This is a genomic window from Amycolatopsis sp. lyj-109, from assembly GCF_046548995.1.
GTDB lineage: Bacteria > Actinomycetota > Actinomycetes > Mycobacteriales > Pseudonocardiaceae > Amycolatopsis.
Window position 1 is genome coordinate 114801 of sequence record NZ_JAJPWR010000013.1, and the last position, 56472, is coordinate 171272.

Here is a 56472-nt window from a genome sequence, read left to right on the forward strand (position 1 = left end):
CCCGCCCTGGTCGTGACCACTCGCCGAACCCGCATGGTCCCCATCCTCCCAAACGCCGTGAAGGCCACCTTCAGGAACTACAAGTTCCTCAAGGTGGCCTTCACGAACAGCTGACTAGCGCCGCATGAACGGCGGGACGTCGACCTCGTCGTCCGACGGGTCGTCGTGCACCGGCATCGCGCGGCCGGGCAGGCTGCCCTGGGTCGCGTTGGAGCCGAGCGGCGAGTAACCGCGGGAGCCGCCGCCGGGCTGCGGGAGCCCACCGGACGACTGGTTGCCGGCGGCCGGCGGCAGCGGCGAGTGCGACCGCGGCGGCGCCACCGGGTAGCCGGAGCCGCCCGCGGACGGGACCGGGGTGGCACCCGACGGCGGCGACTGCGCGTTCGAGACCTGCCCGGCCGAGGCCGACGCGGTGCTGGACGCGCGCGAGCCGGAGCCGAAGGTCGACGGGTCCAGCTTCTTGTGCGTCGGCGCGCCGGCGTCGAACCCGGCGGCGATCACCGTGACGCGGACCTCATCGCCGAGGGAGTCGTCGATGATCGTGCCGAAGATGATGTTCGCGTCCGGGTGCGCGGACTCCTGCACCAGCGACGCGGCCTCGTTGATCTCGAACAGGCCCAGGTCCGAACCACCCGCGATCGAAAGCAGCGCGCCGTGCGCACCGTCCATGGAGGCCTCGAGGAGCGGCGAGTTGATCGCCTTCTCGGCCGCCTGGATGGCCCTGCCTTCACCGCGTGCGGACCCTATTCCCATCAGCGCCGAGCCCGCGCCGGACATGACGCTCTTGACGTCGGCGAAGTCGAGGTTGATCAGGCCCGGGGTGGTGATCAGGTCGGTGATGCCCTGGACACCGGAGAGCAGCACCTCGTCCGCGGAGCGGAACGCGTCCATCAGCGAGACGCCGATGTCGCCGAGCTGCAGCAGCCGGTCGTTCGGGATCACGATGAGGGTGTCGCACTCGTTGCGCAGCGCCTGGATGCCGTCTTCGGCCTGCTTGCCGCGGCGCTTGCCCTCGAAGGTGAACGGGCGGGTCACGACGCCGATGGTCAGCGCGCCCAGCTTGCGGGCGATCTGCGCCACGACCGGCGCGCCACCGGTACCCGTGCCGCCGCCTTCACCGGCGGTCACGAACACCATGTCGGCGCCCTTGATGACCTCTTCGATCTCTTCGCGGTGGTCTTCGGCGGCCCGCTGGCCGACCTCGGGGGCGGCGCCCGCGCCGAGGCCACGGGTCAGCTCGCGGCCGATGTCCAGCTTGACGTCGGCGTCGGACATGAGCAGTGCTTGCGCGTCGGTGTTCACCGCGATGAACTCGACACCCTTGAGGCCGACCTCGATCATGCGGTTCACGGCGTTCACGCCGCCACCGCCGATGCCGACCACCTTGATCACCGCAAGGTAGTTGTGCGGGGGCGTCATCGAAGTCCGCCTTCCTGATCGTTGTGCCCGTACAGCCCGCCGGCCGATGATCGACTCTCAACCTCAACCCCAGATCGAGAGTTATGTCAACCGCCGACGTTAGGCAGGACGGTAGGCACCAGGCAGGCTCTAATCCAGTAGGCACGCCGTGTGTCGCAAAGGTGTTTTGCCACAACACGTTCGAGCGCGCAAGAGCGACGGGCCGCGAACACCCCTTCGGCCCGATCTGCTATGGCCGATGGATCAGGCAGGCGCGGGCATGCTCATGAGGACTTCCGTGGGCGTCCCGGTGGTCGATCCACCGGCCGGTTCCACGCTCACCGCGACCTTGTCGGCGCTTCCGACACCCTCGGCGACGACCAGGCCACCCTGGTCCGCGGCCGCGATCACCCCGGCCGAGCGCGGCGCGTCCTTGCCGGTGATCAGCCAGGCTTCGTAGACCTTCCCGCCCGGCTGCGACGGCAGGCCCGCGTCCATCACCATCACCCGGTCGAGCGACCGCGACAGGACGACCGTGACGCCGCCGCCGGTGGGCGCCTCGCCGTGCGCGGTCTTGGCGTCCGGGGCCGCGAGCAGTGCCGCGACCGGCGCGAACTGCTGTTTCGCCTGGTCGAGACGGCTCTGCGCGGTCTGCAGCTCCTGCTGCTGGGTCAGCGCGATCCCGCCGAAGACCCCGCCCGCGGCGAGCCCGGCGACGGCCGCCGCGGCCGCCACGACGACCGCCCAGCGCGGGGCACGCGCCGAGCGGCGGTGCCGGTCGGGCGCGCCGGGCCGGGTGCGCGGCGGCAGCTGGCGGGTGGCGTGCATGGCCGTCATGACGCGGTCCTTGAAGTACGGCGGTGGCTCCTCGGCCATTGCCGCGCCCAGCCGCGCCGCCGTCGCGCGCAGCTCGGCGACCTCCTGCGTGCACGCATCGCACTGCTCGAGGTGGCGGGCGAACTCCGCGCGTTCGACGTCGTTGACGGCGTCGAGCGCGAAGGCGCCGGCCAGGGTGTGCATCTCCGGCGTGCTCAAGCGGTCACCCCCAGGCAGTCCCGCAGGCGGATCAGCCCGTCCCGCAGCCGCGTCTTGATGGTTCCTTGCGGCGTCGACAGCACTTCGGCCACCTCGCGATACGTATAGCCCTGGTAATAGGCGAGCAGCACGGACTCGCGCTGCAGGTCGGTCAGGAAGGACAGGCACCGGCGCACCTGGGAGCGTTCGAGCCGCGCGGTGACGGACTCGGCGACCTCGTCGAACGGGCGGCCGCGGGCAGCTTCGAAGGTCGCCTTCTGCTCGCGTTCGGTGCTCGCGCGCGCCGAGCGGACGCGGTCGACGGCGCGGCGGTGGGCGAGGGTCATCGCCCAGTTCAGCGCCGAGCCCTTGGCCGGCGCGTACCGCGTCGCGGTGCGCCACAGCTCGACGAGGACTTCCTGGGCGACCTCTTCGGACTGGGCCGCGTCCCGCACGATCCGCCGCACGAGGCCGTAGATCGGCCCGGCGAACTGGTCGTAGAGCAGCTCGAAGGCGCGCTCGTCGCCCTTGGCGACGCGCACCATGAGCTCTTCGGCCGTCGGACCGGCCGGGACTTCCGAAGGCACGGGCGCCATCCGGCGCGGGCGGGCCGGCTCATCCATGCAGCTGTCCTCCGGCGTTCTGCGGGGTGCGGGGCACGACCGCGGCCTTCCGCAGCCACAGGGCGACGCCGTGGCGGCGGATCAGCGCGGACACCCGCTGCGGGAGCAGCGGCCGGGCCAGGACCAGCCGGGCCAGCCACCGCGGGTTCACCGGGCGGCGAACTCCCCGCAGCGTAGCGACCAGCGGGGTGGCCGTCCCGCGGCGCAACGCCACGGTGAGGTCGAGCAGCGCCTCCGGGCGCGGCAGGCGCATCCGGTATTCGCCGTCCATCTCCTGGAACGGCGAGACGTAGAACTCCTTGGCCGTGCGGGCGAGCCCGGCCTCGTCGGGGTGCAGCAGGTAGGCGTGCCGGCCGCCGTAGGTGTTGTGCACTTCCGCGACGACGCACGCCAGCCGGCCGTCCGGGTCGTGGCACCAGTAGACGCTGATCGGGTTGAACACGTACCCGAGCACGCGGGCGGCGGCCAGCATCACGACCCGGCCGCCGCGCAGGTCGACGCCGCGTTCGGCGAGCCAGGCGTCCAGCTTCTCCCGGATGCCGCGCGGATCGGTGGCCGCGAAGTGGTCGCGGTGGTCGAACCGCGCGAACGGCCGCAGCCACCGCGGCAGCCGTGGGAGGTCGTCGAGGTCGACGTGCCACAGGTAGACGCGGTGGGCGAAGGCGTACGGCGGGTCGATCCGCCGCACGTGCGCGACCGTGGCGTCGTAGAGCGCGTTCGTCACCATCTCACCCCCAGGCTTTCCGCCGCGCGGGCGCCCGAGGAGCAGCCGTCCTCGTGGAAGCCCCAGCCGTGGTAGGCGCCCGCGTAGGCGAACACGCCGTCGTTGAGCCCGGGCAGCCGTCGTTGCGCGGCAACGGATTCCGGCGTGTAGACCGGGTGCTCGTAGCGCATCCGCGCGACGACGTGGTCCGGGTCGGGGCCGTCGCCGGGGTTGAGCGTGACGACGTAGCCGGTCGGCTCGTCGAGCCGCATCAGGCGGTTCATGTCGTAGCTGACCTGGACGGCGCCGGTCGGCGCGCCGCAGACGGGCGCGCGGTAGTTCCACCCGGCCCGGGCGTCGGCCAGGGACGGCAGCACGCTCGTGTCGGTGTGCAGCCAGGCCTCGTTTTCGGAGTACCGGAACGCGCCGAGCACCGCGCGCTCGGCGTCGGTCGGGTCGGCGAGCAGGGCCAGGGCCTGGTCGGCGTGCGTGGCGACGACGACCTTGTCGACGCGGTGCGGGGTGTCGGCGTCGTCGCGGATCTCGACGCCACCGGCGGTCCGCAGCACCGACCGCACCGGCGTCGACAGGTGCACGGCCGTCAGCTGCTTCGCCGCGAGCTCGACGTACTCACGGGAGCCGCCCACCACGGTCCGCCAGGCCGGCGAGTTCTGCACCGAGAGCATGCCGTGGTTGCGGAGGAACTCGAACAGGTACCGGGCCGGGTAGCGCAGGGTGTCGGCGCGGTCGGCCGACCACACGGTGGACACCAGCGGCAGCATGAAGTGGTCGACGAAGTAGCGGGTGTAGCCGCCGATGGCGAGGAACGCGCCGAGCGTGACGTCGCCGGCGTCCTTCGCCGTCAGCAGCCGCTTCGCGTGCCGATGGAACCGCTTCACCTCGGTCAGCATCCGCAGGTACCGGCCGCGGACGACGTTGCCGCGCTGGGCGAACAGGCCGCCCACGCCCTTGGCACCGGCGTACTGGAGGCCGCAGCCGTCGCAGCGGATGCTCATCGACATCTCGGTGTCGCGCGTGGCCACCCCCAGCTCGCCGAACAGCTTCAGCAGGGTCGGGTAGGTGCGCTCGTTGTGGACGATGAAGCCGGAGTCCACGCCGACCGTGCCGCCGTGGGTGCTCGGCACGTCGTGCGTGTGCGCGTGCCCGCCCAGGCGGTCGTCGGCCTCGAACAGCAGAACCTCGTACTTGCGTTGCAGCAGGTATGCCGCGGTCAGGCCGGCCACCCCGCCACCGATGACGCCGATGCGTTCTCCCGTGATCTCCACACCGGTCCTTCGAGACCGAGGCCCCGCTGGATTGCCGGAGGTTCGTGTGTTCTCTGCCGCGGCTTGTCGTGAGTGGTAATTCGGGTTAGAACCCGAATTACCACTCACGACCGTTACTCCGCGGCGAGGGTGGCGAGGCGCTCGGTGATGCGGTGGTCGAGCTCGTCGAGCGTCGCCACGGACGGGCCGATCAGCACGCCGTAGAGGCGGCCGGCGAACGCTTCGCCCGCGGCGGCGACGCCGGCCCCGGCGTTGACCGTGGCGAAGTTGTTGACGAGCAGCCCGCTCCCGGAGCCGGCGAACAGCAGGTCACCGAGCGTCTCGCGCAGCCGCGCGAACGGCAGGGGAGCGGTCAGCCGCACCGGGTAGTGCCGCGCCATCGCGACGGCGTCCCCGGGCACGAACCGCTCCTGCAGCGGCACCTGGTAGGTCGACATGTTGTTGCGGGCGTTGATCTCCAGCACCGGGAAGAGCCCGCCGTCCGGTTCGACCAGCGCGTCGACGCCGACGACGCCGTAGTAGCCGTCCCGGGCCAGCCGCGCGCCGAGTGCCTCCGCCGCGTCCCGGATCACCCGGTGCTGGCCCTCGTCGAGCCGGGCGGGCATCCGGTGTCCCTTGTGGACGCCGTGCTCGGTGATCGCCTCCTTGACGAAGTCGAACCGCACCGAGCCGTCCCGGCCCACGGTGAACTGGTAGTTCAGGTCGGCGCGCTTGTCGACCCAGGTCTCCATCACCAGCGCGAGCCGGTCGCGGCTGGCTTTCCGGGCGGACCGCTCGATCATCCGCTGCAGGCGCAGCAGCCGCTGCTCGCCGGCGACGACGGCGATGCCCTTCCCGGACACGCCGAACGCCTCCTTGACCACCACCGTGCCGCCCTCGACGAGCACCTTGGCCGCCTCCGGCACGGCGTCGGCCAGCTGGGCGGGTGTGTCGCAGATCCAGCCGGGCGGCTGCCGCAGGCCCAGCTCGTCGGCCAGCCGCCTGCTGTAGACCTTGCTGTTGACGGCCTTGCACAGCGCGGCGGGCGGCGTGGCGAGCGGAACGCCCGTGCGAGCCGCCAGGTCCTCTTCGACGGCCGACGCGCCGTGCGGCAGCAGGTGCGCGCCGTCGGCGGCCAGCTCGGTGAGCGCGGCGACGAGCGCGGGATCGGCGAGCGCGTCCTGGCTGACGTTGCGCGCCGGGTCCGGCGCCGCCACGACGTGCACTTCCGGCAGCTCGAAGCCGAGGTCGAGCAGGTAGCGGTGGTAGTCCGGGTCGGGCGCGTGCTTCAGCACGACGTGGTCGCCCTTGCCGCCCAGCAGCAGCGCGAACTCGTCCATGCTGTTGACCACCGCCGTGCTGCCCGCGGCGGACACCCGCGGCAGGCCGAGCTCGTCGGCCGCCCACAGTTCCTCGACCTCGAAATTGCCGAGGAAGACGAACGGGTGCTCGGCCGAGCCGAGCGCGGCCGTCTTGAGCCGCGCGATGAAGTTCGGGCTATCGGTGTTCCCGTCGGAGTCCACTGTGGACCTTCCCCTCAGACGACCAGGCCGCCGTCGATCTCGAATACGCTTCCGGTGATGTAGGCGGCGCGGTCGGACGCCAGGTAGGTCACCAGGTCGGCGACCTCCCCGGCGGTGCCGAACCGGCCCAGCGGGATGGCCGCGCGCAGCTTCTCGCGGGCTTTGTCCGTCATCTGCGCGGTCATGTCGGTCTCGATCAGGCCCGGCGCGACGGCGTTGACCCGGATGCCGAAGCGGCCGACCTCCTTGGCGAGCGCCTTGGCGAAGCCGATCACGCCGCTCTTGGACGCCGAGTAGTTGACCTGGGTCGGGTTGCCGTACACCCCGGACACCGAGGACAGCGTGACGACGCTGCCGCGGCGCTGCTTGAGCATGAGGAACACGGCCGGCTGGCAGACGTTGTAGACGCCGTCGAGGTTGGTCCGCAGCACGTCCGTCCAGCGGTCCTCGGTCATCGTCACGAACGCGCCGTCCCGGGTGATGCCCGCCGACGTCACCACGGCGTCCGGGACGCCGAGGTCGGCGGCCGTGGCGGCCACCCACTCGCCGGCCGCCTCGCGGTCGGTGACGTCGACCTTCGTCGCGACCGCCCGCCGCCCGAGGTCGTGCACCTCCTTGGTGAGCACGTCGGCGGACTGCTCGTCCGAGCGGTAGCAGAACGCGATGTCGTGGCCGCTTTCGGCGAGGCTCAGCACGACCGCGCGGCCGATGCCGCGCGATCCGCCGCTCACCAACGCCACCTTCGGGGCGCTCATGCGACCGGCTCGCCGAGCCGCAGCAGCGTGCACGCCACCGAGCCGTCGTCGTCGCAGGTGGTGACGACCGTGTGGTCGGCGCCGGCCCGGTCGGCGGATTCGGCGACGCTGAGGACGGCGGCGAGTTGGAACATCGCGCTCGCCGACGCCGTGTCGCCGAGGAGGTCCGCCGACGGCACCCGGCCGACGGCCGCGTCACCGAACAGCGCCCGCAGCGCCACCGTCTCGACCGGTTCGCCGCGGGAGCCGGTGAAGCCGCTCCCGGTGGCGGCCCACACCTGCTCGGGAGCGACCCCGGCGGAGGCGAGCAGCGCCCGCACCGCGACGGTGACCGTCCCGGCGAGATCGCCGTCGAGGCACACCCGGGATTCGAACCCCTCCAGGGTGCCGAGCACCCGGCGGCCGGGCGGCCGCAGGTCCGCGGGTTCGAGGAGGAACATGGCGCAGCCCTCGCCGATGACCACCGGGTCGCCGCTGCCGCGGCGGTGGTGCTCGACCCAGGCGCGGGCGGGGGAGTACTCCTCGGCGGCGCCGCAGAGCACCCGGGTCGCCCGGCCCGTCCGCAGCAGCCGCCGCGCGTAGTTGAACGCGTGCGGGCCGGTGGTCCGGCCCGCGGCGATCGTCGCGTTCGGCCCCTTGAGTCCGTGCCAGATCGCGGCCTGCCCGGCGGCGCAGTTCATCACGCAGCCGGGCACCGCGGCCGGTTCGACGTGGTCGGGCTTGTCGCCGGTGAGCGAGGCGCGGGTCAGGTCCATCATGCTCTGCACGCTGCCGGTCGTGGTGCCCAGCACGAACCCGATGTCGTCGCGCTCGTCGCCCGGCTCGACGCCGATGTCGGCGAGCAGGTGCTTCGCCGCGGCGACGGCCAGCCCGCTGACCCGGTTCATCGCCCGGGTGCCTTTCGTGCCGAGGAATTCCCGCGGCTCGAAGCCCGGGACGATGGCCGCCGTTCCCGCGGGGCCCCGCGCCCAGCGCCGGGTGTCTATTGTGGACACCGGCGACGTCCGGGTGCGGACGCCGTCGGCGAAGGAGGCGCGGTCGTGGCCGAACGGCGAGATCGCCGTCCAGGCCGAGATGACCGGGGCGGCCGGGGTTGCGATGGTCATGCGACCGCCTCCCGCGGGCCGTCGTAGCGGCCGATCAGCACGACCGAGTTGTTGCCGCCGAAGGCCCAGCCGTTGTTCTGCACGATCCGCAGGTCCGCCTCGACCGCCACGTTGGGCACGCAGTCGACGGCGCACTCGGGGTCGGTCTCGACGTGGTTGATCGTCGGCGGGATGAAGCCCTCGGTGATGGCGACCGAGCAGCCGATCGCGGCCAGCGCGCTCGCGGCGCCCATCGAGTGGCCGAGCATCGACTTCATCGACACCACGCGGGGCGTGTCGTCGCCGAACAGCTCGCGGATCGCCGCGGCTTCGGTCTTGTCGTTGGCATGGGTTCCGGTCCCGTGCGCGGAGATCAGGTCGACCTCGGCGGGCTTGACGCCGGCGTTCGCCAGCGCCAGCTCCATGCACCGGGCGATGCCGCCCTGGTGCGGGGCCACCGGGTGGTGGGCGTCGCAGGACAGGCCGTAGCCGAGCACTTCGCCGTAGATCCGGGCGCCGCGCGCGGTCGCCGACTCCAGGCTCTCCAGCATCAGGATGCCGGCGCCCTCGCCCGTCAGGATGCCCAGCCGGTTCTTGTCGAACGGGCGGCAGAAGTCCGGCGCGATGCTGCGCAGCCGGTAGAAGGAGGTGAACGTCTTGCGGCAGACGGCGTCCGCGCCGCCGCACAACGCGAAGTCGGCTTCCCCGAGCCGGATCGCGTCGAACGAGTGGCCGATCGCGTAGTTGCCCGCCGAGCAGGCCGTCGCGATGCTGCCGACCTCCACATTGGACAGCCGCAGCTCGTGGGCGATCGAGGTGGCGAGCCGGCCGGCCGACGTGCGCCGGGCCAGCCGCGGGCTCATCGCCTCCGGTCCGCCCGCGATGTCCAGCGAGACCATGCTGTCGAGCTCGTGCGACTCGCCGTCGGTCGTGCCGACCGACAGCAGGCAGCGCGCCTCGCGGAGCACGTCGAGGTCGATGCCGGAGTCCGCCACGGCCAGCCGGGCGGCGGCGGTGGAGAACCGGCTGGCGCGGCCGAGCGAGTCGATGTCGACGTTGCGGATCCAGCGTTCCGGCTCGAAGCCGATGACCTCGCAGCCGTTGTTGTGCTCGAACCCGGTCGTGTCGAAGACGCTGATCGGCCGGACGTTGCTGCGCCCGGCGCGCAGCGCCGCCGTGAATTCGTCGATGCCCGTGCCCAGGCTGGAAACCACCCCGCAACCGGTGATCACCACCCGCCTGCCGGGTGCGGTGGACTGCGTTGAAACCGGGGCTCTGCCCCGGGCCGGGGGCTCCGCCACCCGGAACCCCCGATACTGTTCGCTCATCGGATTTCCCTTACCAGCCCGCGGATTCCGCGACGACCTCGTAGGCGCTGTCGAGGTCGATCATCCGGCGGAACTGCGCCTGGTCGATCGTGACACCGAACTCCTTCTCCAGCGCCGCGAGGACATCCATCAGCGTGAGCGAGTCGGCTTCGTGGTCCTCGATGAAGTTGCTCGTCGGGGAGAGCTCGTTGTCCTCGAGCTCGAGGTGCTCGCGGACGATCGCGCGGATCTGTTCCCTGCGCTCGGACACTGCCGCTGTCATGACGACTCCTGTACCGTATTCGGACGAACTTCGGCCTCGCCGGGAAACTAGCCAGCGCAGATGACCGCACTCTGACCGAACGCTGACGAAGGCCGGCGTCGGTGAGCCGTCAGCCGTCCGTCATCCGGGTGCGCCATGATCATGCCCGTCGATCACGGAAGGGGAGTGGATGAGCCCGGAGGGTGTCCGTGGAGTTCTTCGGCAACGACAGCAGGGACGGCCGGTGGTCGCGCCGTCCCTGCTGAGGAATTGAGCTGTGCGGTTCAGTCGAGCATGCAGTCCTGGACCAGGATGGCCTGGTACAGCTGCCGCAGCGCCCGGCCGGGTGAGAGGCCGAGCTCGCTGCCGAGCCACTTGCTGGTGTGGTGGAACACCGACAGCGCCTCGCTTTGCTGGCCGGTGCGGTAGAGAGCGAGCATCAGCAGTTCGCTGAGCCGTTCCCGGCCCGGGTTTTCGGTGGCCAGCTGCCGCAGTTCGTGCACGATGTCGTGGTGCTGTCCCACCGCCAGCCGGGCGGCGATCAGGTCTTCCTGGACGGCCAGCCGCCGCTCGTTGAGGTGCGTGGCCGCGGCCCGGCAGCGCACCCCCTCCTGGACGTCCATCAGGGCCGGCCCCCGCCACTGCACCAGGGCTTCCCTCAGGATGCCGGTGGCTTCCTGCGGTGCGGAGGCGACCAGCGACGTGCCGCGCCGCGCGAGTTCGAGGAATCGGTGCGAGTCGATCGCCTCGGCGGCCACCTCCAGCTGGTAGCCGCTGTAGGTGGTCCGGACGATCTCCTCCCCGCTCGCGTCGGTGATCGGCTTGAAAAGCCGCCGCAGTCGTGCGATATTCGCTTGCAATGCGTTGCGGGAGTTGGCGAGTGACCGCGGGCCCCAGAGCTCGTCCGCCAGTTGCTCGTAGGACACCGGACGGCCCGGCGACAGTGCCATCATCGCCAGCAAGGTCCGCACCTTCTTTGCGCGTATCGAGTAAATTCTCCCATTCGATCTTATTTCCATGGCGCCCAGTAGTTCGATTTCCACTTCGATCGACCCCCAGATTCGGGCAGCCCGATACCCAACGGCCGGGCCATCCGAAGATGTATTTAGCGCAAGATAGTGGCAGAGGGCCCGTGGCTTAGGTACCTCCGTTCGGACCAGTGAAACGCCGAACTCGTCAGTAGTATCACTTCGTGGACAGTTTGACTCGGGATGTATTCGGACATACCCGGGATGGTGGTGTTAGCACCACCATTAATGGTGGTGTCAGCACGTCGGAGGTCCGGCTGATCTTCGCTGGTGAGGCCCCTGCGATCGACGGCGCCGGCTTGGCTGCTTGCACGAAGGGCAAGAGTGTCATTGCGCCGCGAAACCCCGCGCTGACCGTGCGGTCGGCGGCGGCAAGCGGCTGGTCCGGACCGCGCTGGAGGCGGGTGCGGAGGTGTGCCGGGCAGTCCGGCGGGCGGGGTGCCGGCGGCCCGGCGGCGGTCGGCGGCAATGGGAACACAAACATGAATCTGTTTTCATCCGGCTAATAAAATTTGCGGGCGCGAGGAGCGGGTTCGGCGGTCGTCCGGCTTTGTCCGGGCCTTTCGGTTCGTTGGTGAACGACGTTAACCGAGTTTCGAAACAAGCCGGCACCGGGAGGGGTGCGCGGACCGTGCCGGCAAAGGTGCCGAGCGGGGTTCGCCACCCGGTCTCGCGGACTTCTCGGCCGGGCGAGCCGGTGGCCGGGATTTCGCGGCGTGACTGCGGCCGGCCTGGCAGGGCCTGTGATGGTTTGGTTACGTTGCGTGTTCGAGTCACGTGTCCGTGGCCCGAGGTGGCTTTTGGCGTATCGATCGGCCGATTCGACCCGGCTCGTGGTCTGTCGGCCACAATGGACAGTCTGCGTCGGCGTGTCGTTCACCCTCGCGCTTATCCGGCGGCGGGTCCTGAATTCCCGTGATATCCTGGTCGTGTTCGGACCGCTCGATTACCGACAATCCCGCCCGGCCGGCGAGATCTGCCTCGATCCGACGTCTTTTCCCCGTTTTCCGGCGCCTTCGAACCGCCCTGCTGCATGTCCGGTGTGACGCACGAGCCCGCTGTTCCACGCGAGCGTGCGCGTGGACCGATGTGAAGGGGAATGTCCATGAGTGACACAGTTCTGGCCCAGGCCGCCAACATCAACCCCGGCCTCGCCGCCATCGGGTACGGGCTGGGGGCGATCGGCCCCGGAATCGGCGTCGGCCTGATCTTCGCCGCCGTCATCAATGGTACCGCGCGACAGCCGGAAGCGCGTGGGAAACTGCAGACGATGGGCTACTCGACGTTCGTGCTGAGCGAAGTCCTCGCGTTGATCGGGGTCGTTGTGTATTTCATCGCGTCCAACCGCTGAATCCGCGCCCGCACCCGGCCGATCCGGCCGGGCGCGGGCGACGGCGTGCCGCGGGCGGCGGGAAAGGCGGTGTTCGTGGCGGGAACTGCCCGCGGTGGAGTCGGGGGCGCGGGCTCGGGTCGGCCGGTGGTGTTCGTGGTGGGGCTGCCCACGGTGGCGTTCAGGGCGCCCAGCGAAGTCGTGGTGACCGCCGAACTGCCGGTGGCGGCGGCGAATTCGGCGACGTGGCCGGCGGAGCGCAGGCGGGCACAGCTGCCCGCGGGCAGCCGGCTGCGCACCCAGGCGAAGGTGACGACCAGCACGGCGAGCGCCGGCCGCCGGCTGGTGACGACGGCCCGTTCCGGCTGGGCGTCGACCGGGCCGCACCGGTACCTGGTCGTCGGCGTTCCCTTCCCGCTGCCCGGTTTCCCGGCCGCGCTCTTCGCGCCGGGCAAGGTCCGCGGTCGGCGCAGCGGTGTGCGAGCATGCGGTGGTGGACAACCTGGCGGGCGCCACGGAGACGGCGGTGATCGTGCCGGTCCCGGCGGCGGACGCGGTGGTGGGCCCCTACCGGCAGGCGTTGGACCACTCGGCGTGTGGGGCGTCCCGGCCCACGTCACGGTCCTCACCCGTTCGTCCCGCCCGACCGGATCACCGCGGCGGTGGTGGGCGACCTGAAGGCCGCGGTGGCCGAAACCGGCGCCTTCGAGTGCGTGTTCTCGCGGGTCGCGTGGTTCGGGCAGGAGGTGGTCTGGCTGGCTGCCGACTCGGCCGAGCCGTTCCGGGCGCTGACCGAGCGGGTGTGGCGCCGGTTCCCCGAGTACCCACCGTACGGCGGGGAACATCCCGACGTGATGCCGCACCTGACGATCGGGAGCACGCGCCGGGCCGGCGCCGCCGCGCTGAAACGGGCGGCCACCGAGGTCGGAGCGAAGCTTCCGATCCGGGTCCGGATCGACCGGGTGCGCTTGATCGCCGGCGCCACGAGCCCGGACTCGTGGCGCACCGTGGCCGAGTGGCGGGCTAACTCGAGCGCATCAGGATGAAGTCGCCGTGGCCGCCGTAGCCGAGGACGTCTTCGGCGTACTGGGTCCCGTCGAACGTCGGCAGCCACCAGCGGTTGCCGATCTTCACCAGCATCGGGTGCGGGATGTTCGTGCCGTACGGGGCGTTCAGCGTGCCGACCTTGCGCAGGCTCAGGTCGTACACCGGGTACTCGCGGGCGTCGCCGTCGCTGGCGAACAGGTACCAGCGGCCGCCCACGCGCTGGAGGATCGTTCCCTCCGTCTGCTTCACCGACACGTCGGCGCCCAGCAACGTCAGACCCTCGTCGTAGTCCGCGCCGCGCGGGGCCGCCGCCAGGGCCGGGTGGAACACGAACGCCGGTTGCTGGGCCGGGCTCTCGACGAACGCGATGTGCCAGCGGCCGTCGATCTTCGTCAGGGCCGGGTCCCACGAACTGACCGTCGTCGGCAGCGGCAGCCGCTCGGTGGGCAGGACGTGCACGCCCGAAAGCACGTCGGCGCGGGTGACCGTGTGGCGCACGTGGACGCCGGTGAACGAGAAATCGCCCCAGGAGCTCATCAGCAGGATGAAGCGGTCGCCGTCGCGGACGATCTGGCCGGCGTGGTCGCCGAGCACGACGCCGTCGCGGGCGAAGAACAGGGTCGCCACCTGCTCCAGCTTCGTCGGGTCGGCCAGGTCGAGCGTCCAGACCGCCCAGTGCGCCTGCTGGAAGAACCCCAGGCCGGCGTTGGTCATGGTCAGGTAGAGCTTGCCGTGCCGGATGTAGGGCCGGCCGTCGGCGTGCTGCACGACGTGCGGGTCGCGGACGCCGGCCTGGCCGTAGTACCCGGCCCGGACCCGGCCCAGCCGCGCCGGCCCGCGGCTGCCGTAGGCGTAGCCCAGCCGGCCCAGCACGGCCGGGTCGCGCAGGTCGATGCGCGCCCGGACCTGGTCGCGCTCGGTCAGCAGCGGCCGCCAGCCGGTGCCCTGGTCGGCCAGTACCGTGACCGCGTTCTCGTTGACCACCACGGCGAAGCCGAACGGCGCCCGCAGGTCCGCCGGCGCGGTCTTGACCACGGTGGTGCCGCCGGCCGTGGTGATCTCGATGGCCGCCTGCCCGGCGGCGGCGTCGTAACTGCCGAGCACCGAAACCCCGGCGCCGGCCAGCCCGGCGACGACGGGCGCACCGGCGTCGAGCACCTGCACGGTCACCGTCCCGTAGGGCGCCTTCGGCCGGATGCCGGTCTTGACGAGCGTGCCGGGCCGGGCGGGGGAGTCGAACTGCACGAACTTCGGGGCGATCAGGTCGAACGGCCGGAACTGCTCGGCGACGGCGAACTTCAGGTCCAGTGGGCCCCCGGCCCGGGGCGCAGCCCCGAGTGACACAGCCGGCTTTTCGGGGGTCCCGGTGGCGAAGCCCCCGGGCGACACAGCCGCTTCGGCGGTGCCGCCGAACAGGCTCGCCGTCACGCCGGTCACCCCCAGCGCGGTCAGGGCACGCAGCACGTCGCGTCGATCGAAGTCGGTCACCTTTGACCTCCGGGGTGGGGACGGCGGAGTCCCAGTTTGCAACGTGGCATGCAACGTGGCAACCGCCGTCGGGCCTCAATCCTCGACGAGGAACTCCAGGAGCCCGCCCGCCAGCTCCCCGGCCGGGCGCGCCCACTGCCGGCGCAGGGCGCGGAAGAGGGCCGCGGCGCGGGTACCCGGCCAGTCCGGCGGCAGCAGGGCCGGCGGCAGGACCGGGTCGCGGCGGATCAGCAGGAGCCATTCCGCGCCCAGCCGGATGCGGCGGGAGAGCTCGTCGCCGGGTTCGCCGGGTGCGCTTTCACTCCAGCGGCGGAGGAACTGCTCGTAGCCGGCCGCGATCCGGGGCAGGTCCCAGGCTTCGCGGGCGATCCGCGCGGGGTCGGTCCACATGAACGGTTCCGCGCGGAACACCTCGGCGTGGTCGAGGAGGTCGAGTTCGGCCAGCGCCGGCGCGATGTCGGCGGCCGACGCCGAGACCCACAGCCCGCTGCGCAGCGGCCCGAACCCGAACCAGCCCAGCCGGGTGCGCAGGGCGTACCGGTCGGCGCGCCGGGTTTCCGGCACCGAGAACGTCAGCAGCGTCCACCGGCCGTCCCAGTGCCGGTCGACGATGTCGCCGTCGAGCTTGCGCTGCCCGTCGCGCAGCACCGCCGTGCCGTGCGCGGTGAGGCCCAGGAATGCCTGCCGTCCGCGGCGGACGGTGTGCAGCAGGTCGCGGCGGCTCATCCGGCTCAGGGTCGCCCGCGTCGCGTGTTCGCCGACGCCGAGGCGGTCGAGCGCGGCGATGACCCCGCCGGTCGAGACGGCGATCCCCCGGTCCAGGACGTGGTCGCCGAACAGCGTCAGCAGCAGGGCCTCGGGCCGCACGCCCGGCGCGCTCTCGTCCTCCGCCCACCCGGCCGCTTCGAGCATGCGCCACCTCCTGCCGTGCCGGATTCTTCGCTGTTTCCACGACGATCATCAATCGTTTGTCCGGCATTTCGAGGGTATCACCGAGTTCGAAAGTTTCGGTATCGCGGAATAGTCGATGAATTGTTGACGGTCGTCGTCGATCTGCCTAACCTCAGTCGCGAGGGGGATCGCCGACCGGAGGTCACCGATGAGTGGATTCAGAACGGCGTTCGTGACCATGGCCAGTGCCCTGCTGCTGGCCGTCACCACCGCCGTGGTCCCGGCCCCGGCGTCGGCCGCTTCGCTGGTGGAAGTGACCGGCTTCGGGAACAACCCGGGCGGGATGCGCATGCACGTCTACGTGCCGGACACGCGGCCGGCCAATCCCGCGATCGTCGTCGCGATGCACGGGTGCGGCGGTTCGGGGCCCGGGTTCTATTCCGGGAGCGAATTCGCCTCGCTGGCCAACCGCTACGGGTTCCTCGTGATCTACCCCAGCGCCCAGCAGCAGGCCGGGTTCGGGAAGTGCTTCGACACCTGGTCGGACGCGGCGAAGCGCCGGGGCGGCGGCAGCGACCCGGTTTCGATCGTGTCGATGGTGACCTACGCCGAGCAGCGCTACGGCGGCGACCCGAACCGCGTCTTCGCCACCGGCTCGTCTTCGGGCGGGATGATGACCAACGAGATGCTCGCCCTCTACCCGGACGTGTTCAAGGCGGGCGCGGCGTTCATGGGCGTTCCCTTCGCCTGCTTCGCGAACGCCGCGGACTTCCCGCCGTGGACGAGCAAGTGCACCGGCAGCGGCGGCGCGAACCGCACGCCCCAGCAGTGGGGTGACGCGGTCCGCCAGGCCTACCCCGGCTACACCGGTCCCCGCCCGCGCGTCCAGCTGTGGCACGGCACCGCCGACACGCTCGTGCCGTATGCGCTGCTGCAGGAGGAAATCGAGCAGTGGACCAACGTGCTGTCCCTGAGCCAGACGCCGACGTCCACCGACACCCCGCAGTCCGGCTGGAACCGCCGCCGTTACGCAGACAAGGTCGAGGCGTACAGCATCCAGGGCGCCGGGCACAGCCTGCCCTCGACCGGGATGGCCGCCGCCGCGATCGCCTTTTTCGGGTTGTCCTGACCGCGGTGATCGATTCGCCGGCGAGGGTTCGACCCTCGCCGGCGAAACGGCTCATTCGAGGGGTTCGGCGGCCGGGAGGCGGACGACGACGTCCAGCCCGCCGGCCGAGCGGGCGGCAAGGGTGATCCCACCCCGGTGCGCGGCGACGATCGCGTCCACGATGGACAGTCCGAGGCCGATGCCGCGGTCGGTGTGGATCCGGGTGCCGTTGCCGCGGACGAACGGCTCCCGGAGCCGGTCGAGGGCCTCCGGCGCGATCGGCGCACCGCTGTTCCCGATGCGCAGGAACGCCCACCCGTCCCGGCCGCCGGTGGTGACCTCGACGTGGCCTCCGGAACGGTTGTGGCGGACCGCGTTGTCGACCAGGTTGCCGCACAGGCGTTCCAGCAGGACCGGTTCACCGCGGACCGGCGCGGGCCGCAGGTCGGCTCGCACGGTGAGGTCCACCCCGTCGAGGCTGCTCGCCACGACCTCGGCGAGGTCGACGCGATGCCGGACCCCGGCACCCGCCTGGCTGCGGGCCAGCGCCAGGAGCCCGTCGAGGGTACGCCGGCTCTGCTCGACGGCGGTCAGGACGTCGCCGGTCATGGCCAGCAGTTCCTCGATACCGGGTTCGCTGTCGAGGGTGACGTCGATGGCGGTACGCATGGTGGTGAGCGGGGTGCGCAGCTCGTGGGCGGCGTTGGCGGTGAACATGCGCTGGCTCGCGAGCACCCGGTCGCGTTCGGCGACGCCGTCGGAGATGCGGTCCAGCATCCCGTTCACGGTGCCGGCCAGGGTGGCGAGCTCGTCGTGGGGCGTGGTGACCGGCACCCGCTCGGACAGGTTCTCCGCCGAGAGGCGTCGTGCGGTGGCCGAGATCGTGCGGATGGGGCGCAGCACCCGCCCGGCCACCAGCCACCCCACGACCGCGGCGAGCACCGTCACCACCGCGAGCGCGATCGCGGCCTGGACGACCAAGTCGGTGAGGGTGACCGCCTGGATCGAGGGCGGCAACGGCGGTATCCCGGCCGGCCCCGGCGACGGGCCGAGGGTGATGATCGATACCCGGTGGCCGCCGCTGCGGCGCATCAGCAGGTAGGTGAGCGTGGTCAAGAGGGCGCCGGCGGCGAGGACCAGTGCGGCGTAGAGAATGGTGAGCCGGCCGCGGGCGGTCACGCGACGATCCGGTAGCCGGCGCTCGGCACGGTCTCGATGGGCGGCGGGTCGCCGAGCTTGCGCCGCAACGTGCCGACGGTGATCCGGACCGCGTTGGTGAACGGGTCGGCGTGCTCGTCCCACACCTTGTCCAGCAACGTTTCCGCGCTCACCACCGCGCCGCCGGCGGCGAGCAGGTGCTCCAGCACGCCGAACTCCTTGGGTGTCAGGTGCAGGAGCCGGCCCGCGCGCTCCGCGGTGCGCCGCGCGGGATCGAGCACCACGTCGCCGGCGCGCAGGACCGGCGGCATCGCGGGCGCGCTGCGGCGGGACAGGGCCCGTACCCTGGCGACGAGCTCGGAGAACGCGAACGGCTTGCCGAGGTAGTCGTCGGCGCCCAGCGTGAGCCCCTCGACCCGGTCCTCGACCGTGCCGGACGCGGTGAGCATCAGGATCCGCGCCGCGCCGTGCCCGGCGAGCTCGCGGCACACCGTGTCCCCGTGCACGACGGGCAGATCCCGGTCCAGGACGACGACGTCGTAGGGCGTGGCCACGCACTTGTCCAGCGCGGTGCGCCCGTCGAACGCGACGTCGACGGCGAACCCCTGCTTGCGCAGTCCGGCCGCGACGTACTTGGCCAACGGTTGCTCGTCCTCGACCAGCAGCACCCGCACCCGGGCAGTGTCCCGTGCGCGACATATGGATCACGTATGGGCCGGCGATCGGTCCTCGATCGGCCGTGCTCGGTAGACCTTCGGCCATGACCACGACACGACGATCCGCACTGGGCATGCTCGGCGCTTCCGGTGCGTTGCTCGCCACCGGTGCCGTCGCCGGAGCAGCTTCCGGCCCCGCCGTCACCCCCACCTCCGTCGACGTGCGCGCGTTCGACCGTTTCGTCAAGGAACAGGCGGCGATGGACGCGTTCTCCGGCAGTCTGCTGCTGGTCCACCGGGGACGGCCCGTGCTGGCCAGGTCCTACGGGCGGGCGAACGACGCCGCTCCCAACGGCCCGGACACCTTGTTCGCCATGGCCTCGGTGACGAAGCTCTTCACGGCGGTGGCCATCGCCCAGCTCGCGCAGGCCGGCAAGCTCGCGTACACCAGCACGCTGGGCACTTTCCTGAGCGGTTTCCCCGCCGAGATCGCCGATACCGTGAAAGTCCACCACCTCCTCACCCACACCTCCGGCCTCGGCGACACCTTCACGATGCCCGGGTACCTGGCGGAAGCGCTCACCTGGACCGACGTCGACCAGGTGATGAACGGCACGACCGATTACATCCGGCGGACTTCGCCGGAGTTCGCGCCGGGAGCCGGGTCCCGGTACAGCAACGCCGCCTACCACTTGCTCGGCGCGATCGTGGCCCAGGTGTCCGGGAAGTCCTACTACGACTACGTGCGTGAGCACGTGTTCCGTCCGGCCGGCATGACCACCACGGACTTCTACACCAGGCCGCAGTGGCACACGGATCCCCGCATCGCCCACCCCTATGCGAAGCAGCCGTCCGGCGGACGCGCCGACACCATCGACCAACGGCTGTACGTCGGCACTCCCGCCGGCGACGCCTTCGCGACGTGCGCCGACATGGCGCGCTTCGCCTCCGCGCTGCAGGGTGCGAAGCTGCTCGACCGTGCCTTCACGGGCATCACGCTGAGCGGCAAGGTGCCGCCTCCGCCGCAGCCCGGGCCGCCGCCCGGCGGGACGCCCGGGGGCCCGCACGTCGCCTTCCAGTGCTACGGCCCGGTGACGCTGCTGGTCGGCAACCAGTGGGTGACCGGCCACGGCGGTGGCGCCCCGGGCACGTCGACCGACCTTCAGCTGTACCCCGACACCGAGTGGGTGACGGTGATCCTGAGCAACTACGACTACGACGGCGGGCCCCCTCCGGTCGTGAAGAAGGCGCGCGACATCATCACCGCGTGAACCGGCGCCGTCAGGCGGTGAGGACCTTCAGGGCGGCGGCGTGCACCCCGGGCGCGGCGGCGAGGTAGCTCGTGCCCGCCAGGTCCCACGGGCCGCCGTCGAGACCGGTGACGACCCCGCCGGCTTCCTGGACCAGCAGCACACCCGCGGCGTGGGACCGGACGTTGTCGAACTGCCAGTGCAGGTCCATCCGGCCCGCGGCGACCTGGGCGAGCTGGTGGCTGACCGGCACGGAGATCCGCACGTACAGCGCGGCCTCGGACATCGCGGCGAACGAGGTGCCCATCCGCGCGAACAGGCCGGCGTCCTGGCCGGGCTGGGCCTGGCCGGTGCCCGCCAAAGCGCCGTCCAGCGACGTCTTGGCGGAGACCCGCAGCCGCTCGCCGTTGAGGTGGGCTCCGCCGCCTTCGGTGGCGGTGAACATCTCGCCGAGCACCGGGAAGTAGAGCACGGCCAGCACCGGGCGGCCGTCGCGGACGAGGCTCACGCCGACGTTCCATTCGGGCATGCCGTGCACGGCGTTGACGTTGCCGCCCATGGGGTCGATGAGCCACCACTCGCCCGCGGGCAGCGGCCCGGATCCGTGTTCGTCGTCGAGCCAGCGCGCCTCCGGCCGGATGGCGGCCAACGCCGGCCGCAGCACGTCGGCGACGGCGGAGTCGTTGTCGTGCAGGCTTTTCAGCAACTCGGTCAGGCCGGGCTGCCGGGTTGCGGGCGAGTAGCGCGCCAGCATCCGGTCCCCGGCGGCGCGGACGGCGGCGGTGGTGGCGGTGAGCAGGTCCTGGGTCATCTGTCCTCCGGTGCCTGTGGTGAATGTGATTGTCTTGCGTGCGTGCAACTCGACTTGAACTTGCTCACGGTGCTCGACGCGCTGCTCGAAGAAGGCAGCGTGATGGGCGCGGCCGACCGGCTGCACCTGTCGTCACCCGCGGTCAGCCGCACCCTCGGCCGGCTCCGCGCGGTGACCGGCGACGACATCCTGGTCCGCACCGGCCACACGATGGTGCCCACGCCGTACGCGCTGGCCGTCCAGGAGGACGTGCACCGGCTGGTCCGGCGGGCCCGGGAGGTCCTGCAGCCGGCCCGCGAGCTGGACCTCGGCGCACTGGACCGCACGTTCACGATCCAGTGCCACGACGCGCTCGCGACGTCGGTGGTCCCGGTACTGGCCGGCCGGCTCCAGGACCAGGCACCCGGCGTGCAGCTGCGGGTGCTGGCCGAGCACTCCGCCGACACGGACGACCTGCGCCACGGCCGCGTCGACGTGGAACTCGGCGGCGCCCGGCCGCAGCTGCCCGAGTTCCGGTCCGCGGTGCTCGGCCACGATCACCTGGTGGTGGCGATGCGCCCGGGCCACCCGGCGGCCGGTGGCCTCGACCTGCGGGCGTTCGCCGCGCACCCGCACGTCCTGGTCTCCCGCCGCGGCCGGCTCACGGCGCCGATCGACGACGTGCTGGCCGCGGACGGCCTGCGCCGCCGGGTGATCGCGTCGGTGGCCACCCTCGCGACGGCGTTGCAGCTGGCGGCGCGCAGTGACGCGCTGGTCAGCTGCACCGCGCTGCTCGGCCGCCCGCTGATCGACGCGTTCGGGCTGATCACCCGCCCGCTCCCGGCCGCGGCGCCGGCGGCGGAGATCTGCGGCACGTGGCACCAGCGCTACGACTCCGACCCGGCCCACGCCTGGCTGCGCGACCAGGTCCGGGCGTCCCTCGGCGAAATCACCGCCCACCGCTAGCCCGGTCCCGCGCGCCCCAAGGCGGCCTTGGTTGCGTCTGACGCACCGAAGGCCGCCTTGGGTGCGTCAGACGCACCGAAGGCCACATTGGGGCGCTTGAGGCGGGGCGGAGCGGGCGCGCTAGTCCGGCAGGGGGAGCGCGATCGTGCCCTCGAAACGCGGTGTCTCGGCCTCGTCGAGCATCGCGCCGGCCACCGTCGCCCGGGTGATCACCGCCTTGAAGTCGAGGGGTGGCCCGGCGGCCAGCCCGACCGTGCGCCGCCCGGGGCTTTCCGGGCCGTCGGTGAGCAGGCCGGCGTGGAACACCGTGCCGCCGGCGGCGAGGATCAGGCCGTCGGCCTCGACCTTGTCGCCGAGCCGGTCGCCCAGCAGGTTCGTCAGCGCACCGGCGGCTTCGCCGGCCACCTCGGCCGACTTGCCCGTGCCGTACGCCCCGAGCCAGACGATCCTCCGCGGCGCGGCGGCGACCACCGCCTTGGCACCCGCCAGCAGGACGCCCGCCCGGTCCGTCCCGAGTCCGGAAAGGACGATCGTGCCGGCGGCACCGGCGATGCTCGCCGGATCCTCGACGTCGCCGGCCACCTTGTGCAGACGAGCCGACGCGGGAACGTCGATACGGCCGGGATCCCGGGCGATCGCGGTGACGGTGTGCCCGCGCCGCAAGGCTTCCCGGGTGAGGGCGAGTCCGGTCCGGCCGGACGCCGCGAGGACGGTGAGGTTCATGCCGACCACGTTAGGGACAGAGCGGATTAACTACAAATGCAAGTTGTGCAAGTAATGATTTACCGTGACGCAAGGGGCGGCCGCCGCGGATGCGGCCGCCCCCTGCCTCAGCGGCGGTCCGAGCCGGTGAGCCGCGCCGGCGTGTAGCGGAGATAGCGGCCCGGCGCCCCGAGTTCGGCCGCGGCCGCGTTGAGGCGCTCCGGCCGCAGGTCGGGCCAGTGCCCGGTGTCGATGCGGGATTCCAGGGCGTGCAACGCCGCCAGGGTCTCCGACGGCTGGAACGCACAGTGCCCGGCCGCGCCGACATAAGCCTGGCGCAGCAAGGATTCCCGCCCCGCCGCGTGGACCCGTTGGGCGTAGGAGTTCTCCTGCTCGACCGGGACCAGGTGATCCGCGGTGGTGTGGATGGTGAGCTCCGGGACGCGAAGCCGTCCGGTCGCCGTGGACGTGCGGGCGAGCGTGCCGACCGCCCGGGCATCGGGCGTGACGTCCGCGTGGCGGGTCAGGTCGGCCAGGTCGGCGTCCAGGTCGAGACCCGCGGTGCGGTACAGCGCCCGCACCTGCCGGGCCAGCGGGCTGCCCGAGAGCAGGTCGCGGTAGTCGACGCCCCGGTTGAACGCGCTGTTCCCGCCCGCCGCCAGCTCGATCTGGTAGCGGCCGGGCATCACGAACCCGAGCACGAACGCCAGGGCCTGCTGTTGTTGCTGCTCCTGGCCCGCGTAGTCGGCGGGCCCGGGCGGGACGTCGCCGGTCAGCCACGGCGGGGTGTTCATCAGCGCGGCACCGAGGGCGATCCGCGCCCGGCCGGCCGCGGTGCCCTGCGCGTCGGTGACGATCTTCGTCAGCGCCGCGCCCGCCGCCCCCGCTTCGTCGGCGCTCGCGTACCGGACCAGCCTCACCGGCTGGGCCGGCGCGAGCAGGCGGGACAGCGCGTATTCGGCGTCGAGCTGGTAGTTGTTCAGGTTCAGCGCGCCCCCGACCAGGCCGCACGTGGTCAGCGCGCCGTCGAGCCGGCGCGTGCCGGACTCGGCTTCGAGTGCGCTGACCAGCCCGCCCATCGACGTGCCCCACGCGATGGTGCGGCGGGGCTCGCCGATCTTCCGGACGAGCTCGTCGAGCGAGGCGAACTGGTCCCGCGGGGCCGAGGCGAGCGCCCACAGCGACGGCCCGCTGTAGGACGAGCCGATCAGCGCGTAGCCGGCCGCGAGCAGGGCCTGCCCGGTCGGTTCGTCGGGCGCGTTGCGCGGTGCCAGGGGGCCGAAGCCGTGGCTGTAGAGGATGACGGTCCCGTTCCAGGACGCGGGCACGTCCGCCACCCAGCTCGCACCGTCGGGCAGCTGCCCGGTGTAGTGCGCGGGGGTGGCGGCCTGCGCCGTGCTTCCCGTGGTGAGACCGAACGCGGTCAGCGTCGTCGCGACGAGCGCGCCGACCCGGCGGAGCCAGCCGCTCATCCTCGGTTTCCTTCCCGCTGGGCGGCCGCGGGGACACTCGGCTCGGGGGTGAGCTCATTGCGGTGGGTTTCCCGCAGCGTCAGCATGCAGACGGCGGAGAGGACGCAGAACGCGGCGATGGTCCACGACACGGGGGTGGTCGAACCGCCGCCGTTGGCGCGCTGGAGCTCGGCGAAGATCAGCGGGGCGAACCCGGCGCCGAGCCCGGCGAGCTGGTAGCCCAGCGACGCGCCGGTGTACCGGCTTTCGGTGTCGAAGAGCTCGGAGTACAGGGCGGCCAGCGGCCCGTACATCATCGGGTGGATCACGCCCTGGCCGATCACCAGCGCCAGGACCAGCAGCAGCCCGCTGCCGCTGCGGACCATCGGGAAGAGCAGGAATCCGAACACCGCCATGGCGGCCGCCCCGGCCAGCACGACCGGGCGGCGGCCGATCCGGTCGGACAGCGCCGACCACAGCAGGATGCCGGCCACCGCACACGCCGACGACAGGGTGAGCGCGTTGAGCACCTCCTGCCGCGGATGTCCGTGCTGGACGCCGTAAGCGAGCACGAAGGTGGTCAGCGTGGCCTGGACGACGAACGCGGCGAGCCCGACACCCACGCTCAGCGCCAGCACGCGCGGGTGGTCCCGCAGCACGGCGACGAGTGGCAACCGCCGCCGTTCTTCCTTGCGGGCGGCCAGGAACGCGGGCGTCTCGTCGACGCGGGAGCGGACGAACAGGCCGATCGCGAGCAGCACGATGCTGAGCAGGAACGGGATCCGCCAGCCCCAGGCGAGGAAGTCCGCTTCGGAGGTGAGCCCGGCGGTGGCGGACATGACGAGCGTCGAGACGACCATGCCGCTCGGCGCGCCCGCGTTGGTGAAGCCGGCCCACAGCCCGCGGCGCGTCTTCGCGTGTTCGGCGGACATCAGCACGGCGCCGCCCCACTCGCCGCCGACCGCGATGCCCTGGACGACGCGGAGCAGCACCAGGCCGATCGGGGCGAGGGGGCCGATCTGGGCGGATCCGGGGAGCAGGCCGATGAGGAAGCTCGCGACACCCATCAGGGTCATGGTGAGCACGAGCATCCGCTTGCGGCCCAGGCGGTCGCCGAAGTGGCCGAAGATCAGGCCGCCGAGCGGGCGGGCGAGGTAGCCGGTGGTGAACGTGCCGAAGCTGGCGACCGTGGCCAGTGCCGGATCCAGGCCGGCGAAGAAGACCTTGCCGAAGACCACCGCGCTCGCCGTGGCGTAGAGGAGGAAGTCGTAGTACTCGATGAGACTGCCGAGGAAGCTGGACGCGACCGCTCTGCGGAGCTGAGTGCTCATGAGGTTCACCCTCGTCGTCGGGGGCGGGGCACTGCGGGGGGCAGGTTCGTCCGGTGCGGACGACGGGGGAGCGGGCCCCAACGTTAGTCAGAGGCATGACGGCCGTCAACATTCTGCATAACATCAAGTAACGGTTACGCTGACGCTCGTGACGCACTCCGCCGAGACCGGCTCCGGGCCCCGACCGAAGTCCGTCATGCTCACGTTCCTGGGCATCCACCTGCTCGGCCGGGCGAGCGCCATCTATTCGGGCAGCGTGATCGACGTGTTCGGGCGGGTGGGCGTCTCGGAGGAGGCGGTCCGCTCGACGCTGACCCGCATGGCGGGCACCGGGTTGCTGACCCGCCACCGGCACGGGCGGAAGGTCTACTTCGGACTCAGCGAGCGTCTCGCCGCGGTCCTCGAGGACGGCAGGCGGCGGATCTGGGAGACCGGAGCGGTCAACCGGACGGAGGACGGCGGCTGGACCCTGGTCGGTTTCTCGCTGCCCGACACCCGCCGCGGCGACCGGCACGACCTGCGCCGCCAGCTGACCTGGGCGGGTTTCGGCCTGCTGCAGAACGGGTTGTGGGTCTCCCCCGGCGTCCGGGACGTCACGGCCATCGTCGAGCAGCTCGGCCTCGACGGGCACGTCACGGTCTTCACGGCGCACCCGGCGAAGCCCACGGAGGCGGCCGAGCTCGTCCGCAAGGCCTTCGACACGGCGACGATCGCCTCGCGCTACCACGACTTCATGGAGAAGTGGGACGGCGGGACACCGGCGTTCCCGGACGACCTGACGCGCCGGCTGATGTTGCACTCGGACTGGCTGCACGTCGTCCGCCGGGATCCCCACCTCCCGGCCGAGCACCTGCCCGGCGACTGGCCCGCGATCCAGGCCGAGACGTTGTTCCGCAAGCTCGACGAAGACTTCCGCGAGGGCGCGGACCGGCTGGCGGGCGAGACCCTCGAGCTGATGCCGACTTCGGAGTAGCCCGGCTCGAGCGCCCCAATGTGGCCTTCGGTGCGTCAGACGCAACCAAGGCGGCCTTCGGTGCGTCAGACGCAACCAAGGCCGCCTTGGGGCGCATTCGGCGGAGGCCCGGGGCGGGCGGTGGCCGCACGCCCCGGGTGGTTCACCGGATCAGCGCTTGCAGGGGTTGCCTGCCGGGTGCGCGGCGGTGCCGTGCACGTCGGCCTGGGACTCCGCGAGCACGATCTTCGCCAGCGGGGTCTCCAGCGCGACGGCCTGCTGCTTCACGACGCCGTTCGCGATGGTCTGGCCGTTCAGCTTCAGCGAGCCGATGACCAGCGCGATGGTCAGCGGCGCCGAGCCCACCGTGACCGAGACGCCGTTGATCTTCAGCGAGGCGATGTTCGAGCTGCCGGTCAGCACCGGGGCGAGCCCGCCCGGAGCCGGCTGGCAGGTCGCCGCCGCCTGGGACTGGATCACGCCCAGCTCGATGGTCAGCCCGAGCGTGCTGATCACCGTCTTGTCGATCTTGGCCGACGCCTGCGCGTGGTCACCGGCCGCCGGAGCCGCCGACTGGTTGTCGGGGGCCAGGTCGGTCGAGGACGTCAGCGCGTGCGTCTGCACCTTGATCAGGCCGGCGTTGAGCGTCGCGTCGAGGACGGTCTTGCTGTCGTCGGCGCAGGGCAGGTTCGCCGGGTTCGCCACGGCGGCGGTGATGCCGATGACGTTCGCGGCCGTGCCGGTGCAGGAGAAGACGCCGTCCCGGTCGTCGTCGACGATCGTGCCGACGCCGGTCGGGTCGACCAGCCCGGCGCCGGACGGGGCCGACAGCGTGACCGTGAACGTCTCGTTCGGCTCGTCCACGGTGTCCGGGTTGACCAGGACGGTCACCGGCTTGGTCGTCTCGCCGGGCGCGAAGGTCACGTCACCGCTCGCCGCCTGGTAGTCGGCCGGTGCGGTCGCGGTGCCGTTCGAAGCGGCGTAGTGGACCGACACCGGGTTCGAGCCGGCCCCGCCGAGCAGTGACACGGTGAAGGTGGCCGGCACCGGCGCGCCGCCGGAGCCCTCGTTCACCGTGACGTCGTTGATGCTCAGCCCGAGCACGCGCACGGTCGTCGTCTCGACGTACCCGCGGGACATGCCGTCGACCTGGTAGTCGACCGTGCAGTGGTAGGTGCCGGGCGCGGCGTCGGCCTTGGCGGCGACGGTCTCGGTGAACGTCGCGACGTCCCCGCTGGCCACCTTGACGCTCGCCGGGGCGTTGGTGACGGTCAGCTGCGGGTCGCAGCTGGTGACCTTCGGCGTCACCGTGACCTCGATGGACTTGATGCCGTCGAGGATGGCCTGCGAGACCTGGTCCGAGGGCACGTTGTTCAGCAGCACGCCGCCGGTGGCCGTGGCGATGGCGCTCGCCTGGCCGTCGGCGTCCAGCGCGCCGACGTTGACCGCGACCACGCGGACCTTCGCCGCCTTGAGCGCGTCGATGGTCTGGGCCAGGGTGTGCCCGCCACTGGGGTCGTGCGACGGCGCGTCGCCGAACCAGGCGATGATGCGGGTGCCGTCCGGGCGGAAGGTGACCGCGCCACTGGCCAGTTCGTACAGGGCGTTGAGGTCGGCTTCGGGGAGGTCGCCGCCGCCGGCCGCGGACCACTGGTTGATGCCGGCCTGCACCGCGGCGGTGTCACCGGTGATGCCCTGGTTGACCTTGAAGGGCACCGAGTCGGAGAAGTCCTTGTACTCGGCCACGCCGAACTGGGCGGTCGGCTGGGCGGCGAGCACGTCACTCGTGATGGCGCCGGCGTTGGTGCGGACGTTGGCGATCGCGCCGCCCATGCTGCCGGTGGTGTCGGCGAGCAGCACGAGGTCGGGGTTCGGCGGGACGGCGGAGGTGGTGACGTGCTTGGTGACGCCTACGCTCTGCCCGGCGGAGAGCGTGAGATCGACGGTGGCCGGATCGACGCCGGGCGGCGCCGCGGCCGCCACCGCGGCCGGGGTGAGCAAGGCGCTGACCGTGGTCAGCGCGACGAACAATGATCTCCGCGACATGAACTTCCCTTTCCGAAGGCCGGATTACTGCGGGTTGCCTCGGGAAGACGGAAAAAGCGGAAATTCGTTAGCAAGCCGGGAAGGCGTCACCGGAGTGGCCTGTGTCAAGGCGCTCAACGGGGCATGGCACCGGATCGGAGCTACGCAAACCGGGGTTTCACTGGGCCGGAATATCGAAAGTCGCCGGGTGAGTTTCACTCTATCCAGCGATGAACCGGGGTCGGATCGACACCATCGGTACCGGCCGATCGGCGGTATCGCGGCGATTTCCGCACTGCGGGGAGCGAATTTCCGCCCGGATGTCGTAATGCGGGACGGGGTTCAGCGGCCCGGCCGGGCCGGCGCGCCGAGGTCGGCGAGCACCGCCCGCGCCGCCCGGGTGCCGGACGCCAGCGCCCCCTGGAGCGAGCTCGTGTCCCGGTGGTCGCCGCACACGTAAAGCCCCTCACCCAGCCGCACCTCCCGGCGGAGCTCGTGCGGTGGCGGCATCGCCGGAAGCGCGTGAGTGATCTCGTACCGCGCCACCAGCGGCCAGCGCGTCGCGTCCGTGCGGTACATCCGGCCCAGCGCCCGGCGCACCTCCGACTCCGGCAGCGCGGTCAGGGCCGACGCGCTCACCAGCGCCGCCCCCGGCGGGGCGTAGGCCGGGCACACCTCGCTGACCACGCTGGTGTTGACCACCGGCCCGCCGCGCGCGTCGAGCACGATGACCGGCTCGCGCAACGGTGACCGCGGTGGCGCGAAGTACCACGTCGTCCCGCTGTTCCAGCGCGGCTCCGCGACGCCGGTGAGCCGGGCGGCCGCGGACCCGTCGGTGGCGACGACGACCGCGCGGGCCGTCCACACCGAACCGCCCGCGGTGCGGACCCGGCCCGGCCGGACCTCCTCGACCGGCGTGCCCAGGTGGACGGCCGACGTCGGCAGCGCCCGGGCGAGCTGCCGGGGCAGCTCGCCCATCCCCAGCGCCGGCAGCGACGGCGCCGATCGCAGGAAACTGCGCCACACCAGCTGGAAGAACCGGGCCGAGGTGGTCAGCTCGGGTTCCAGGAACACCCCGGAGAGGAACGGCCGCAGCACCGTCTCCACCGCCCGCGCGGACACCCCGGCGCGGCGCAGTTCGTCGGCCGTCGTGCGGTCGTCGCGGTCGATGACCGCCTGGGCCGGTCCCGCGGCGACGCGGGCGGAGAGCACGCCGAGCGCGGCCAGGTCCTTCGCCGACAGGTAGCGGCGGGCCGCGATGTCGCGCAGTGCCTTCGGCGTGTCGATCGGGTGCCCGAGCAACGAGACGCCCTCGTCGTCGGCCACCCGGACCGCGCGCCAGAACCGGCCGAGGTCCAGCGCGCCGACGTCGACCAGCCGCCGGATCGCCGGGTAGGCCGGGTTGAGGATCTGGAACCCGCGGTCCAGCCGGAAGCCGTCGACGACGTCGGTGCGCACGCGCCCGCCGACGTCGTCCGAGGCTTCCAGCACCGCGCACGGCACGCCGGCCCGGTGCAGGGTGAGCGCGGCGGCCAGCCCGGCGAGCCCGGCGCCGACGATGACGACTTCGTGGTCCGGCATCCCGCTCACCCGCCGAAGTACTTCGTCGCGGCGAGCCGGTTCAGCAGGCCGATCCGGCCGCGGTTGGGGACCGAGCGCAGCGGGTGCCCGGCGAGTCCCCAGCCGGCCAGCAGCGTGGTGGCCGCGGCCCAGCCGGTGGTGGCCGCGCGTTCCATCAGCGCGACCGGGAGGTCGATCCGCACGCCGTCGCCCGCCAGCGCCAGCGCCGGGTCCGGCGTCGCGACCGTCGGCCGGTTCGCGAAGTCGCCGAGCCCGAATAGCGGGCAATCCTCGCGCCACAGGGAAATCGACGCGGTGACCCGCGCGCCGAGGGTCTCGGGGTAGATCGCGTGCAGCCGGTCGTCCACGGCCTTCACCAGCGTCTCGCGGTCGTCGGTCGTGGCCGCGTACGCGTGCAGTTCGACGACCGAGCCGCCGGTGCGGGCCGCCCATCGCCGTGCGTCGCCCTCGTAGCGGTCGAGCAGGCTGATGTTGTCCAGCGGCGGCACGCTCCCGGTGCCCAGGAACGACGGCCGGGCGGTGTCGACGGGCCGGTCGAGCCAGAGCCGCCGGACGAGGAACGGCGGTGCCGTGCGCAGCCCGGCCACGGCCGTCCGCCACTCCGGCGTGCCGACGTTCGGTGAAGCGGCGACGATCTCGCGCAGCCCCCGCACGTCGCAGGCGAGCACGACGGCGTCGAACTGCGCGGTGTCGTCGGCCGTCGTGACCGCGAACCCCTCGGACGTGCGGTCGAGCGACGCCACCGGGGTACCGGTCCGGATGGTCACCCGGCGGTCGGCCAGGTAACCGGCCAGCGGATCCCACAGCGCCTGCGGGAACGGCTCGGTGGGCACGTCGAACACCAGGCCTTCGCTGGAGCCCAGGAAGTACAGGTGGAACATGGTCGCCAGCTCCGCCGCGGACAGCTCGCGCGGATCGGCGAAGAAACTGCGCGAGAACACCTCGAACGCCAGGTGCTTGGCGGCATCGGGGAAGTTGATCGCGTCGAGGAAGCTCGCGGCGTCGGTGCCGTCGAGCCGGTGGTAGGTCTCCGGGACGCTGACCGTGGCCAGCGGCAGGGCGCCGCGGCCGTTGATGCGCACCAGGTCCCGCGGGGTGAACGTCGGGCTGCGCCACGCGAACGCCAGCGCGTTCCACGGCGGCGTCCGGGGGAGACCCGCGAAGGTGTCCGTGCGGCCCTGGGCGTCCAGCAGCGGGTAGTCGGCCAGCGGGGTCAGCCGGTCGAGCCCGGGATCGGTGCGCATGAGCAGCGACCGCAGGTTGTAGTACTGGCGGAAGAAGGCGTGGAAGCCGCGGCTCATCGTCACCGCGGTGCCGTCCGGGAGCCGGTCCGCCCAGCCGCCGACCCGCCCGCCGAGGTGGGTGTCGCGCTCGAACAGCGTCACCGTGACACCTCGTTCGGCCAGCCCGGTGGCCGCGGTGAGGCCCGCGATGCCGCCGCCGACGACCGCGGCGGCCGGGCGCCGGCCGAGCAGCCCGGCGTCGGCCAGGCCGGGCGGGGCCGGGATCGTCTCTATCCGGCGGTCGGTGCCGAGGGTCACGGGTGCTCCTGCGGGTTGGTGCCGAGGACGGTGTGGACGATGCCGTTCTGCCAGCCGGGCATCGACGCGGTGCGGACGTCGGTGAAGCCGGCCTCGGTGAGCCGGCCGGCGAGCGCGGCGATCCCGTCGAATTCCAGGACGCTGCGGCGCAGGTGGCGGTAGAGGGTCGCGTCGCCGGTGGTGACCTTCCCGAGCGGGATGATCACGCCCGCGCAGACCGCGTTCCACACCCAGCGGGCCCGCCGCGAATCCCGGACGGAGTACTCGTGCACCGCGATCCGGCCGCCGGGACGCAGGAGCCCGCGCAGCCGCCGCAGCTGCACTGCCGGCTCGGTGAGGTTGCGCAGCAGGTAGGCCGCCAGGATCGCGTCGAAGGGACCCGAGACGCCGTCGAGGTCCTCGACCGGCGTGTGGACGAAGGTGACGCCGTCCGGCCACTCCTTCGCCCGGGCTTGCGCGAGCATCTCCCCGGAGGCGTCGAACGCGGTGACCCGGGCGCCGGGGGCGACGGACACGAGCGCAGCCGTCGACGCGCCGGTGCCGCAGCCGGCGTCCAGGAGTCGCAGGCCCGTCCCGTTCGCCGGCAGCTCCAGCCGCCGGGCCGAGAGCCGCAGGTGTTCGTGGTAGCCAGGGTTGGCGCCGACCAGTTTGTCGTACCACCGCGCTTCGGTGTCGAAAGCCGACGGCACCGCACCGCGCGGGAGACCGTCCTTCGCCATCGCGTTCATGCTTGCTCCTCCCGGGCGCCGCGTCGTTCCCACACGAGCAGGACCGCGGTCACCAGCGCGTAGCCGAAGAGGAAGTCTTCGACCGGGATGTCCCACGGGAAGCGCCAGCCGGTGATGTGCTGCGGGGCGTACTTCACGATCGGGTCGGACAGCTTGGTCAGCCAGCCGTCCACCGGGATCTGGAACGCGGTCACGATGGCGATCGTGATCCAGTACGCGGGCCGGCGGAACAGTCCCGTGCGCAGCAGAACGAGCTCGGCCAGCACGACCGCGGCCACGGCGCCGACCGCGGGCACGGTGTAGCCCCACGGGATCACCGGCGCGCCTCCTTCCGGGCGAGCCGCCGGACCACCACGAGGGTGAGCTGGACGATCTCGTAGGTCAGCACCCCGCAGATCGGGATCACCACGAAGAACAGGATTTCTTCCAGAGGCAAGGCGAAGGGGGCGCGGATGCCGGTGACGTGCTCGGGCGCGTAGTCCCAGACGCCGGCCGCGATCGCCAGCGCGTCCCAGACGAGGAACACCAGCGCGACCGGCAGCACCGCGCGCGCCAGCCGCCGGGGCTGCCGGTAGACCCGCGCGCCCGCGATTTCCAGCGGCAGGGTGACGAGCACGCACGCGGCCAGCACGACGAGGTATTCGGCCTGGCCCACGTCAGCCCACCGCCACCGGCAGCGCCGGCGCGGGGTGCCGCCGCCGGGCCCACTGCGTCCGCGCGACCGCCCCGCACGCCACCGCCAGCCGCTGCCCGCGGGACACCGCCGCGCGTCCGGCGAAGACGTCGTGGCCGGCGTCCTCGATGCGGTCGAGGATGCCCCCGTACAACCGCGCCGCGGTGGCCACGCACGGGCGCGAAATCGGGTGCAGCATCGCGATGCCCGGCCGGGCTTCGGCGTAGATGTCGCGGGTGACGGCGATCTGGTTGCGGATCGCGGCCCGGACCGGCTGATCGGCCCGGCCGGCCCGCGCACACCACGCCAGCCGGTCGCGGTCGACGCCGTGCACGGCCAGTTCGTCGGCCGGCAGGTAGACGCGGCCGCGCTCCAGGTCCTCGGCGACGTCCCGCAGGAAGTTGGTGAGCTGGAAGGCTTTCCCGAGCGCGGCGGCCCTCGGCTCGGCCTCCTCGCGCGGGGCGACGGTGCCCAGCACCGGCAGCACCTGCAGGCCGATCACCTCGGCCGAGCCGTGCACGTAGGTGTCGAGCTCCTCGCGGGAGGCGTAGCCGTCGACGGTGAGATCCATCCGCATCGACGTGAAGAAGGCTTCGAAGTACGCCTTGGCGAGCGTGTACCGGGCGGCGGTGTCGATCACCGCGGTCAGCAGCGGATCGTCGCTCGCGCCGGCGTCGAGGTCGGCGAGGAAACACTTCTCGACCTCCAGCAGACGGGCGTCGAGCGTTTCGGGCGTGGCGTCGTCGTCGGGTTCGTCGACGATGTCGTCGAGCCAGCGGGCGAAGCCGTAGAGCGCGTGGATCGCCGGCCGCTGCGCCGGGGTCAGCAACCGCGTCGCGAGGAAGTACGTGCGGCCGTGCCGGGCGTTGAGCTCGCGGCACCACGTGTAGGCCGCGCGCAGCCCGGGTTCGCGGATACCGGCGGCGTCGAGTTCTCGTCGGGTCATCGGGTCCCTCCGGTGAGCCGGTCGGCAGCCAGTCTGCCGGAGATGAGCACGGTCGGCACGCCCACGCCGGGCACGGTGGCGCCGCCCGCCAGGACGACGTTGTCCGTCCCGCGGGGGAGGTTCCGCGGCCGGAACGGGCCGGTCTGGCCGAAGGAGTGCGCGTAGCTGAACGGCGTCCCGGCGACCAGGCCGCGAGCCGCCCACTCGGCCGGGCCGATCACGTGGGTGAAGTCCGGTGCGAAGCCGGGGAGGAGCCGGGCGCGGGCCACGTCGAGGACCTCTTCCGCGTAGGCCTCGGTTTCGGCGGCCCAGTCCGCGGGGCCGCGGTCGAGGTTGGGCACCGGGGCGAGCACGGAGTAGAGCTGACGGCCGGGCGGCGCGAGCCCGGGATCGGACGCGGTCGGCCGGGTGATCAGCAGCGACGGGTCGCTCATCCGCCTGCCCTGGGTGATGAGTTCGTCGAAGGTCGACCGCCACCCCTGCCCGAACGAGATGGTGTGGTGGCCGACGTCGGGGTGCGTGGCGGGGCCGCCGGCGTGCACGACCAGCGCGGACGGCGCGGCCCGCAGCGGAACCGGCCGGCGTGGGTGCCGGCCGAGCAGCCGGTAGCTCTCGGGCAGTTCGGTGGTGAGCACGACGGCATCGCACGGGTAGCGGGCCCCGGCGGCGGTGAGGACCGCGGTGACCCGGGACCCGGCGCGCTCGAGTTCGCTGACGGCGTCGCCGTAACCGAACTTGACCCCGGCGTCGGCGGCGACCCGGGCGAGCGCCTGCGGCAGGGCCGCGATGCCGCCGGGCGGGAAGTAGACCCCGCCGACGGTGTCCATGTAGGAGATCACCGCGTACAGGGCCAGCGCCCGCATCGGGGATTCGCCCGCGTACAGCGCCTGGAAGGTGAAGACCCGCTTCAGGCGTTCGTCGCTCAGGAAGCGGCCGACCTGGCCGTCGAGCCGCCGGAACCCACCCATGGCCACGAGCCGGGCCAGTTCGGGCCGGAGCATGCCGAGCGGGGAGTCGATGTTCGCGTCGATGAACCGGCCGAATTCGGCTCGGTAGAGCCGGGTCAGCCAGTCGCGCAGGCGGGTGTAGCCCGCGGCCTCGGCCGGGCCGGCGAACTCGCGGACGGCGTCGGCCATCGCGGCCGCGTCGGTGTGCACGGGCAGGGTGCTGCCGTCGGCGAACCGGGCGACGTACGCGGGGTCGAGCCGGGTGAGCGGCAGTTCGGTGGTCAGCTCGGCACCGACCGCGCCGAAGGTGTCGGCGAGGATCGAGGGCATGGTGAGGACGGTGGGGCCGGTGTCGAGCAGGTAGCCGTCCCGTTCGACCCGGCCCGCGCGGCCGCCGGGGCCCGGGTCGCGTTCGAGAACGGTGACCTCTCGGCCCCGGCCGGCCAGGTGCAGGGCAGCGGCCAGCCCGGACAGGCCGGCGCCCACGACGACGACGCGGTGCACCGGTCCCGGCACGGTTTTCATCGGTCGCGCTCCACAACGCTGTTGGCGAATTCGGCTTTCGCGCCCTGCCGCAGTGGTCGTGAGTGGTAAGTCGGGTTAGAACCCGACTTACCACTCACGACCGGCGGCGGAAGACCCTTGTCGCGGATTCGCCGGCGCGTCATCGGTCCCGCTCCGTGCAGCGGGCCGCCAGTGCCGCGAGCAGCTCGCCGGCGTGGCGCGGGACCACGGCCGGGTCGATCGCCGCCAGCGCCTTGTCCGCCCGCTCGCGGATCAGCTCCGCCATGCGCTCGCGGGCGCCCGTCGCCTCGATGAGCTCGCGCCAGCGCGTGACCGCCTCGTCGTCCACCGTGGCCAGCTCCAGCAGCTCGGCGAACTCGGTCTGCCGGCGCCGGTCGGCCATGGCCGCGGCCAGCACGACCACGCTGGATGCCTTGCGCTCGCGCAGGTCCTGCCCGGCCGGCTTGCCGGTGACCGACGGGTCGCCGAACACGCCCAGCAGGTCGTCGCGGAGCTGGAACGCCTCGCCCACCAGGCCGCCGAACTCGCCCAGCCCGGCCAGCACGTCCGGCCCGCAGCCGGCCAGCGCCGCGCCGAACTCCAGCGGTCGGCGGACCGTGTAGTTGCCGGACTTGCGGCGCAGCACGTCGAGCAGGGTGTCCCAGCTGGGCAGCGCCCGCGCGTCGTTCACCAGGTCGGCGAGCTGGCCGACCGCCAGTTCGGCCCGCATCGCGTCGTAGTGCGCCCAGCCCCGCGCCAGCTGCTCCGCCGGCAGCCCGCTTTCGCGCAGCAGCTGCTCGGACCACACCAGGAACAGGTCGCCGAACAGGATCGCGGCGGACTCCCCGAACCGCGGCGCCGAGCCCGCCCAGCCCTGCTCTTCGTGCCACCGCGCAAACCGGACGTGCAGCGCGGTGCGGCCCCGGCGCAGGGCCGAGCCGTCCATCACGTCGTCCTGGACGAGGGCGAAGCAGTGCAGCAGTTCCAGCGACGCGGCGGCGCGGATCGCGGCGTCGGATTCCGGTTGCCCGCACCGCCACCCCACGTACGCGAAGAGCGGGCGGAGGCATTTCCCGCCCGCGACGAACTCCGGCACCGCGGTTTCCGCAAGTGCACCTTCGCTCCGTCCGGAAAAATGCTCGCTCGCTCGCTCGCGCACGAATCCGTGCGCCTCGGCGAGGCAGCGGCGGCCCAATTCATCCAGCCGGCCGGCGGGGGCCACCCCGGTCGTCATCGTCGCGGTCATCCGGCGCCCTCCACTATCGACACTGTCGACCTGATTCGATTCGCAACCGTTTCATACGAGGGGTAGCCAAGTCCACTTGGCCGGGGTGAGCAGGGACGGACCGGTCGTGGATCGATGCGGAACCGGGCGGCCGGATCGATTAGCCCGCACCGAGTTCCGTAAACTATGACGTGAATCACAGGGCTTGCGAAGGAGGACGTGGTGGTGACGGACGTCGACGCGGTGAGCGGCCGGGACGGGCCCCGGGCCGGCGCGTCGTGGACGCCCGGCAAGGTCGCCGAACTGCTCGGCGTCTCGCCGGTGACGCTGCGCACCTGGGCCGCGCGCTACGGGGTCGGCCCGACGTTGCGCGACGACGGGCGGCACCGGCGCTACTCCGACGCCGACGTCCGCCGCCTGCAGTACATGCAGCGGCTCATCGACCGCGGGATGCGGGCCAGGGAAGCCGCCGCGGCGGCGTTCTCCGGCGCCGGCGAAGCGGTCCCCGAGGTTTCGGCCGACCGGCACATCGAGGAACTCGAGCGGGCCGCGGAGGGTCTCGAATTCGCGTCGCTGGCGGCGCTGCTCGACGAAACGCTGGACGCGCTCGGCCCCGTCGCGGCGTGGAGCGAGGTGCTCGTTCCGGTGCTGCGCCACCTCGGCAACCGCTGGCTGCGCGGCGACGTTTGCTTCGACTCGGAATGGGCGCTGACCGGCGAGATCTCCCTTGCGCTGCAGCGTTACAGCACCGGCTTCGCGAACACCCCGCCCGGCCGGGTCGTGCTGCTGGCCTGCTGCCCGGAGGAACGGCACAGCCTCCCGATGGAGGTGCTGCGGGCCGCCATGGTGGAGGTCGGCATCCCGGCGGTCTACCTGGGGCAGCTGGTGCCCGCCGAGACGACGAGCGCCATCGCCGCGAAGCTCGGCCCGGTCGTGGTGTTCCTGTGGTCGATGTCCGCCGGCACCGCCGACGACCTGCTGGTCCAGCGGCTGCGGCGGCGCGGCTTCGAGGTCGCCACGGCGGGCCCCGGCTGGGCGAACCTCATCGAGCGGGACGTCCCCCGGGTCAACGACCTGGCCGCCGCCCTCGACCTGGCCACCGAACGCCTGAAGGAGTGAACCCGCGCCCGGGCGCGCCCCGGCGAAAGCGTTGCACAATCGCTCCACATGTCCGAGGATGACTCGCGTGCCGGCCCCTCGGCCGGTCGTGGCAGGCGGGAGCGTGACCGGTGGACCTCAAGCGGCAGGTGATCGAGCGCTGGCCGGCGCGGTGGCCGGTGCAGCCGTTCCGGGAGCCGGCGTGGGCCCGGCAGGAACCCACCTACGCCGACTGCAGCCCCGCCCTGATCGAAGCGGCGGTGAAACGGGCGGGTGCCCGCCCGTCGGGCAACTGGTTCGTCTTCGCCGCCGGGCGGGACATCCGCGCCGACCGGCCGTTCGGGGTGCGCGTGGGCGGCCGGGAGCTGGTCGCGTGGCGCGGGCCGGACGGTGCGCTGCTCGTCGGCCCGGGTGCGTGCCCCCACCTCGGCGCGCCGCTCGACCAGGCACGCGTGCACTGCGGCGAACTGGTCTGCCGCTGGCACGGCCTGCGCGTCGGCGCGGACCGGCCCGGCTGGACGGCCCTGCCGTCCCACGACGACGGCGTGCTCGCCTGGGTCCGCCTCGACCGGATCGGCGGCGAACAGCCCACGGACCGGCCGATCGTGCCGGTCCGCCCGCCCGGGACCACGGTCGACGCCGTCGCGACGCTGACCGGGGTCTGCGAGCCGGAGGACGTCGTCGCCAACCGCCTCGACCCGTGGCACGGCGCCTGGTTCCACCCGTATTCGTTCGCGCGGCTGCGCGTGCTGTCGGCACCGCAGGGCGTCGACGTCGCGGAGGCCGAGGACCGGTTCGTCGTCGAGGTGACGTTCCGGCTGGCGGGGAAGATCGGCGTCCCGGTGATCGCCGAGTTCACCTGCCCGGGCCCCCGGACGGTGCTGATGACCATTGTGGACGGTGAGGGCACGGGCAGCGTGGTGGAGACCCACGCCACCCCGCTCGGCCCCGGCCCCGACGGCCGCCCGCGCACGGCGGTGATCGAGGCGACGATCGCCGCGTCCGGACGGCCGGGGTTCGCCAGGGCGGCCCGCATGGCCCCGGTGCTGCGGCCGCTCATGCGCCGCGCCGCCGCCCGGTTGTGGCGGGACGACCTCGCCTACGCCGAGCGGCGGTACGCGCTGCGAGGGGAGCACCGCTGACCCCCGGCGGCCGCCCGGCTCGCGCCCACCGGCCGGGTTTCTCCGGCGTTCTCAGGATCTTGCCAGCCGGAACTGGCTAGCGTGGCCCGGCTGGGAACGGAATGGCCGTTTCCCCGAGCGGGGTGAGGTTCGCGCCATCGACGTCGACGAAAAGGCCCGCGGATCCGCGCTCACCGGGTGGTCGACGCGGCCGCTCGCGTCGTTCCACCTCGTGCTGGCGCTGACCGGGATCCTCGTACTCCTCGGCGTGGTGATGGTGCTGAGCGCGTCGTCGGTCTCGTCCTATGACCCGCGCACCGGCGGCGGTCAGTACGACCTGTTCGCCAAGCACCTCACCTACCTCGGCCTGGGCGCGGTGGTGTTCTGGCTCGGCCTTCGCCTGCCGCTCGCGAGGATCCGGGCGCTGGCGAGCAAGGCGCTGGCCGTGGCGCTGGTCATGCTGGTCCTCGTGCTCACCCCGCTGGGTTCGGCCGGCGGCGGGGCCCAGCGCTGGTTCGTCGTCGCCGGGCAGTCGATCCAGCCGATCGAGTTCGCCAAGCCGGCGCTGATCCTCTGGTGCGCGCACGTCCTGGTGGCCAAGCAGCACCTGCTGCACCTCCGGCGGCACCTGCTGGTGCCGGTGGTCCCGGTGGCGCTGCTGATGTTCGCGCTGGTGATGGCCCAGCCGAACCTCAGCGGCACGATCACCCTCGGCGTGATCATGCTGGGCCTGCTGTGGTTCGCGGGCATCCCGGGGCGGCTGTTCGCGGCGCTGGTGTCCGGGGCGGTGGCCGGTTTCGCCGTGCTGGCCCTGTCCGCGGACTACCGGCTCGGGCGGGTCCTGGCGTTCCTGTCGGACTCGGGCGAGTCGTACCAGACGACCCAGGCGTTGTACGCCCTCGCCGACGGCGGGGTGTTCGGCCGGGGCCTCGGCCGCGGCAGCGCCAACTGGGGCTACCTGCCCGGCGTCGAGAACGACTTCATCTTCGCGCTCGTGGGCGAGGAACTCGGTTTCGTGGGCTGCGTCGTGGTGATCGCGCTGTACGCGGGCGTCGCGATCGTGGGGACGCGGATCGCGCGCCGCGCCGCCGACCCGTGGATCCGGCTCGTGGCGGGCACGCTGACCCTGCTGGTGGTCGCCCAGGCCGCGATCAACATCGGGTACGTCGTCGGCCTGCTGCCGGTGACGGGGGTGACCTTGCCGCTGATTTCCTACGGCGGCTCGTCGCTGCTGGTCACCCTGGGAATGTTCGGCATCCTCGCCAACTGCGCGCGCACCGAACCCGAAGCGGTCGACGCGCTCAGTCCTTGACCGCGCCCGCGGCCAGCCCGGTGCGCCAGAACCGCTGCAGCGCCAGGAAAGCCAGGATCAACGGGATGATCGACAGCAGCGAGCCGGTGACCACGATGGCCTTCAGGTCGGGGTCCCGGGTGATCTGGGTGTTCAGCGTGTACAGCCCGAGCGTCACCGGGTACAGCCGGTCGCTGGTCAGCATCACCAGCGGGAGCAGGAAGTTGTTCCAGATCGCCACGAACTGGAACAGGAAGATCGTGATCAGCGCCGGGGCCATCAGGCGCAGGCTGACGGTGTAGAACATCCGCACGTCACCCGCGCCGTCGATGCGGCCGGCTTCCAGGAGCTCGTCCGGGACCGACGCGGCCGCGTAGACCCGGGCCAGGTAGACCCCGAACGGGCTGATCATGCTCGGCAGCAGCACCGACCACACCGTGTTCGTCATCCCGGCGCCGGCCAGCATGAGGAACAGCGGGACGGCGAGTGCGGTCGGCGGCACGAGCACCCCGGCGAGGATCGCCGAGAACGTCACGGCCCGCCCGCGGAAGGTGAACTTGGCGAGGGCGTAGCCGGCCATCGCCGACAGCAGCGTGGCCGCCGCCGCACCCACCACGGAGTACAGCGCGCTGTTGGCCAGCCACCGCAGGTAGAGGCCGTCGCCGAACGTCACGGTGTCGTGCAGGTTGCGGCCGAGGTGGTTGCCGGAGAACCAGAGGCCGAACGTCGTCGACAGGTCGGAGGCGGACTTCGTGGCGGAGATCGCCAGCCAGAGCACCGGCAGCAGGAAGTAGACGGCGGCGACGAACATCGCCGTCGTCACGACCACCGACGATCCGGTGCCGCGCCGGGTGTTCGAACGGGTGGTCACAGGGCGGCCCTCGCGCGGGTGATCCGGAAGAACAGCCAGGACAGGACCGCGATGAGCAGCGTGACGAGCACGCTCATCGCGGCGCCGAGGCCGTAGTTCTGGGCGGAAATCTGGGCGTAGGCGGCCATCGACGGCGTGTAGGACGACGAGACCGCGCTCGAAACGCCGGCCATCACCTGCGGTTCGGTGAACAGCTGGAACGTGCCGATGATGGAGAAGACCCCGGTCAGCACCAGCGACGGCGCGATGATCGGCACCTTGATCCGCCACGCGATCGCCCAGCCGGACGCGCCGTCGAGCCGGGCCGCTTCGTAGAGCTGGGGCGGGATCGCCTGCAGCGACGAATAGAGGATCAGCATGTTGTACCCGGTGAACGCCCAGGTGACGATGTTCGCGATCGAGTACAGGATCACGTTGCCGGACAACAGGTCCGGGTGGATGCCGAGCGGGTCGAGCAGCTGGTTGACCGGCGAGAGGTTCGGGGCGTAGAAGAAGCCCCACATCACCGCGGCGATCACGCCGGGCACCGCGTACGGCAGGAAGAACGCGAGCCGGAAGAACCGCCGCAGCCGCACGACCGCCGAGTCCAGGGCCAAGGCCAGGACCAGGGCGAGGCCGAGCATGACCGGGATCTGGATCACCCCGAACAGCAGGACCCGCCCGACCGAGCCGACGAACCCGGCGTCACCGAGGGCCGCGAGGTAGTTGCCCAGGCCGGCGAACACCTCGACCGGACGGCCGTAGGTGGAGGTCCGGGTGACGGCGGTGAAGCTCTTCACCACGGCCACGACGATCGGGGCCACGTAGAACACCGCGAACCCGAGCAGGAACGGGGCCAGCAGCAGCCACGCGGCGCGGGCGCTGCCGTTCGCCCGCCGCCGGCGCGCCACCCGGGGGCGGGCGGGCGCGCCGGCGACGGTCTGGGACGCTGCGACAACCATCGTCGTCCCTACTTCGCCACGGGGATGGACTGGCGTTGCAGGTCGGTGATCGTCGCCGCGCCGGCCTCGGAGAGGGCCTTGCCGAGCGTGCCGTTGCCGGACAGCGCGGCGCCGAACCCGTCACGGACGTGGGCGTAGGTCTGCTCCATCGAAGGTCCCCAGGTGAAGTCCTGGCTGACGCCCTTGCCCGCTTCGCGGAAGACCGCGTCGACGTCCTGGCCGCCGAAGAACTGCGTGTTTTCGGGCGAGGCTTTCGCCGACTCCTGGGCGGCCACAGTGGCCGGGTAGATGCCGCCCTGGGCGGTCAGGATGGCGAGGGCCTGCGGGTCGCTGTTGAGCCACAGCGCGAACTGCGCCGCTTCGGCCGGGTGCTTGGTCCCGGCGAACACCGCGGTGGTCGAGCCACCCCAGTTGCCGGAGCGCTGCTCGCCCTTCGTCCACTGCGGCAGCGGCGTCACGGCCCACTTCCCGGCGGTCGAGGGTGCGGCCTTGGCGATCGTGCCCACGCCCCAGACGGCTCCGGTCCAGGTGGCGATCTGCCCGGAGTCCAGCGCCTTGTTCCAGGATTCGGAGAAGCCCTGGTAGTTCGAAACGAGGCCCTGCGAAAGCAGGTTCTGCCAGTAGTCGGCGACCTTGGTGGACGCGGGATCGGTCAGGTTCACCTTCCACTGCTGGCCGTCCTGGGTGAACCAGTGCCCGCCCGCCTGCCACACCAGGCCGGCGAACCAGTTGACGTCCTTCTGCGGGAAGTGCGTGATGGTCAGGCCGGGGTCGGCGGCGTGCAGCGTCCTCGCGGCCTGGGCGTACTCGTCCCAGGTCGTCGGCACCGGCACGTGGTACTTCTCGAACAGGTCCTTGCGGTAGAACAGGCCCATCGGGCCGGTGTCCTGCGGGACGGCGAAGACGCCGTCGCCGCCGACCGAGGCCTGCGCCCACGTCCAGTCGACGAACTTGGACTTGGCGTCCGCGACGCCGGGGCAGGCCGAGATGTCGCGCAGGCCCTGCTGGACGCGGAAACCGGGCAGCGAGTCGAACTCCACCTGCCCGAGGTCCGGCGCCTGGCCTGCCTTGAGCGCGGTGAACATCTTGTTGTAGGTGCCCTGGTTGCCTTGCGGCGTCTGCTCGACGGTGACGTGGATGTCGGGATGCCCCTGGTTCCACAGGGCGACGGCCTGGTCGATGCCGGGCAGCCAGGACCAGAACGAAAGCTCGATCTTCCCGCTCGCGGGAGCACAGTCGGCGGCAGCGGCGGGGGCGGCGGAGTCGGCACTGCCGCACCCGGCGGTCACCAGGGCCAGGGCGGCGAGCGCGGCGCCCAGCCGGCGGAGCCGCTTCGTCGGGGGAGAGGTACGCACCATTGCGTTCGGTCCTTTCGGGGCGCGGCTTCGGCTCGGCGGCGGGGCCGATCGTGCTCGGGAACGTTCCCGGGAATGTTCCCGGCCGTTGTTCCCGGGGAGTATGCGCACCGCGGTGCGACCCCGTCAAGAGGCTGTTTCCGGCCGATTCGGCTCAGGCGGTGGCGCGGGTGATCAACGAAACCGGCAGCGAGATCCGGTCGGCGGTGTCCGCCAGCAGGGCCCGGACCAGCGCCTGGCCGTGGTCGTACTTGTCGATCCGGACCGTGCTCAGCGGCGGGTTCAGGTACGCCGACATCTCCAGGTCGTCGAAGCCGACGACCGCGCAGTCCCGCGGCACCGCACCGCCGCGCGCGAGCACCGCCTGCACCGCCCCGATGCCCATCAGGTCGTTGAACGCGAAGATCCCGTTGACCTCGGGCCACGCCGAAAGCAGCCGGTGAGCCGCTTCCGTCCCACCCGGGATGGTCGGCGGCCCCTGGACGATCCGCATCGAGACGTCGCCGAAGCCCGATGCCGCGCACGCCGCGACGAAGGCCAGCCGCCGCTCGTCGACCGCGACGCCGACCGAGCTGTCCAGCATGCCGAGGCAGGCTTCCGGCCGCCGGGCGAGCAGTTCCACGGCCGCCGCGGTGCCGGCGGCGAAGTCGTTGCTCACCGAGGCCGCCACCTCCGCCGGCAGCTCGCGGTCGGCGACCACCAGCGGGACCGAGCGCGCGTAGTCGGCGAGGACGTCGTCGGGCATGCCGTAGAAGAACCCGACGACCCCGCGCGCGGAGCGGGCGAGTGCGTCTTCGATGGCGTCGCGTTCCCGGCCCGGGTCGGCGTCGGTGTTGTAGAGCACGACGCTGCACCCGGCCGCCTCCGCCGCGTCGTACACCCCGCGCGCCACCGCCGGGTAGAACGGGTTCGCGATGTCGGAGACGATCAGGGCGATGACGTCCGACCGCTGCATGCGCATGCCCTTCGCCAGCGCGCTCGGCCGGTAGCCCAGCCGGCTCGCCGCCGCAAGCACGCGCTCGCGGGTGTCCGGGGCGATCTCCGGCAGATCGCGCAGGGCCCGCGAAACCGTTTGCCGCCCGACGCCGGCTTCCCGGGCCACGTCTTCGATCGTCGCGCGCTTGACGCGCGGCAGCCGCCCACGTTCGGTCATGCCGTCACCTCCCTCCGCGTCAGACGCCGAGCCTAGGGGGTCAACGCTCCAGGGCGCGGCGCCAGTGGCCGGTGACGCTCCGGCGCAGCGCCTCGGTGTCGACGCTGTCCGGGTCGAGCAGCCGCTGCAGCGCGATCCCGCGCAGCTGGCCGACGACGGCGATCGCGACCTCCTCCGCGTCGGTGCCCGCGTCGATGCTGCCGTCCTTGATGCCGGCGTCGACGTCTTCGCGCAGGTCGGCGCGGAAGGCGGCGTCCCGCTCGCGGAAGATCGGGGCCAGCTCCGGCTGGGTGGCGGCTTCCGCCCACAGCACCAGGAAAGCCTGGTTGAACACTCCGATCCGGCTGAGCTCGCCGAGGTAGCCGTCGATCAGCCGCAGCAGGCGGTCGAGGCCGGGCGGCAGGTCCTCGAGCCCCGGGACGAACCCGGCCTGCGTGGCCCGCGCGAGCCGTTCGACCAGCGCCTGCTTGCCGCCGAAGTGGTGGGTGACGATGCCGCGGCTGTACCCGGCGCGTTCCCCGACGCGGGCGAGCGTCAGCGAACGCACGCCCTGCTCGACGACGAGTTCGGCGGCGGCGGTCAGCAGCGCGGCTTCGGCCTGGTCGCGGCGCTCCTGCTGGGTGCGGCGTACGGGGGGCATGACCAGAGCCTAGCAACCTAACTTGCGTGTCGATTAACAAGTATGCGGGAAGTGGGCCCCCGGAGGCTCAGCGGGCGGTGCAGGTCAACCCGGCCAAGGGCTGAACCGTGCCGGTCACGACCGCGCCCCAGGTCGTCGTCGCCCCGGCGGCCGGCGTCCCGTTGTAGGTCTGGTTGGCCGCCCGCACCTGCTGTCCCGTCTGGGTCGCCGCGGCGTTCCACGAGTTGGTCAGCTGCTGGCTGCCCGCGAACGAGAACGCCGTGGTCCAGCCGGACAGCGCGGCCGGACCGGTGTTCTTCACGGTGAACTCCAGCTGGTAGCCGCCGTTCCACGAGGACGTGACCGCCGACGTCACCGCGCACGACGCCCCGGCCGGCGTGGTCGGCGTGGTGGGAGTCGTCGGCGTGGTCGGAGTTGTCGGAGTTGTCGGAGTTGTGGTGGGGGTGCCGGTCCCGGTCGTGTAGCTGATGCCCGTGTAGGCGGCCGCACACCCCGAAAGGCACCGGTCCGGCAACGTGAAGCGGTAGACGCGGCCGTCGTTGACGAGCGCGTCACCCGCGTCCCGGACCCGGATCGCGTACGCGGTGCCCGCCGTGGCGGTCGGGCCGATGATGAAGGCCTGGCCGAGGTCGCTGTCCGGTTGCGCCTGCTGCCAGCTGCCGTCCGCGCCGAGGAACTCCACGCCGTGCACGCCGTTGGGCAGGTGTGACACGGCGATGGCCGTCCAATACCGTTGCGAGCCTTGGAGGAAGCCGAGTTTCAGGTCGCCGGTGTAGTTCGGGGCGGCCACGTAGGACCAGGAGACCCGCCGGTTGTTCCAGTGCGCGGGGTTCATGTCCCCGACCGGGACGCCGTTCTTCACGAACCGGTTGAGCGACGCGGTCGAGAGGTCGAGGTGCGCCGGATCGTCGCGGCACCACGCGTTCGAGTCGCCGCAGCTGTCGGCCACGACCATGGTCAGTTGGGCGCCGGCGTAGCCGTCGCTCACCCAGGACCCGTTGCGGCAGAACGGCTGTCCCGGCGCGCCGTCGTTGACGCCGGTGCAGTACTCGCCGATGGTGACCTGCACGAACCGCCCGCAGTTGCGGCCGTTGTCCCACAGGCCGATCTTGGCGGCCTGCGCCGGCGGGATCGGCCGCGGGTAGAAGCTGTAGTCGCCGGGCGTGTTGTAGACGTTGAGGGCGACGAAATCGGGCGAATCGAGCACGTCCTGCGGCAGGCCGCAGCCGCCGTAAGGGGCGCCGAGTGCGTCGAAGTGGGTCGCGTTGCCGGTGACGGGTGCGGCCGGCGCGGCGCCCGAATTCCATGGCCACAGCACGGAAACACCCACGACGAGCACGGCGATCACAGCGAGCACACCCGGGCGTGCGGCCGGCCGGCGGGAGGTGGATCCCATGGACGCTCCTTCCGCCTGTCGGTACCGCGGCAGGCGGAAGCGGCCCCGGCGGCACTGTCTGGAAGCGCTCCCAGAGTCCCCCGTGGACGGGCTGTTTGTCAATCGAGTCCTCAGGCGGGTCCGCGGGCCACGACGGTCAGCCGCTCGAGGGTCAGCCGTCCCGTGGTCAGCCGCAGGCCGATCGCGGGCGACCAGCCGGCGATCCGCTCCGGGCCGACGGCCGTGCCCGTCGGGATCGTGCCCATCGGGATCGTGCGCAGGAGCTGCCAGCGGCCTTGGTGGCCCAGCCAGCTCGTCAGCCCGCCCCGGTGGTCCGACACGACCGCGAACCGGTCGCCCGGAGACCAGGTGACCGCGGCGCAGCACCCGCCGGTCACGTCGTCGCCGTAGTCGCGCCCACCCGCGCGCACGTCCGCGCCGGACGTGCCGAAGTGGTGGTTGTACCAGGCCAGGGCCAGATCGTCGGGCCCCGCGGCGCGGCCGAGGAGCACGCTGTCCTCCGGCGCACCCCCGGCGAAGGCGCGGGGTTCGAGGAGTACCGCGAAGTCGCCGGCCGGGGCGGCCACCGGCGCCATCAGCACGGCGGCGGACTGCCGGGTCGCGGAGGCGACCAGGGCGCCGTCCGCCTGGCTCAGTTCGGGGACCGGTTCCCCGAACCGCCCGCCGATCCGGTAGGCGTTCAGCCGGTCCCCGGTGAAGTCGTCGTCCCACACCGGGGTGCCGAAGTCGGCGGGATCGAACCCGACCTTCGCCCGCAGGACGTCGCCGGTGCTGCGCACCGGAGTGCCGTGGTCGAGCGTGCTGACCAGCAGCCGCACCGGCACCCGGGTGCCCACCGGCGTGTCCGCGGGGGCCGTCACCCGCCACCGCAGCGGGACGGGCCGTCCCGGGGCGAGCCGGAGGTCGCCGATCGGGCCGATCGGCTGGGCCGTCCAGCCGCGGGGCAGCGTGAGGGCAGGCCGGACGGTCATCGCCCGCGAACTGCGGACCGAGCCGCCGACCTCGACCGGGTGCCCGGGCCGCACGCTCGCCGGGCCGTCCTGGAGCCGGACGTCGAGCCGCTCGTCCTCGGCGCGCCACGCCTGCACCGCCGTGATGCCCACGGCACCACCGTCCACTCTGGACGGCAGGATGCGGAGTGCGTCGGTGCGGACCGGCGGCTGGACGACGACGCGGTTCGGCTTGCCCCGCACCGGTGTGCCGGGATCCCGTTGCTGGCCGGGAAGCTCGGCCCACGACCCCTCGGTGGTGCGGTATTGGAGCGCGAAGGTGTCCGGGGTGCGGACGCCGCCACCGTCGTCGTAGAAGGAAATCCGGAGGTCGGAGACGTCGGTCGCCGCGCCGAGGTCGACGGCCAGCCAGTCGCTCCGGTTCGGGCTGCCGTAGCTGGTCCAGCGCGTCGACGGGACGTCGAGGGCGAAGTCCTGGCCGTCGATGGCGTTCGCCGGGCTGTCTCCGTGCCAGGTGTAGGACGCGGACGCGACGGGGTAGCCCGTGCGGTCGATGTTCGCCAGGTCGTCGACGACGGGGGCGGCGTCGGCCGCCTTGCCCGGGCGCACCGGCACGTCGACCGGCGTCAGGCCGGCCTGGCGGTGCACCAGGTTGCCGTCCAGCCAGACGCTCAGCCCGGCGCCTTGCCGGTAGACGTGGCCGTCCCGGTCCCAGGCGAGGGTCAGGTTGCGGCCGTGGTACGGCACGTTTTCGACGGCGAAGTGGTCCCAAGTGGACGGAACGAGCGGCGCGAGCCGCACGTGGTCGCCCTGCTGGGGCCGGATGCCGAGCAGCCCGGACAGCACGAGGTCGTCGAACGTCGAGTGGTTGTAGTCCTCGCTGTGCCCGGGGGAGTCGTACAGCCAGCGGTCTTCGTCGGGGTGGTGCGCTTCGGCGACGTAGGGCCGGCCGTTCTTCCGCTGGGTGAGGGCGTATCCGCGCAGCATGGCGTAGTAGTCCTGCGTCGAGACGTACGGCTGCGGGGGATAGTCGGCGAGCAGGTTCGCCAGCGCGGTGAGGGTCTGGCTGGTCGCGTAGGGCCAGCTCGGACCCGACCAGCGGCAGCACCCCACGAGGGCGTCGTGCATGAACCACGGGCTCCGCCGCTCGACCGTGGTGGGCCCGAACGGAGCCGCGAACCCCGCCGGATCGGTCACCTGCGCCCACGCGGCGGCGGCGCCGGCGGGCGCCATGTGGAAGTACCAGGGCACGAACCCCAGCTGTTCGCGGTCCGCGATCCTGGTGCGCGCGGGATTGTCGTCCCGCATGACGTGTTTGTAGAACCGGTCGCCGCCGTCCCACAGAAGGCTGTCCTGATTCGCTTGCAGGGAGCGGGCATCCCGGTCGTAGGAGTCGGCGAGCTGCCGGTCGCCGGGAGCGCCGCGCCGGCGCAGGAGGCTCGCGATGGCCCGCGCGTCGCCGTACTGGTAGGCGTTGAGCGTCGGGCGGAAGCCGGCGCCGCCGTGGTAGGGATCCGGGCTCTGGTAGGAACTCGCGGTGTACTCCATGGCGTCCCAGACCGGAACCTGCCAGTAGAGGCCGAGTTGCGGGTCGAACTGCGGTGACCAGGCGGCCCACTGCCGTTGCAGTTCGGGGATCCGGTCGACGGCGAAGTCCCACCGGCCGTCGACGGAGGCCCGCGCGAGCACCGCGTCGGCGGCCCAGAAGGAGTATTCGTGGGCCCAGTCGGTGGTGTTTTCGTTGAGGCCGTCGGTCGCCGGCTTGGCGCTCGCGCCGCTGCCGCGCAGCCAGTAGTCGACGTAGTCGTCGAGGTAGCGGTGATCCCGCAGCCACCGCCCTTCGTAGAGGTGGTGCCCGGCGGCGGCGTCGATCCCGCCGCCGGGGGCGGAGTACCCGACCGGGCCGAGGAATTCGGAGACGATCCAGCCGTCCCCGGGCCCGGTGTACTTCAGGGCTTCCTGGTAGGTCCGCCACCGGTAGTAGTAGGTGTCTTCGATCGCCTTGTCGGGCAGGTCGACGAAGGGGATGTTGGCTTCGTACCAGCCGGGATCGGTCAGGTCGGCGAGCTTCGCCGCGTGGTCGAACAGGTGCGTCCCGGGACCGACGCCGGGGTACATCGGCGGTGGGCCGGTCTCGGCCGCCGCCGCGGGGAGCACGGCGGCGGACAGGGTGACGAGCGTGGTCAGGACCGTGCACAGACGTCGAACCGAGCGCATGCCGACGCTCCTCGTACTCCTCGGGGACCGGGCAGGGAGACGGTAGCCGGTCCGATACAACGTTGTAAATACGCTTTACAACGTTGTATCCGGTTCTGCGGGTGAGTAGCCTCGGATCGTGCACCGCAGCCGGTTGTTCGGGATCTTCATCGACACGCCCACCGCCGAGGCCGGGGCGGCCGCGACGTTCTGGTCCGCCGCGCTCGGGGCGCGGGCCCGTCCGGTGGCGGGTGAAGAGCAGTTCACCGCGCTCGACGGCGCCCTGCCCGGCTTGATCCTGGACGTCCAGGCGATCGACGGCGAACCCCGCTACCACGTCGACATCGAGACCGACGACGTGGCGGCGGAGGTCGCCCGCCTGACCGCCCTGGGCGCGGAACCGGTCTCCCGCTGGCTGGAGTGCCACACCCTGCGCGCGCCCGGTGGGCACCTGCTGTGCGTGGTCCCCGTGCACAGTGACCCGGAGACGTTCGAAAAGCTCGCCCGCGCCTGGCCGTGACGAACTCAGGGCCGCCAGGCCGGGTCGCGGCCGAGGAAGCCCATCAGCTTGTCCTGCGCCGAAGCGCCGTCGTCCACCGGCACGGCCGGCCCGAACTGCCCGCTGTCGCGCAGCAAGGACTCCATCGGCTTCATCCCGGTCAGCGTGGCGGCGCAGCGCTCCGCGCCGAGGTCCGGCTCGCGACCCAGCGCCCTGGCCAGATCCCAGGAGTGCATCCAGACGTCGTTGGTGTAGAACTGGTCGATCGCCTCGTCCACCGGCCGGTCGCCGGTGTGCGGGTTGCTGAGCACCCGCCCGGCCGGGTCGTCGAGGATGGCCTGGATGTCGGCGACGTGCTGCTTCCAGGCGCCGGCCGGGTCGGCGTCCACGTCCACCGCCGGGAGTTCGATCCCGGCGCCGCGGAGGAAGCCGCGCGGCCACTCGACCAGGTGCCGCACCACGTCGAGTGCTGTCCACTCCGCGACCGGGCTGGGGCGCGTCCAATCGTCGGCCGAGGCCGACGCCGCCAGTTCCGTGAAGCGGGCCGCGTCCTGCGCGTGCCGCTGGGCGGGTCCCGTGGATGTCATTTCACGCCTCCGTGGCGAGCAGTGCGTCGAGCTTGGCGTACCCCTCGTTGACCCCGACGTCCATGCCACTGGCCAGCATGCCGTCCCGGGTGGCGAAGTCCGGCACCACGCTCAGCACCCGCAGCCGGGTGCGGCCGCCCTCGATTTCCTCCAGGGTCAGTGTTTCCAGGGCGACGCCGTCGGGCTCGCCGTCGTAGGTGAACGTCGACACGATCCGCTCGTTCGGCCGCACGTCGTGGAAGCTGCCGTGGAACGCGGCGATCTCCTCGCCGTCGCGGTCGTTGGCGAAGGCCCACTCACCACCCGTGCGCGCGTCCCACCGCGTGATCCGCGTGGTGACCGAATGCGGTCCGACCCACCGCGCGTACAGCTCGGGGTCGATGTGGGCGCGGAACACCTGCTCGGGTGCGGCGTCGAAGTCCCGGACGAGCAGGATCGTCGGGACCTTCTCGTCGGCCAGGATCTCGGTTTCGTGCTTCGTCAGCATCATGACGCGTCCTTCCGGGGGCGGGTTTCGCCGCCGCTCATGCGGCCCAGCAGGGCGTCGAGGCGCCGGTAGCGCTCCTCGGCCTGCCGCCGGTACCGCTCGATCCACTTGGTCATCAGGTCGAACACCTCGGCATCCAGGTGGACCGGACGGCGCTGGGCGTCCTTGCTGCGCGTCACCAGTCCGGCCTCTTCCAGCACCTTCACGTGCTTCGAGACGGCCTGGAGGCTCATGTCGTACGGCTCGGCCAGCTCGCCCACGGTCGCGTCCGCGCCGGCCAGCCGCGCCACCAGGTCGCGCCGCGTCGGGTCGGCCAGCGCCGCGAACACGCGGTTGAGCCGTTCGCTGTCTTCGTCCACCGGTTCGTCCTCAACTCTTCGGTTGAATACGACCGTAGAGCGTCGCCGGGGGTGCTGTCAACCTGGTGGTTGAGAAAGGGCGGGGCTCCGCGTACGGAACCCCGCCCGGTGGATCAGAAGTGGTCGGGCGTGTCGATGCGGCTCCGGACCAGGGCGCCGGACGCGGTCAGCCGGCCCGTGCCGTAGTCGCTGCCCGCACAGGTACCCGGGCGCAGCGCGGCACTGCTTTCGTCCGCGTCGGAGTACGTCCAGTTCGCGTAGCCGATCTGCAGCTGGTCGAGCAGGTCCAGCCAGGCGGTGGTGCTCGGCTGGTCGAGCGTGCCGCCGCCGGTGGCGGTCACCGTGCCGAACTCCGTGACGAACAGCGGTAGCCTCGCGGCGGCCCGGCTCACCGTGGCGCGGTAGTTGTCCTTGTGGCTGGCGGCGTAGAAGTGGAACGTGTACATGATGTTCGTGGCGTTGACGGGGTTGCTGACGATCTCGGTTTCACTGGAGCCGTCGGAAACGCCGAGGGACGACCACCCGCGGGTGCCGACGATCACGACGGCGTCCGGGTCGGCGGCGCGGATCACCGGGATGACCTGCTCGGCGTAGGTCTTGATGCCGCTCCAGCTGACGCCGTTGGGTTCGTTGGCGATCTCGTAGATCACGTTCTTCCGGGCCGAGTTGCGCGCGGCCACCGCCGCGAAGAACGTCTTGGCGCGGTCGAGGTTGTAGTTCGGGTCGCCCGGGGTGAGGGTGTGGAAGTCGATGATCGCGTACATGCCGCGTTCTTCGGCTTCGCCGACGAGGCTGTTGACCCGGTCGGTGAACCAGGCCGGGTTGGTCTCGTACCCCTTTTCCTGCACGTACATGGCGATGCGGAGCAGATCGGCGTGCCAGTCGTTCGCCAGGGCGTTCAGCGAGGCGTCGTTGTAGCAGGAGTCGAACCACTGCAGGCCGTGCGTGCTCATGCCGCGCAGCTGGATCGCCCGGTTCGCCTCGTTGCACAGGTGCACGCCGCAGACGTGCAGCTGTCCGTTGGCGGCGAGCGGCGTGCCGCCGGGGGATGGCGTGGTGGTGGTCGTGGGCGTGCTGGGTGTGGTGGTGGGTGTCGTCGACCCCGTGCAGGTGACGCCGTTCAGGGTGAAGGACGTCGGGATCGGGTTGGCGCCGGTTGTGGTGCCGGTGAAGCCGAGGTCGGTGGCGGCACCCGTGGCGAGGGTCCGGTTCCAGTCGGCGTTGGCCGCGGTCGCGGTGGTGCCGGACTGCGACCAGGTGGCGTTCCAGCCCTGGGCGACTTTCTGGCCGGCGTCGGGGAAGGCGAACTTCAGCGACCAGCCGGTGACGGCGTCGCCCAGGTTGGTGACTTTGACGCCGGCCTGGAACCCGCCCTGCCACTGGTTGGTGACGGTGTAGTCGACCCGGCAGCCCTGGGCGGCGGCCGAGGCCTGGGGGATGGTGAGCACGGCGGTGCAGCCGAGAACCGTCGCGCCGGCGGCCGCCAGCGCAGCGATGGAGCGCTTCATTGAACTCCCTATGATCCGGTGTTCGAGGGTTTCATCAGGCTGGGAGCGCTCCCAGAGATGAGAACATCCGGCGCGGGCCGGCGTCAAGGGTCCCGCGACGACGGGTCGCGCCAGTTCGTCGCGGGCGTGCTGCCCTGCGGGTCCGGCTACATCGGCCGGGCCACGATCGCGGAGCTGGTGCGGGCGGGTCACACCGTCGAGGCGCTCGCCCGCAGCGACGGCGCGGAGGCGGCCGTCGTGGCGGCCGGGACCACCGCGCTCCGGGGCGGGCTCGCCGCACTCGACGTCCTCGCCGATGGTGCCGGCCGGGCGGAGGCGGTGATCCACCTGGCGCAGGCCACGCCCGGGGCCGACCCGGTGTCCACCAGGGACGAACTCGGCCCCTGCGGAGCCCGGTTGAGCCGTGGGCCTCGTGCCGCAGAAGGTCCCGGGCGCCGCCGGCGGCGCCCGGGTGTCCTCGAACGGCGCCTACTCCTGCCGCCGCAGATCTTCGCCGCCGAATCGCGGCTCGCCCGTCCGCTCCCCATGGTTGCCCGGGACGTTCGTGGCCGAAAGCGTTGCGGCGTGCCATTTCGTGCTCACCGGGTCAGGTCGGTCAGCTCGCCGAGCAGCTCCGAGGCCGTCACCGGATCCAGTTCGCCGAATACTCTCGCACCCCGGGGGCTCCAGTTTCCCTCGCCTTTCTCGTCCAGCCAGATGTCGGTGAGCTTCTGCTCCGGTTCCTCGGCCGGCAGCCCGACGATGATGCCCGGGTCGAGGTTCACCACCACCGCGCCGCCGCCGGGGGTGGGGCGGAGGATCCAGCCCTCCACGCCGTTGTCCAGGGCCGGGCCCCGGCGCCAGCCCCGCTTCGTCAGGCCCAGGAGCTTGCCCGTCGGGACCGTGCGGTTCGCGAACCGCTCCAACGTCGGTGCCGACCGCTCGGCTTCCTCCAGCCGGGCCGCCGGGCGGCCCAGCTGGGGGAACGGCTGGAGGATCTCGTAGTCCGCGAACAGCGCCGACCACGCCGCCGGCTCGTCGGCGAACTCCAGGGGATGGGCCACGCCGACCTCGGCCGTCTCCGGGAGGGTGTACTCCTCGTCGTGGACGTCGGCGTACGTGCCGTCTTCGGCGCAGCGGAACGTCCGGCCGGCCGTGGTGCACCAGACCAGGCGGCGGACCAGGTGGACCAGCAGCGGGTGGCCGGCCAGCAGCTCGGTGAACTCCGCCGCCGGCCAGCGGCGGCCCAGCACCATGGCCGACTCCAGGCGGGGGATCTGCTCGGCCGCGACCGCGCGGACGTCCTTCTTCAGGGCGGTGAACCGCTTGTACTCGGCCGCCGCGAGTTCGGGGTCGTCCTTCGCGCCCGGCTTCGGCAGTGCCTTGCGTGGTTTGCCGTCCGGGTCGGTGACGTACGGTTTGAGCTGCTCGTCGAAGCCGACCACGAACCGGCGGGAGCCGTAGTCGATCAGCGTGGTGGCCGCCTCGTCGAGACCGAGCGTGGGCACCAGCCGGTCGGCCAGTTGTTCGGCCGACAAGCCGAGCCCTTCGGCGACGGCGGTGATCTTCTCCTGCGCCTTCAGCTTGAGCCCCTTGAACTTCACCTTCTGCGCAATGGAATTCAGGTGCCGCAGCGCGAGATCGGTGCCGATGCCGGCCAGTACGTCGAGGGCCGCGGTCGCCCGGGCGTGCCCGCCTTCGCCCGGCCACGCCTGGATCAGCGGGCTCAGCTCCCGCACCACGGCGTCGTCGCCGAGGAGACCCAGGGCCGTGAGCACCCAGCCGTCCTTCGCCGGGTAGTCCGCGGCCCGCCAGCGGCGGAACAGCGCCCAGGCGAACTCGGCCAGCGACGCCGGGTCGCAGAAGTCGCGGAGCTGCGCCAGCCCCGGGTAGGGCTCTCCGGGCTTCGACAAGGCGAGCAGCATGAGCACGTGGGGGATCACCCGGTCGGGCAGTGCCTGTTCGCCGCCGCGGACACGGATCTGGGGCAGCACCGCCGGGTCCGCCCACGCGCCGGGGACCGGCAGCCGCACCGGAAGGACTTCCAGCGGGTCGGCGACGAGCAGTTCGGCGACGGCCTCGGCCGCCTGAGTGCCGTGGTGGGCGGCCGCCGCGGACACGGCCGCTTCGTGCCCGCTCTTGGCCAGCACGCGCAGCGCGGCCTCGGCGGTGCGCCTGCTCGTGCCGGCCGGCCCCAGTGCCACCGGCACCAGGAACCTCGTTGCGTCGGTCAGGTGCCGGTCGAGCCACGCCAGGGCGACCTTGCGGGCCGTTTTCAGCCGGACCAGCCAGTCCGCCATGAGCATGGCGATCTCGGGGCTCACGTACGGCAGCAGCACTTCGCCGCGCTGCCCCGGGTTCGCCGTCGCCATCGCCAGCAGGGGCCGGTAGGCGAGCAGCCCGTGCCGGCTCGCCAGGACGCGACCCCAGACCTCGCCGTCCGAGGCGTCGGCCGGGCGCCACGCCGCCAGCCGCTCGCGCACCCAGTCATCGGGGGCCTGCACGAACAGGGGCGGCGCGTCCGGCTCGTACAGCTTCCCGGCGTCGTACTCCCCGGCCGCGCGCTGCCAGCCGCCGTACAAGCCGCGGTGGAGCCGGGTGTGCTGCCCCGCCCAATCGGCCTGTTCTTCGGGGGCCCACTCCAGCCTCGGCTCGGCCGGGCTGCTCAGTCCACTGAGGACGATGGGTTCGCGCCGGGGGCGGTTCGCGGCCCACGGCGGATCCGCGAGCACCCGCGGCAGGGCCGCCCCGGCCACGGCCGGCAGCCGCTCTTCGCCCTGCAGGGCGCGTTCGACCAGCGCCCGCTCTTCGCCTTCGAGGCCGGGCAGCACCGCGGCCGCGACGTCGGGATGAGCCGTGACGTGGCCGCGCAGCAGGAAGCCCGCCTCTTCGGCGTACCCCGCGTGCGCCGTGGCGCCCCGGGCCAGCAGCCTCACCGCACGCTCCGGCGTCCGCGCCATCGCGGCGGTGACGAGCGGCTGCACGTGCTTCTGTCCCAGCCGTGCCACGAGCAGCTCGAACGTCTCGTCGCCGGGCAGGCCGGCCAGCACGGACAACAGGAGTTTGCGGGAGTCACCGCCGCCCGGATCGGCATCGACGGCGCGGGCGAACGTGGGCGCCGAGGCGGCTCCCATCGCGTCGAGCAGCGTGTGGCGGACCTCTGCGTGCCACAGGAACCGCTGGAGCACCGCGGTCGGCACCGCTTCGAGCTGCTCCCTTGTGGACAGTGCCTGCAGCACCGACGCCCAGTCGAAAGAGAAGTCCCCGATCGGCCGGGCTTCCGCCACCAGCTCGCCGGCCCAGTCCTCGCGGGTGGGCACCAGGTAGGAGGCCGCCACCTTGCCGGGCAGGCCGGCCCGGCACGCGGCCAGTGCCGAAGCCGCCGCCTCGTAGCCTGCGGCATCGACCGCGGCGAGGAGCGTGCGCAGCCGCCGGAACAACGGGTGGTCCGCCGGACGGAAGTGCCGGCACGAATCCGTCCACCGTTGCAGCAGCGCGGTCCCGTCGTGGTAGTGGTCGGCGTGCACGACCTGGGTCAGGGTGGCCGCGGCCCGGACCGCGAACCCGGGCCCCCGTGCCCACCACGCGTCGGCGATCCGCCACGTCTCCTGCTTTCCACCGGCTTTCCGGCTCAGGCCGCTGTACAGCAGCACCGCCAGGACTGCCGCGCCCAGCACCTCCTCGTCGCCCGCTCGGGCGGCGCCGACCAGCTCCGGATCGCTCGCCGGATTCCGCAACGCGGCGGTCGCCACGTCTTCCCCGGCCACCCCGGCCCGCCACCAGGCGAC

51 protein-coding genes and 1 pseudogene (2 of these 52 running past the window's edge) are annotated in these 56472 nt (G+C 72.2%); 11 read left to right on the plus strand and 41 right to left on the minus strand.

The window, feature by feature from the left end; all coding sequences use genetic code 11:
- The 12 genes from pgeF to ACLJQF_RS27900 all read right to left on the minus strand — a co-directional run.
- Nucleotides 1-35, minus strand: the 5' portion of a protein-coding gene (gene pgeF, locus ACLJQF_RS27845) for a peptidoglycan editing factor PgeF (protein ID WP_410612962.1). Its footprint begins 670 nt before the window's first position; only the first 35 of its 705 coding nucleotides appear in the window; the start codon lies at nt 33-35; its stop codon lies off the left edge, out of view.
- Nucleotides 36-114: 79 nt separating this feature from the next.
- Nucleotides 115-1419 carry a cell division protein FtsZ gene (ftsZ, locus tag ACLJQF_RS27850; RefSeq protein ID WP_410612964.1) on the minus strand — a complete coding sequence of 435 codons (1305 nt, stop codon included), beginning with the start codon at nt 1417-1419 and terminating at the stop codon, nt 115-117.
- 243 nt (nt 1420-1662) lie between these two features.
- Nucleotides 1663-2418, minus strand: coding sequence for an anti-sigma factor domain-containing protein (locus tag ACLJQF_RS27855; RefSeq protein WP_410613267.1), 756 nt, complete (start codon nt 2416-2418; stop codon nt 1663-1665).
- An 11-nt stretch (nt 2419-2429) separates the two neighbouring features.
- Nucleotides 2430-3035: an ECF RNA polymerase sigma factor SigK gene (sigK, locus tag ACLJQF_RS27860; RefSeq protein WP_410612966.1), complete on the minus strand. Its 606-nt coding sequence runs from the start codon at nt 3033-3035 to the stop codon at nt 2430-2432.
- Nucleotides 3028-3762 (minus strand): DUF1365 domain-containing protein, encoded by a 735-nt coding sequence (locus ACLJQF_RS27865; RefSeq protein ID WP_410612968.1) that lies wholly within the window; start codon nt 3760-3762, stop codon nt 3028-3030. Before ACLJQF_RS27865 ends, sigK begins: the two co-directional genes overlap by 8 nt.
- Nucleotides 3756-5024 carry an NAD(P)/FAD-dependent oxidoreductase gene (locus ACLJQF_RS27870; protein WP_410612969.1) on the minus strand — a complete coding sequence of 423 codons (1269 nt, stop codon included), beginning with the start codon at nt 5022-5024 and terminating at the stop codon, nt 3756-3758. The genes ACLJQF_RS27865 and ACLJQF_RS27870 overlap by 7 nt, the downstream gene beginning before the upstream one ends.
- A 113-nt stretch (nt 5025-5137) precedes the next feature.
- A complete protein-coding gene (locus ACLJQF_RS27875) occupies nt 5138-6526 on the minus strand; it encodes an ATP-grasp domain-containing protein (protein WP_410612971.1) in 1389 nt (462 codons plus the stop codon).
- Nucleotides 6527-6540: 14 nt separating this feature from the next.
- On the minus strand, nt 6541-7257 hold the full coding sequence (gene fabG, locus ACLJQF_RS27880) for a 3-oxoacyl-ACP reductase FabG (RefSeq protein ID WP_410612973.1): 717 nt from the start codon (nt 7255-7257) through the stop codon (nt 6541-6543).
- A 20-nt stretch (nt 7258-7277) separates the two neighbouring features.
- The gene (locus tag ACLJQF_RS27885; RefSeq protein WP_410612975.1) at nt 7278-8387 is read right to left on the minus strand and encodes a beta-ketoacyl synthase N-terminal-like domain-containing protein; all 1110 of its coding nucleotides are present in this window, start codon (nt 8385-8387) and stop codon (nt 7278-7280) included.
- Nucleotides 8384-9598, minus strand: coding sequence for a beta-ketoacyl-[acyl-carrier-protein] synthase family protein (locus ACLJQF_RS27890; RefSeq protein WP_410613269.1), 1215 nt, complete (start codon nt 9596-9598; stop codon nt 8384-8386). The genes ACLJQF_RS27885 and ACLJQF_RS27890 overlap by 4 nt, the downstream gene beginning before the upstream one ends.
- Before the next feature lie 106 nt (nt 9599-9704).
- Nucleotides 9705-9956, minus strand: a complete 252-nt coding sequence (locus ACLJQF_RS27895; protein ID WP_410612976.1) for an acyl carrier protein — start codon at nt 9954-9956, stop codon at nt 9705-9707.
- Between the two features lie 263 nt (nt 9957-10219).
- Nucleotides 10220-10954, minus strand: a complete 735-nt coding sequence (locus tag ACLJQF_RS27900) for an AfsR/SARP family transcriptional regulator (protein ID WP_410612978.1) — start codon at nt 10952-10954, stop codon at nt 10220-10222.
- Between the two features lie 1114 nt (nt 10955-12068).
- On the opposite strand from ACLJQF_RS27900, the gene ACLJQF_RS27905 reads away from it, so the two are divergent.
- The 3 genes from ACLJQF_RS27905 to ACLJQF_RS27915 all read left to right on the plus strand — a co-directional run bounded on the left by ACLJQF_RS27905 (nt 12069) and on the right by ACLJQF_RS27915 (nt 13339).
- Complete coding sequence (locus ACLJQF_RS27905) at nt 12069-12314, plus strand: ATP F0F1 synthase subunit C (protein WP_310969886.1); 246 nt, start codon at nt 12069-12071, stop codon at nt 12312-12314.
- A gap of 126 nt (nt 12315-12440) precedes the next feature.
- Entirely contained in the window at nt 12441-12971 is a 531-nt protein-coding gene (locus ACLJQF_RS27910) for a hypothetical protein (protein WP_410612980.1), read from the plus strand.
- On the plus strand, nt 12959-13339 hold the full coding sequence (locus tag ACLJQF_RS27915) for a 2'-5' RNA ligase family protein (RefSeq protein ID WP_410612982.1): 381 nt from the start codon (nt 12959-12961) through the stop codon (nt 13337-13339). Before ACLJQF_RS27910 ends, ACLJQF_RS27915 begins: the two co-directional genes overlap by 13 nt.
- Here the strand turns inward: ACLJQF_RS27915 and ACLJQF_RS27920 are convergent.
- Nucleotides 13317-14828: a hypothetical protein gene (locus ACLJQF_RS27920; protein ID WP_410612984.1), complete on the minus strand. Its 1512-nt coding sequence runs from the start codon at nt 14826-14828 to the stop codon at nt 13317-13319. The two genes, ACLJQF_RS27915 and ACLJQF_RS27920, sit on opposite strands and share 23 nt — an antisense overlap.
- Before the next feature lie 75 nt (nt 14829-14903).
- Complete coding sequence (locus ACLJQF_RS27925; RefSeq protein WP_410612986.1) at nt 14904-15740, minus strand: PaaX family transcriptional regulator C-terminal domain-containing protein; 837 nt, start codon at nt 15738-15740, stop codon at nt 14904-14906.
- A 187-nt stretch (nt 15741-15927) separates the two neighbouring features.
- On the opposite strand from ACLJQF_RS27925, the gene ACLJQF_RS27930 reads away from it, so the two are divergent.
- Nucleotides 15928-16848 carry an alpha/beta hydrolase family esterase gene (locus ACLJQF_RS27930; RefSeq protein ID WP_410612988.1) on the plus strand — a complete coding sequence of 307 codons (921 nt, stop codon included), beginning with the start codon at nt 15928-15930 and terminating at the stop codon, nt 16846-16848.
- A gap of 51 nt (nt 16849-16899) precedes the next feature.
- Here the strand turns inward: ACLJQF_RS27930 and ACLJQF_RS27935 are convergent, their stop codons facing one another.
- A complete protein-coding gene (locus tag ACLJQF_RS27935) occupies nt 16900-18006 on the minus strand; it encodes a sensor histidine kinase (protein ID WP_410612990.1) in 1107 nt (368 codons plus the stop codon).
- A complete protein-coding gene (locus ACLJQF_RS27940; RefSeq protein WP_410612992.1) occupies nt 18003-18659 on the minus strand; it encodes a response regulator transcription factor in 657 nt (218 codons plus the stop codon). Before ACLJQF_RS27940 ends, ACLJQF_RS27935 begins: the two co-directional genes overlap by 4 nt.
- A gap of 86 nt (nt 18660-18745) precedes the next feature.
- Here ACLJQF_RS27940 and ACLJQF_RS27945 point away from each other — a divergent pair, with 86 nt between their 5' ends.
- Nucleotides 18746-19912 (plus strand): serine hydrolase domain-containing protein, encoded by a 1167-nt coding sequence (locus ACLJQF_RS27945; protein ID WP_410612994.1) that lies wholly within the window; start codon nt 18746-18748, stop codon nt 19910-19912.
- Nucleotides 19913-19922: 10 nt separating this feature from the next.
- Here the strand turns inward: ACLJQF_RS27945 and ACLJQF_RS27950 are convergent, their stop codons facing one another.
- Entirely contained in the window at nt 19923-20702 is a 780-nt protein-coding gene (locus tag ACLJQF_RS27950) for an inositol monophosphatase family protein (RefSeq protein ID WP_410612996.1), read from the minus strand.
- Nucleotides 20703-20744: 42 nt separating this feature from the next.
- Between ACLJQF_RS27950 and ACLJQF_RS27955 the strand changes: the two genes are divergently transcribed.
- Entirely contained in the window at nt 20745-21647 is a 903-nt protein-coding gene (locus ACLJQF_RS27955; protein ID WP_410612998.1) for a LysR family transcriptional regulator, read from the plus strand.
- 120 nt (nt 21648-21767) lie between these two features.
- Here ACLJQF_RS27955 and ACLJQF_RS27960 read toward each other — a convergent pair whose 3' ends face one another.
- From ACLJQF_RS27960 to ACLJQF_RS27970, 3 genes are all read right to left on the minus strand, one after another.
- A complete protein-coding gene (locus ACLJQF_RS27960; RefSeq protein ID WP_410613000.1) occupies nt 21768-22370 on the minus strand; it encodes an NAD(P)-dependent oxidoreductase in 603 nt (200 codons plus the stop codon).
- Between the two features lie 107 nt (nt 22371-22477).
- The gene (locus ACLJQF_RS27965; protein ID WP_410613002.1) at nt 22478-23821 is read right to left on the minus strand and encodes an alpha/beta hydrolase; all 1344 of its coding nucleotides are present in this window, start codon (nt 23819-23821) and stop codon (nt 22478-22480) included.
- Entirely contained in the window at nt 23818-25131 is a 1314-nt protein-coding gene (locus ACLJQF_RS27970; RefSeq protein WP_410613004.1) for an MFS transporter, read from the minus strand. The genes ACLJQF_RS27965 and ACLJQF_RS27970 overlap by 4 nt, the downstream gene beginning before the upstream one ends.
- A gap of 148 nt (nt 25132-25279) precedes the next feature.
- Between ACLJQF_RS27970 and ACLJQF_RS27975 the strand changes: the two genes are divergently transcribed.
- Nucleotides 25280-26104, plus strand: a complete 825-nt coding sequence (locus ACLJQF_RS27975) for a PaaX family transcriptional regulator C-terminal domain-containing protein (protein WP_410613006.1) — start codon at nt 25280-25282, stop codon at nt 26102-26104.
- A gap of 150 nt (nt 26105-26254) precedes the next feature.
- Here ACLJQF_RS27975 and ACLJQF_RS27980 read toward each other — a convergent pair whose 3' ends face one another.
- From ACLJQF_RS27980 to ACLJQF_RS28020, 9 genes are all read right to left on the minus strand, one after another.
- Nucleotides 26255-28129 (minus strand): Calx-beta domain-containing protein, encoded by a 1875-nt coding sequence (locus ACLJQF_RS27980; RefSeq protein ID WP_410613008.1) that lies wholly within the window; start codon nt 28127-28129, stop codon nt 26255-26257.
- 321 nt (nt 28130-28450) lie between these two features.
- Complete coding sequence (locus tag ACLJQF_RS27985; protein ID WP_410613010.1) at nt 28451-29689, minus strand: NAD(P)/FAD-dependent oxidoreductase; 1239 nt, start codon at nt 29687-29689, stop codon at nt 28451-28453.
- A gap of 5 nt (nt 29690-29694) precedes the next feature.
- Nucleotides 29695-31230, minus strand: coding sequence for an FAD-dependent oxidoreductase (locus tag ACLJQF_RS27990; RefSeq protein WP_410613012.1), 1536 nt, complete (start codon nt 31228-31230; stop codon nt 29695-29697).
- Complete coding sequence (locus ACLJQF_RS27995) at nt 31227-31958, minus strand: class I SAM-dependent methyltransferase (RefSeq protein WP_410613014.1); 732 nt, start codon at nt 31956-31958, stop codon at nt 31227-31229. Before ACLJQF_RS27995 ends, ACLJQF_RS27990 begins: the two co-directional genes overlap by 4 nt.
- Complete coding sequence (locus tag ACLJQF_RS28000; protein ID WP_410613016.1) at nt 31955-32275, minus strand: lycopene cyclase domain-containing protein; 321 nt, start codon at nt 32273-32275, stop codon at nt 31955-31957. Before ACLJQF_RS28000 ends, ACLJQF_RS27995 begins: the two co-directional genes overlap by 4 nt.
- The gene (locus tag ACLJQF_RS28005; protein ID WP_410613018.1) at nt 32272-32613 is read right to left on the minus strand and encodes a lycopene cyclase domain-containing protein; all 342 of its coding nucleotides are present in this window, start codon (nt 32611-32613) and stop codon (nt 32272-32274) included. The genes ACLJQF_RS28000 and ACLJQF_RS28005 overlap by 4 nt, the downstream gene beginning before the upstream one ends.
- Before the next feature lies 1 nt (nt 32614).
- Complete coding sequence (locus ACLJQF_RS28010) at nt 32615-33577, minus strand: phytoene/squalene synthase family protein (RefSeq protein ID WP_410613020.1); 963 nt, start codon at nt 33575-33577, stop codon at nt 32615-32617.
- Nucleotides 33574-35049: a phytoene desaturase family protein gene (gene crtI, locus ACLJQF_RS28015; protein WP_410613022.1), complete on the minus strand. Its 1476-nt coding sequence runs from the start codon at nt 35047-35049 to the stop codon at nt 33574-33576. Before crtI ends, ACLJQF_RS28010 begins: the two co-directional genes overlap by 4 nt.
- A gap of 139 nt (nt 35050-35188) precedes the next feature.
- Complete coding sequence (locus ACLJQF_RS28020; RefSeq protein WP_410613024.1) at nt 35189-36274, minus strand: polyprenyl synthetase family protein; 1086 nt, start codon at nt 36272-36274, stop codon at nt 35189-35191.
- 198 nt (nt 36275-36472) lie between these two features.
- On the opposite strand from ACLJQF_RS28020, the gene ACLJQF_RS28025 reads away from it, so the two are divergent.
- The 3 genes and pseudogenes from ACLJQF_RS28025 to ACLJQF_RS28035 form a co-directional block, all read left to right on the plus strand.
- Nucleotides 36473-37372 carry a MerR family transcriptional regulator gene (locus ACLJQF_RS28025; protein WP_410613026.1) on the plus strand — a complete coding sequence of 300 codons (900 nt, stop codon included), beginning with the start codon at nt 36473-36475 and terminating at the stop codon, nt 37370-37372.
- A 110-nt stretch (nt 37373-37482) separates the two neighbouring features.
- Nucleotides 37483-38493, plus strand: a complete 1011-nt coding sequence (locus ACLJQF_RS28030; RefSeq protein ID WP_410613028.1) for a DUF5914 domain-containing protein — start codon at nt 37483-37485, stop codon at nt 38491-38493.
- Between the two features lie 136 nt (nt 38494-38629).
- A pseudogene (locus ACLJQF_RS28035) lies at nt 38630-39775 on the plus strand (FtsW/RodA/SpoVE family cell cycle protein); the annotation flags it as partial.
- Here ACLJQF_RS28035 and ACLJQF_RS28040 read toward each other — a convergent pair.
- The 7 genes from ACLJQF_RS28040 to ACLJQF_RS28070 all read right to left on the minus strand — a co-directional run bounded on the left by ACLJQF_RS28040 (nt 39774) and on the right by ACLJQF_RS28070 (nt 49286).
- Nucleotides 39774-40574, minus strand: coding sequence for a carbohydrate ABC transporter permease (locus ACLJQF_RS28040; RefSeq protein WP_410613271.1), 801 nt, complete (start codon nt 40572-40574; stop codon nt 39774-39776). The pseudogene ACLJQF_RS28035 and the gene ACLJQF_RS28040 overlap by 2 nt on opposite strands.
- A gap of 56 nt (nt 40575-40630) precedes the next feature.
- Nucleotides 40631-41575: a carbohydrate ABC transporter permease gene (locus ACLJQF_RS28045; protein WP_410613030.1), complete on the minus strand. Its 945-nt coding sequence runs from the start codon at nt 41573-41575 to the stop codon at nt 40631-40633.
- An 8-nt stretch (nt 41576-41583) separates the two neighbouring features.
- A complete protein-coding gene (locus ACLJQF_RS28050; protein ID WP_410613032.1) occupies nt 41584-42933 on the minus strand; it encodes an ABC transporter substrate-binding protein in 1350 nt (449 codons plus the stop codon).
- A gap of 151 nt (nt 42934-43084) precedes the next feature.
- Nucleotides 43085-44083, minus strand: a complete 999-nt coding sequence (locus tag ACLJQF_RS28055; RefSeq protein ID WP_410613034.1) for a LacI family DNA-binding transcriptional regulator — start codon at nt 44081-44083, stop codon at nt 43085-43087.
- 40 nt (nt 44084-44123) lie between these two features.
- Nucleotides 44124-44723, minus strand: a complete 600-nt coding sequence (locus ACLJQF_RS28060; protein WP_410613036.1) for a TetR/AcrR family transcriptional regulator — start codon at nt 44721-44723, stop codon at nt 44124-44126.
- 67 nt (nt 44724-44790) lie between these two features.
- Entirely contained in the window at nt 44791-46119 is a 1329-nt protein-coding gene (locus tag ACLJQF_RS28065) for a cellulose binding domain-containing protein (protein WP_410613038.1), read from the minus strand.
- Between the two features lie 110 nt (nt 46120-46229).
- Nucleotides 46230-49286, minus strand: a complete 3057-nt coding sequence (locus tag ACLJQF_RS28070; protein WP_410613040.1) for an MGH1-like glycoside hydrolase domain-containing protein — start codon at nt 49284-49286, stop codon at nt 46230-46232.
- Nucleotides 49287-49404: 118 nt separating this feature from the next.
- On the opposite strand from ACLJQF_RS28070, the gene ACLJQF_RS28075 reads away from it, so the two are divergent.
- Nucleotides 49405-49785: a VOC family protein gene (locus tag ACLJQF_RS28075; RefSeq protein WP_360175581.1), complete on the plus strand. Its 381-nt coding sequence runs from the start codon at nt 49405-49407 to the stop codon at nt 49783-49785.
- Between the two features lie 5 nt (nt 49786-49790).
- Here ACLJQF_RS28075 and ACLJQF_RS28080 read toward each other — a convergent pair whose 3' ends face one another.
- The 5 genes from ACLJQF_RS28080 to ACLJQF_RS28100 all read right to left on the minus strand — a co-directional run.
- A complete protein-coding gene (locus ACLJQF_RS28080; RefSeq protein ID WP_410613042.1) occupies nt 49791-50351 on the minus strand; it encodes a TIGR03086 family metal-binding protein in 561 nt (186 codons plus the stop codon).
- A 1-nt stretch (nt 50352) separates the two neighbouring features.
- Nucleotides 50353-50841: an SRPBCC family protein gene (locus tag ACLJQF_RS28085; protein WP_410613044.1), complete on the minus strand. Its 489-nt coding sequence runs from the start codon at nt 50839-50841 to the stop codon at nt 50353-50355.
- Entirely contained in the window at nt 50838-51197 is a 360-nt protein-coding gene (locus ACLJQF_RS28090; RefSeq protein ID WP_410613046.1) for an ArsR/SmtB family transcription factor, read from the minus strand. The genes ACLJQF_RS28085 and ACLJQF_RS28090 overlap by 4 nt, the downstream gene beginning before the upstream one ends.
- Nucleotides 51198-51310: 113 nt before the next feature.
- The gene (locus ACLJQF_RS28095; protein ID WP_410613048.1) at nt 51311-52705 is read right to left on the minus strand and encodes a cellulase family glycosylhydrolase; all 1395 of its coding nucleotides are present in this window, start codon (nt 52703-52705) and stop codon (nt 51311-51313) included.
- 578 nt (nt 52706-53283) lie between these two features.
- On the minus strand, nt 53284-56472 hold the 3' portion of the coding sequence (locus tag ACLJQF_RS28100; protein WP_410613050.1) for a DUF4132 domain-containing protein. 57 nt of this gene lie beyond the right edge of the window; the window shows 3189 of its 3246 coding nt (coding positions 58-3246); its start codon lies off the right edge, out of view; it ends in the stop codon at nt 53284-53286.

Bases quoted from the DNA above. Each gene is read 5' to 3' on its own strand.
- ftsZ (WP_410612964.1), bottom strand. From the start codon at position 1,419: ATGACGCCCCCGCACAACTACCTTGCGGTGATCAAGGTGGTCGGCATC.
- ACLJQF_RS27855 (WP_410613267.1), bottom strand. From the start codon at position 2,418: ATGCACACCCTGGCCGGCGCCTTCGCGCTCGACGCCGTCAACGACGTC.
- sigK (WP_410612966.1), bottom strand. From the start codon at position 3,035: ATGGATGAGCCGGCCCGCCCGCGCCGGATGGCGCCCGTGCCTTCGGAA.
- ACLJQF_RS27865 (WP_410612968.1), bottom strand. From the start codon at position 3,762: ATGGTGACGAACGCGCTCTACGACGCCACGGTCGCGCACGTGCGGCGG.
- ACLJQF_RS27885 (WP_410612975.1), bottom strand. From the start codon at position 8,387: ATGACCATCGCAACCCCGGCCGCCCCGGTCATCTCGGCCTGGACGGCG.
- ACLJQF_RS27895 (WP_410612976.1), bottom strand. From the start codon at position 9,956: ATGACAGCGGCAGTGTCCGAGCGCAGGGAACAGATCCGCGCGATCGTC.
- ACLJQF_RS27900 (WP_410612978.1), bottom strand. From the start codon at position 10,954: ATGGAAATAAGATCGAATGGGAGAATTTACTCGATACGCGCAAAGAAG.
- ACLJQF_RS27905 (WP_310969886.1), top strand. From the start codon at position 12,069: ATGAGTGACACAGTTCTGGCCCAGGCCGCCAACATCAACCCCGGCCTC.
- ACLJQF_RS27925 (WP_410612986.1), bottom strand. From the start codon at position 15,740: ATGCTCGAAGCGGCCGGGTGGGCGGAGGACGAGAGCGCGCCGGGCGTG.
- ACLJQF_RS27930 (WP_410612988.1), top strand. From the start codon at position 15,928: ATGAGTGGATTCAGAACGGCGTTCGTGACCATGGCCAGTGCCCTGCTG.
- ACLJQF_RS27945 (WP_410612994.1), top strand. From the start codon at position 18,746: ATGACCACGACACGACGATCCGCACTGGGCATGCTCGGCGCTTCCGGT.
- ACLJQF_RS27950 (WP_410612996.1), bottom strand. From the start codon at position 20,702: ATGACCCAGGACCTGCTCACCGCCACCACCGCCGCCGTCCGCGCCGCC.
- ACLJQF_RS27960 (WP_410613000.1), bottom strand. From the start codon at position 22,370: ATGAACCTCACCGTCCTCGCGGCGTCCGGCCGGACCGGACTCGCCCTC.
- ACLJQF_RS27965 (WP_410613002.1), bottom strand. From the start codon at position 23,821: ATGAGCGGCTGGCTCCGCCGGGTCGGCGCGCTCGTCGCGACGACGCTG.
- ACLJQF_RS27970 (WP_410613004.1), bottom strand. From the start codon at position 25,131: ATGAGCACTCAGCTCCGCAGAGCGGTCGCGTCCAGCTTCCTCGGCAGT.
- ACLJQF_RS27980 (WP_410613008.1), bottom strand. From the start codon at position 28,129: ATGTCGCGGAGATCATTGTTCGTCGCGCTGACCACGGTCAGCGCCTTG.
- ACLJQF_RS27985 (WP_410613010.1), bottom strand. From the start codon at position 29,689: ATGCCGGACCACGAAGTCGTCATCGTCGGCGCCGGGCTCGCCGGGCTG.
- ACLJQF_RS27995 (WP_410613014.1), bottom strand. From the start codon at position 31,958: ATGAACGCGATGGCGAAGGACGGTCTCCCGCGCGGTGCGGTGCCGTCG.
- ACLJQF_RS28010 (WP_410613020.1), bottom strand. From the start codon at position 33,577: ATGACCCGACGAGAACTCGACGCCGCCGGTATCCGCGAACCCGGGCTG.
- crtI (WP_410613022.1), bottom strand. From the start codon at position 35,049: ATGAAAACCGTGCCGGGACCGGTGCACCGCGTCGTCGTCGTGGGCGCC.
- ACLJQF_RS28020 (WP_410613024.1), bottom strand. From the start codon at position 36,274: ATGACCGCGACGATGACGACCGGGGTGGCCCCCGCCGGCCGGCTGGAT.
- ACLJQF_RS28040 (WP_410613271.1), bottom strand. From the start codon at position 40,574: ATGTTCGTCGCCGCCGTCTACTTCCTGCTGCCGGTGCTCTGGCTGGCG.
- ACLJQF_RS28045 (WP_410613030.1), bottom strand. From the start codon at position 41,575: ATGGTTGTCGCAGCGTCCCAGACCGTCGCCGGCGCGCCCGCCCGCCCC.
- ACLJQF_RS28050 (WP_410613032.1), bottom strand. From the start codon at position 42,933: ATGGTGCGTACCTCTCCCCCGACGAAGCGGCTCCGCCGGCTGGGCGCC.
- ACLJQF_RS28055 (WP_410613034.1), bottom strand. From the start codon at position 44,083: ATGACCGAACGTGGGCGGCTGCCGCGCGTCAAGCGCGCGACGATCGAA.
- ACLJQF_RS28060 (WP_410613036.1), bottom strand. From the start codon at position 44,723: ATGCCCCCCGTACGCCGCACCCAGCAGGAGCGCCGCGACCAGGCCGAA.
- ACLJQF_RS28065 (WP_410613038.1), bottom strand. From the start codon at position 46,119: ATGGGATCCACCTCCCGCCGGCCGGCCGCACGCCCGGGTGTGCTCGCT.
- ACLJQF_RS28070 (WP_410613040.1), bottom strand. From the start codon at position 49,286: ATGCGCTCGGTTCGACGTCTGTGCACGGTCCTGACCACGCTCGTCACC.
- ACLJQF_RS28080 (WP_410613042.1), bottom strand. From the start codon at position 50,351: ATGACATCCACGGGACCCGCCCAGCGGCACGCGCAGGACGCGGCCCGC.
- ACLJQF_RS28085 (WP_410613044.1), bottom strand. From the start codon at position 50,841: ATGATGCTGACGAAGCACGAAACCGAGATCCTGGCCGACGAGAAGGTC.
- ACLJQF_RS28095 (WP_410613048.1), bottom strand. From the start codon at position 52,705: ATGAAGCGCTCCATCGCTGCGCTGGCGGCCGCCGGCGCGACGGTTCTC.